The 55587-nt window shown below is 71.2% G+C and carries 55 protein-coding genes (2 of these 55 running past the window's edge); 26 read left to right on the forward strand and 29 right to left on the reverse strand.

What is annotated here, in order from left to right:
- Nucleotides 1-11, forward strand: the end of a protein-coding gene (locus ABZX22_RS36340) for a hypothetical protein (protein ID WP_354918630.1). The gene continues 1057 nt to the left of window position 1, outside the view; the window shows 11 of its 1068 coding nt (coding positions 1058-1068); its start codon lies beyond the left edge, outside the window; it ends in the stop codon at nt 9-11.
- An 82-nt stretch (nt 12-93) separates the two neighbouring features.
- On the opposite strand, the gene ABZX22_RS36345 is transcribed toward ABZX22_RS36340, so the two are convergent.
- The 7 genes from ABZX22_RS36345 to ABZX22_RS36375 all read right to left on the reverse strand — a co-directional run bounded on the left by ABZX22_RS36345 (nt 94) and on the right by ABZX22_RS36375 (nt 7527).
- The gene (locus ABZX22_RS36345; RefSeq protein ID WP_354918633.1) at nt 94-708 is read right to left on the reverse strand and encodes a hypothetical protein; all 615 of its coding nucleotides are present in this window, start codon (nt 706-708) and stop codon (nt 94-96) included.
- Complete coding sequence (locus tag ABZX22_RS36350) at nt 705-1052, reverse strand: PadR family transcriptional regulator (protein ID WP_354918636.1); 348 nt, start codon at nt 1050-1052, stop codon at nt 705-707. The genes ABZX22_RS36345 and ABZX22_RS36350 overlap by 4 nt, the downstream gene beginning before the upstream one ends.
- A 57-nt stretch (nt 1053-1109) precedes the next feature.
- Complete coding sequence (locus tag ABZX22_RS36355; protein ID WP_354918639.1) at nt 1110-2801, reverse strand: serine/threonine-protein kinase; 1692 nt, start codon at nt 2799-2801, stop codon at nt 1110-1112.
- A gap of 131 nt (nt 2802-2932) precedes the next feature.
- Nucleotides 2933-4126, reverse strand: a complete 1194-nt coding sequence (locus ABZX22_RS36360) for an Ig-like domain-containing protein (protein WP_354918642.1) — start codon at nt 4124-4126, stop codon at nt 2933-2935.
- A gap of 108 nt (nt 4127-4234) precedes the next feature.
- Complete coding sequence (locus ABZX22_RS36365) at nt 4235-6448, reverse strand: ATP-dependent RecD-like DNA helicase (protein WP_354918645.1); 2214 nt, start codon at nt 6446-6448, stop codon at nt 4235-4237.
- Nucleotides 6449-6505: 57 nt separating this feature from the next.
- Nucleotides 6506-6967, reverse strand: coding sequence for a hypothetical protein (locus tag ABZX22_RS36370; RefSeq protein ID WP_354918647.1), 462 nt, complete (start codon nt 6965-6967; stop codon nt 6506-6508).
- Complete coding sequence (locus ABZX22_RS36375; protein ID WP_354918650.1) at nt 6964-7527, reverse strand: hypothetical protein; 564 nt, start codon at nt 7525-7527, stop codon at nt 6964-6966. Before ABZX22_RS36375 ends, ABZX22_RS36370 begins: the two co-directional genes overlap by 4 nt.
- Before the next feature lie 232 nt (nt 7528-7759).
- On the opposite strand from ABZX22_RS36375, the gene ABZX22_RS36380 reads away from it, so the two are divergent.
- The 6 genes from ABZX22_RS36380 (at nt 7760) to ABZX22_RS36405 (ending at nt 12537) form a co-directional block, all read left to right on the forward strand.
- A complete protein-coding gene (locus ABZX22_RS36380) occupies nt 7760-9097 on the forward strand; it encodes a serine hydrolase domain-containing protein (RefSeq protein WP_354918653.1) in 1338 nt (445 codons plus the stop codon).
- A gap of 121 nt (nt 9098-9218) precedes the next feature.
- Nucleotides 9219-9629 carry a helix-turn-helix transcriptional regulator gene (locus tag ABZX22_RS36385; RefSeq protein ID WP_354918656.1) on the forward strand — a complete coding sequence of 137 codons (411 nt, stop codon included), beginning with the start codon at nt 9219-9221 and terminating at the stop codon, nt 9627-9629.
- 7 nt (nt 9630-9636) lie between these two features.
- Nucleotides 9637-10446: a molybdate ABC transporter substrate-binding protein gene (gene modA, locus ABZX22_RS36390; RefSeq protein ID WP_354918659.1), complete on the forward strand. Its 810-nt coding sequence runs from the start codon at nt 9637-9639 to the stop codon at nt 10444-10446.
- 5 nt (nt 10447-10451) lie between these two features.
- The gene (locus tag ABZX22_RS36395) at nt 10452-11282 is read left to right on the forward strand and encodes an ABC transporter permease (RefSeq protein WP_354918662.1); all 831 of its coding nucleotides are present in this window, start codon (nt 10452-10454) and stop codon (nt 11280-11282) included.
- Nucleotides 11279-12313, forward strand: coding sequence for an ABC transporter ATP-binding protein (locus tag ABZX22_RS36400; RefSeq protein WP_354918665.1), 1035 nt, complete (start codon nt 11279-11281; stop codon nt 12311-12313). The genes ABZX22_RS36395 and ABZX22_RS36400 overlap by 4 nt, the downstream gene beginning before the upstream one ends.
- Nucleotides 12310-12537 (forward strand): hypothetical protein, encoded by a 228-nt coding sequence (locus ABZX22_RS36405; protein WP_354918668.1) that lies wholly within the window; start codon nt 12310-12312, stop codon nt 12535-12537. Before ABZX22_RS36400 ends, ABZX22_RS36405 begins: the two co-directional genes overlap by 4 nt.
- 220 nt (nt 12538-12757) lie before the next feature.
- On the opposite strand, the gene ABZX22_RS36410 is transcribed toward ABZX22_RS36405, so the two are convergent.
- Nucleotides 12758-13705: a nucleoside hydrolase gene (locus ABZX22_RS36410; protein WP_354918671.1), complete on the reverse strand. Its 948-nt coding sequence runs from the start codon at nt 13703-13705 to the stop codon at nt 12758-12760.
- Entirely contained in the window at nt 13698-14423 is a 726-nt protein-coding gene (locus ABZX22_RS36415) for a GntR family transcriptional regulator (RefSeq protein ID WP_354918674.1), read from the reverse strand. Before ABZX22_RS36415 ends, ABZX22_RS36410 begins: the two co-directional genes overlap by 8 nt.
- Before the next feature lie 401 nt (nt 14424-14824).
- Here ABZX22_RS36415 and ABZX22_RS36420 point away from each other — a divergent pair, with 401 nt between their 5' ends.
- Nucleotides 14825-15685 (forward strand): hypothetical protein, encoded by an 861-nt coding sequence (locus ABZX22_RS36420; RefSeq protein WP_354918677.1) that lies wholly within the window; start codon nt 14825-14827, stop codon nt 15683-15685.
- Here ABZX22_RS36420 and ABZX22_RS36425 read toward each other — a convergent pair.
- Nucleotides 15682-16971, reverse strand: coding sequence for an MFS transporter (locus tag ABZX22_RS36425; protein WP_354918680.1), 1290 nt, complete (start codon nt 16969-16971; stop codon nt 15682-15684). The two genes, ABZX22_RS36420 and ABZX22_RS36425, sit on opposite strands and share 4 nt — an antisense overlap.
- Before the next feature lie 47 nt (nt 16972-17018).
- Here ABZX22_RS36425 and ABZX22_RS36430 point away from each other — a divergent pair, with 47 nt between their 5' ends.
- The 4 genes from ABZX22_RS36430 (at nt 17019) to ABZX22_RS36445 (ending at nt 21833) form a co-directional block, all read left to right on the forward strand.
- A complete protein-coding gene (locus tag ABZX22_RS36430; RefSeq protein WP_354918683.1) occupies nt 17019-17804 on the forward strand; it encodes an SAM-dependent methyltransferase in 786 nt (261 codons plus the stop codon).
- A gap of 334 nt (nt 17805-18138) precedes the next feature.
- A complete protein-coding gene (locus tag ABZX22_RS36435) occupies nt 18139-19176 on the forward strand; it encodes an ABC transporter substrate-binding protein (protein WP_354918686.1) in 1038 nt (345 codons plus the stop codon).
- Entirely contained in the window at nt 19173-20735 is a 1563-nt protein-coding gene (locus ABZX22_RS36440) for a sugar ABC transporter ATP-binding protein (RefSeq protein WP_354918689.1), read from the forward strand. The genes ABZX22_RS36435 and ABZX22_RS36440 overlap by 4 nt, the downstream gene beginning before the upstream one ends.
- A 6-nt stretch (nt 20736-20741) precedes the next feature.
- Nucleotides 20742-21833 carry an ABC transporter permease gene (locus ABZX22_RS36445; protein ID WP_354918692.1) on the forward strand — a complete coding sequence of 364 codons (1092 nt, stop codon included), beginning with the start codon at nt 20742-20744 and terminating at the stop codon, nt 21831-21833.
- Between the two features lie 255 nt (nt 21834-22088).
- Here the strand turns inward: ABZX22_RS36445 and ABZX22_RS36450 are convergent, their stop codons facing one another.
- Genes ABZX22_RS36450 through ABZX22_RS36460 form a run of 3 tightly spaced genes read right to left on the reverse strand, consistent with a single transcriptional unit; the run spans nt 22089 to nt 24560 of the window.
- Nucleotides 22089-22886, reverse strand: a complete 798-nt coding sequence (locus ABZX22_RS36450; protein WP_354918695.1) for an ABC-2 family transporter protein — start codon at nt 22884-22886, stop codon at nt 22089-22091.
- Complete coding sequence (locus ABZX22_RS36455; protein ID WP_354918698.1) at nt 22879-23661, reverse strand: ABC-2 family transporter protein; 783 nt, start codon at nt 23659-23661, stop codon at nt 22879-22881. Before ABZX22_RS36455 ends, ABZX22_RS36450 begins: the two co-directional genes overlap by 8 nt.
- On the reverse strand, nt 23658-24560 hold the full coding sequence (locus ABZX22_RS36460; protein ID WP_354918701.1) for an ATP-binding cassette domain-containing protein: 903 nt from the start codon (nt 24558-24560) through the stop codon (nt 23658-23660). The genes ABZX22_RS36455 and ABZX22_RS36460 overlap by 4 nt, the downstream gene beginning before the upstream one ends.
- A 125-nt stretch (nt 24561-24685) precedes the next feature.
- On the opposite strand from ABZX22_RS36460, the gene ABZX22_RS36465 reads away from it, so the two are divergent.
- Nucleotides 24686-24964 (forward strand): DUF6401 family natural product biosynthesis protein, encoded by a 279-nt coding sequence (locus tag ABZX22_RS36465; RefSeq protein WP_354918704.1) that lies wholly within the window; start codon nt 24686-24688, stop codon nt 24962-24964.
- Between the two features lie 41 nt (nt 24965-25005).
- Here the strand turns inward: ABZX22_RS36465 and ABZX22_RS36470 are convergent, their stop codons facing one another.
- Together ABZX22_RS36470 and pip are read right to left on the reverse strand one after the other, a co-directional pair.
- A complete protein-coding gene (locus ABZX22_RS36470; protein WP_354918707.1) occupies nt 25006-25962 on the reverse strand; it encodes a hypothetical protein in 957 nt (318 codons plus the stop codon).
- Between the two features lie 84 nt (nt 25963-26046).
- A complete protein-coding gene (gene pip, locus ABZX22_RS36475; protein WP_354918710.1) occupies nt 26047-26994 on the reverse strand; it encodes a prolyl aminopeptidase in 948 nt (315 codons plus the stop codon).
- A gap of 49 nt (nt 26995-27043) precedes the next feature.
- Between pip and ABZX22_RS36480 the strand changes: the two genes are divergently transcribed.
- Nucleotides 27044-27511: a MarR family transcriptional regulator gene (locus tag ABZX22_RS36480; protein WP_354918713.1), complete on the forward strand. Its 468-nt coding sequence runs from the start codon at nt 27044-27046 to the stop codon at nt 27509-27511.
- A 3-nt stretch (nt 27512-27514) separates the two neighbouring features.
- Here the strand turns inward: ABZX22_RS36480 and ABZX22_RS36485 are convergent, their stop codons facing one another.
- Complete coding sequence (locus ABZX22_RS36485) at nt 27515-28366, reverse strand: LysR family transcriptional regulator (RefSeq protein ID WP_354918716.1); 852 nt, start codon at nt 28364-28366, stop codon at nt 27515-27517.
- A 2-nt stretch (nt 28367-28368) separates the two neighbouring features.
- On the reverse strand, nt 28369-29244 hold the full coding sequence (locus tag ABZX22_RS36490; RefSeq protein WP_354918719.1) for a hypothetical protein: 876 nt from the start codon (nt 29242-29244) through the stop codon (nt 28369-28371).
- A gap of 259 nt (nt 29245-29503) precedes the next feature.
- On the opposite strand from ABZX22_RS36490, the gene ABZX22_RS36495 reads away from it, so the two are divergent.
- Nucleotides 29504-30193 carry a hypothetical protein gene (locus tag ABZX22_RS36495; RefSeq protein ID WP_354918721.1) on the forward strand — a complete coding sequence of 230 codons (690 nt, stop codon included), beginning with the start codon at nt 29504-29506 and terminating at the stop codon, nt 30191-30193.
- 83 nt (nt 30194-30276) lie between these two features.
- The gene (locus ABZX22_RS36500; RefSeq protein WP_354918723.1) at nt 30277-30915 is read left to right on the forward strand and encodes a DsbA family oxidoreductase; all 639 of its coding nucleotides are present in this window, start codon (nt 30277-30279) and stop codon (nt 30913-30915) included.
- Between the two features lie 219 nt (nt 30916-31134).
- Here the strand turns inward: ABZX22_RS36500 and ABZX22_RS36505 are convergent, their stop codons facing one another.
- Both ABZX22_RS36505 and ABZX22_RS36510 read right to left on the reverse strand, forming a co-directional pair.
- Nucleotides 31135-31581, reverse strand: a complete 447-nt coding sequence (locus ABZX22_RS36505) for an SRPBCC family protein (protein WP_354918726.1) — start codon at nt 31579-31581, stop codon at nt 31135-31137.
- A gap of 343 nt (nt 31582-31924) precedes the next feature.
- The gene (locus ABZX22_RS36510) at nt 31925-32968 is read right to left on the reverse strand and encodes a winged helix DNA-binding domain-containing protein (protein ID WP_354918729.1); all 1044 of its coding nucleotides are present in this window, start codon (nt 32966-32968) and stop codon (nt 31925-31927) included.
- Nucleotides 32969-33311: 343 nt separating this feature from the next.
- Between ABZX22_RS36510 and ABZX22_RS36515 the strand changes: the two genes are divergently transcribed.
- Nucleotides 33312-33734 (forward strand): hypothetical protein, encoded by a 423-nt coding sequence (locus ABZX22_RS36515; protein ID WP_354918731.1) that lies wholly within the window; start codon nt 33312-33314, stop codon nt 33732-33734.
- 124 nt (nt 33735-33858) lie between these two features.
- Here the strand turns inward: ABZX22_RS36515 and ABZX22_RS36520 are convergent, their stop codons facing one another.
- Nucleotides 33859-34428, reverse strand: a complete 570-nt coding sequence (locus tag ABZX22_RS36520; RefSeq protein ID WP_354918734.1) for a WHG domain-containing protein — start codon at nt 34426-34428, stop codon at nt 33859-33861.
- A 58-nt stretch (nt 34429-34486) separates the two neighbouring features.
- On the opposite strand from ABZX22_RS36520, the gene ABZX22_RS36525 reads away from it, so the two are divergent.
- The gene (locus tag ABZX22_RS36525) at nt 34487-34768 is read left to right on the forward strand and encodes a pirin family protein (protein WP_354918737.1); all 282 of its coding nucleotides are present in this window, start codon (nt 34487-34489) and stop codon (nt 34766-34768) included.
- Between the two features lie 210 nt (nt 34769-34978).
- The gene (locus tag ABZX22_RS36530; RefSeq protein ID WP_354918740.1) at nt 34979-36022 is read left to right on the forward strand and encodes a glycerophosphodiester phosphodiesterase; all 1044 of its coding nucleotides are present in this window, start codon (nt 34979-34981) and stop codon (nt 36020-36022) included.
- 383 nt (nt 36023-36405) lie between these two features.
- On the opposite strand, the gene ABZX22_RS36535 is transcribed toward ABZX22_RS36530, so the two are convergent.
- From ABZX22_RS36535 to ABZX22_RS36545, 3 genes are read right to left on the reverse strand one after another with little or no spacing between them, the layout of a single operon-like run.
- Complete coding sequence (locus ABZX22_RS36535; protein WP_354918743.1) at nt 36406-37047, reverse strand: response regulator transcription factor; 642 nt, start codon at nt 37045-37047, stop codon at nt 36406-36408.
- Nucleotides 37038-38090 carry a histidine kinase gene (locus ABZX22_RS36540; protein WP_354918746.1) on the reverse strand — a complete coding sequence of 351 codons (1053 nt, stop codon included), beginning with the start codon at nt 38088-38090 and terminating at the stop codon, nt 37038-37040. The genes ABZX22_RS36535 and ABZX22_RS36540 overlap by 10 nt, the downstream gene beginning before the upstream one ends.
- Nucleotides 38074-38709, reverse strand: coding sequence for a DedA family protein (locus tag ABZX22_RS36545; protein WP_354918749.1), 636 nt, complete (start codon nt 38707-38709; stop codon nt 38074-38076). Before ABZX22_RS36545 ends, ABZX22_RS36540 begins: the two co-directional genes overlap by 17 nt.
- Before the next feature lie 102 nt (nt 38710-38811).
- On the opposite strand from ABZX22_RS36545, the gene ABZX22_RS36550 reads away from it, so the two are divergent.
- A complete protein-coding gene (locus ABZX22_RS36550) occupies nt 38812-41397 on the forward strand; it encodes an SNF2-related protein (RefSeq protein WP_354918752.1) in 2586 nt (861 codons plus the stop codon).
- Nucleotides 41394-42458, forward strand: a complete 1065-nt coding sequence (locus ABZX22_RS36555) for an SWIM zinc finger family protein (RefSeq protein ID WP_354918755.1) — start codon at nt 41394-41396, stop codon at nt 42456-42458. The genes ABZX22_RS36550 and ABZX22_RS36555 overlap by 4 nt, the downstream gene beginning before the upstream one ends.
- Nucleotides 42459-42507: 49 nt before the next feature.
- On the opposite strand, the gene ABZX22_RS36560 is transcribed toward ABZX22_RS36555, so the two are convergent.
- From ABZX22_RS36560 to ABZX22_RS36570, 3 genes are all read right to left on the reverse strand, one after another.
- Nucleotides 42508-43263 (reverse strand): nucleotidyltransferase domain-containing protein, encoded by a 756-nt coding sequence (locus ABZX22_RS36560; RefSeq protein ID WP_354918758.1) that lies wholly within the window; start codon nt 43261-43263, stop codon nt 42508-42510.
- Between the two features lie 163 nt (nt 43264-43426).
- The gene (locus ABZX22_RS36565; RefSeq protein ID WP_354918761.1) at nt 43427-44053 is read right to left on the reverse strand and encodes a pentapeptide repeat-containing protein; all 627 of its coding nucleotides are present in this window, start codon (nt 44051-44053) and stop codon (nt 43427-43429) included.
- A gap of 35 nt (nt 44054-44088) precedes the next feature.
- Nucleotides 44089-44568, reverse strand: coding sequence for a MarR family winged helix-turn-helix transcriptional regulator (locus ABZX22_RS36570; protein WP_354918764.1), 480 nt, complete (start codon nt 44566-44568; stop codon nt 44089-44091).
- 135 nt (nt 44569-44703) lie between these two features.
- Between ABZX22_RS36570 and trpA the strand changes: the two genes are divergently transcribed.
- Nucleotides 44704-45129 carry a tryptophan synthase subunit alpha gene (gene trpA / locus ABZX22_RS36575; RefSeq protein ID WP_354918767.1) on the forward strand — a complete coding sequence of 142 codons (426 nt, stop codon included), beginning with the start codon at nt 44704-44706 and terminating at the stop codon, nt 45127-45129.
- 43 nt (nt 45130-45172) lie between these two features.
- On the opposite strand, the gene ABZX22_RS36580 is transcribed toward trpA, so the two are convergent.
- Entirely contained in the window at nt 45173-46375 is a 1203-nt protein-coding gene (locus ABZX22_RS36580; protein ID WP_354918770.1) for a hypothetical protein, read from the reverse strand.
- A 238-nt stretch (nt 46376-46613) separates the two neighbouring features.
- On the opposite strand from ABZX22_RS36580, the gene ABZX22_RS36585 reads away from it, so the two are divergent.
- The 4 genes from ABZX22_RS36585 (at nt 46614) to ABZX22_RS36600 (ending at nt 54309) form a co-directional block, all read left to right on the forward strand.
- The gene (locus ABZX22_RS36585; RefSeq protein ID WP_354918773.1) at nt 46614-47294 is read left to right on the forward strand and encodes a DUF4158 domain-containing protein; all 681 of its coding nucleotides are present in this window, start codon (nt 46614-46616) and stop codon (nt 47292-47294) included.
- Nucleotides 47291-49654 (forward strand): Tn3 family transposase, encoded by a 2364-nt coding sequence (locus ABZX22_RS36590; RefSeq protein WP_354918776.1) that lies wholly within the window; start codon nt 47291-47293, stop codon nt 49652-49654. Before ABZX22_RS36585 ends, ABZX22_RS36590 begins: the two co-directional genes overlap by 4 nt.
- Before the next feature lie 882 nt (nt 49655-50536).
- Complete coding sequence (locus ABZX22_RS36595) at nt 50537-51382, forward strand: alpha/beta hydrolase (protein WP_354918779.1); 846 nt, start codon at nt 50537-50539, stop codon at nt 51380-51382.
- A gap of 92 nt (nt 51383-51474) precedes the next feature.
- Nucleotides 51475-54309 (forward strand): AAA family ATPase, encoded by a 2835-nt coding sequence (locus tag ABZX22_RS36600; RefSeq protein WP_354918782.1) that lies wholly within the window; start codon nt 51475-51477, stop codon nt 54307-54309.
- Between the two features lie 12 nt (nt 54310-54321).
- Here the strand turns inward: ABZX22_RS36600 and ABZX22_RS36605 are convergent, their stop codons facing one another.
- The gene (locus ABZX22_RS36605) at nt 54322-55023 is read right to left on the reverse strand and encodes an alpha/beta hydrolase (RefSeq protein WP_354918785.1); all 702 of its coding nucleotides are present in this window, start codon (nt 55021-55023) and stop codon (nt 54322-54324) included.
- Nucleotides 55020-55587, reverse strand: partial view of an alpha/beta hydrolase gene (locus tag ABZX22_RS36610; RefSeq protein WP_354918788.1) — the 3' portion only. 263 nt of this gene lie beyond the right edge of the window; the window shows 568 of its 831 coding nt (coding positions 264-831); the start codon falls outside the window, past its right edge; its stop codon occupies nt 55020-55022. The genes ABZX22_RS36605 and ABZX22_RS36610 overlap by 4 nt, the downstream gene beginning before the upstream one ends.

Here is a 55587-nt window from a genome sequence, read left to right on the forward strand (position 1 = left end):
GTGACGAATAGGGTCGGCCCGTCGGCGGCGTGTGCCGATCAACGGCCCCACATGGCGGGCCACGCCGGTCCGCGAGACCGGACCGGCGTGCGTTCAGCGGGGGTCGACGACGCGGCCGTGCCTGATGGCGCCGACCACGAGAAGCAGGGAACCGGCGACCGCCGCCACCCCGAGGCCCACCGCCACCCAGCGTGAGACCTCGACGAGCGAGGCCTGGTCGTCGAGCAGGACCTCCGACAGAGGGAATGAGGCGAGCGAGGCCACCAGGGCGCAGCCGCCCAGCACGCCGTACACCTTGCCGTTGGTGGGCGCGGTGGCCGCGCGGAAGGAAAGGGAGATCCCGGCCGTCATCAGGGCGAGGAAGGCGATCCCCCCGACGGTGTCCGCCGTGGTGAAGGACGCCGCGGGCCCGTCTGCCCGTAACGCCCTCCAGAGCAGGGTCAGGCCGACGTAACCCAGCGCACCCGTGGCCAGCCCCCCGACCGCCTGGTGGAGGGGCGAGGGCTTACCCGACCGCGTGTCGAGCTGTTCGGCGATCGTCGCCGCGTACTCCTTCGGGGTGCCGAACGCCGTCGTGGGGTCCTCGCCCGTCTCCGCGACGTGCGCCTCGACCTCCGCCAGCACCTCGCCGACCCGGACCCCCGAGATGTCGCGCAGGCGCAGCGCCAGCGTCAGCTCCTCGCGGTACTTCCTGTCGAGAGCGGTCATCCCTTGACTCCTCGCTCGATCACGCTGATCGCGGTCTTCGCGAATGCCGCCCATTCGGGCCCCTGCGTCGCGAGCGCCGCCCGGCCTTCGTCGGTCAGCCTGAAGAACTTCCGTCCCGGCCCGCCCTCTCCGGCCCGCCACTCGGCCTGTAGCAGGCCGTCGGTGGTCAACCGGTTGAGCAGCGGGTAGAGCGTGCCCGCCTTCATGTCGGGCATCCCGGCCCGGTCCAGGCGCTGGAGCAGGGCGTAGCCGTAGTCCTCGCCGGTCTCGGCGAGCAGGGCCAGCACGGCGAGGTCGAGCACCCCGCGCAGCCACTGTGTCCGCCTGGACGTCACGTCCGCCATGAGAGGAAGGTAACACCTACTAGTAGGTCTCGCATGGTAGTGGGGCGGGTAGCGCTCCTACGAGCCGGGCGCTCGAACCTCGCCCTCGCGCCAGTCGCGGTAGGTGGTGGTGAACCTGGCGGTGAGCTTGGTCGTCTCGTCGAGCGGGAAATGCCACGAGAGCTCGAACGTCTTCGGCCTGTTCCGCCCGTCCAGCACCAGCACCCACGACAGGCTGGTGTCGCCGGTTTCCCGCTCGGTGCGTTCGTCGCCGTGGAGCGCCCTGATCTGCCGCGCGAGCGGCGCCGGAGCCTTCCTGGTGACCAGTGCGCCGGCGTAACGGCGGCCCGAGGCGCTCACGTTCTCGGTCGTCCTGGCCAGATCGGCGATCACGCCCACCGCTCCCATGGTGTGAGGGCACCGGGCGTACAGCAGGATCGGCGCTCGGGACGGGTCGGGCACCTCCTTCCCGTCGATGTACTCGGTTTCGGTGAGGACCACGCGTTGGGTCAGCTCGAGATTCTCCGCCGTCACCGTCATGTCCATGCGGGTGTCGACCGACGACACCGCGTCGTGATCGTAGGACAGCTTCCCCTGCACCTTGGTGGCCCAGGTGCCCTGGGGCAGGAACCCCTCGAAGGTGAAGTCGGCCATGGGCGTCACGTTGACCGCGCTCTCCAGGGCGAGCGGGAGGTCCCGGGAGGTCGGCGGGGCCGTCGAGGAGCCGGTGGGGGTCGGCTGGTCGGCCATGTCGTCCCCCGGCGTGCCGAAGCCGCGCCACAGGACCACACCGGTGGTCGCCGCGGCCACCACGGCCGCCACCCCACCCGCCAGGAGAGCCCGCCGTGACGCCACACCGGATCCACGCTCCGCCGTCGGGCGCTCGCGCCCGACGCCATCGGTCGGTACGGCGCCGCCCGGCACCGTCCCGACCCCGCCCGGCATCCCTGCAACACCAGCGGCCGTCGGTACGGCGCCGCCGTGCGCCGCCTCGGCGCCGTGGCGCAGGGCGGCGTCCTCCTGCGCGGGCGCCCGCTCCCCGAGCAGCTCCAGCAGCAGGTCACGCGCCGACGGCCGGAGCGCCGGGTCCTTGGCCAGGCACCTGGCGACGATCCCGCGCAACGGTTCCCGCAGCTCGCCCAGGGCCGGCTCGTTGTGCAGGATGCGGTAGGCGGTCGCCGCGAAGGTGTCGTTGCCGAACGGCGGCCACCCGTTGGCGGCGTGGACCATCGTCGCGCCCCAGGCGAACACGTCGGACGCCGGCCCCACCGGCAGGCCGCGGAACTGCTCGGGCGCCATGTACGGCGGCGTGCCGGACGCGCCCTCCCTGGTCGCGGTGACGTCGACCAGCCTGGCGATGCCGAAGTCGATCACTCTGGGCCCGTCGGGGCCGATGAGCACGTTGCCCGGCTTGAAGTCGCGGTGGACGACGCCCGCCCGGTGGATGGCGGCCAGCGCGGTGGCGGTGCCGATGGCCAGCCTGGTCAGCGCGGCGCCGCGCACGGGCGCGACGGCGGCGAGGGCGGGGCCGTCGATGTACTCGCTGGCCACGTAGGGCGGCTGGTGGTCGAGGTCGACACGCAGTACGCGGGCCGTGCAGAACTCGGCGACCTGGCGGGCCGCGGCGACCTCGCGGGCGAAGGCACGGTCGATCCCGCCGGTCATGACCTTGACGGCGGCGAGCCCGCCGTGCTCGTCCTGCCCCAGGTAGACCGTGCCCTGCCCGCCCTGTCCCAGCTGACGGAGGATGCGGTATGGACCGATGCGCACGTATGCCTCACATCATCGCGGGACTGCGGCTCGCAGAATGGCCTGTGGTGCGGGACGGAGTGTCCGGTTCGACCGGGTGCGCGCCGCAACCGGTCGGTGGCGAGGCACGGACCGCCTCGCCACCGGCGACGCTACAGGGCGCTGCCCTTCTTCCACTCCTTGAACGACAGCTGCCAGAAGCCCCAGCCGTTGTTCCACTCCAGCGCCCGGTTGGTGCCCTTGATGTCGACGATGTCGCCGCGCTGCGCGTTGTCGAAGAACCACTTGGCCTGGTCGGGCCGGGCGTTGATGCAGCCGTGGCTGACGTTGCGCCTGCCCTGGGCCCAGACGTTGTCCTTGGCGTGGACGTACTCGCCCGAGTTGGAGATCCGCACCGCGTGGTTGATCATTACGTCGTAGTAGCCGGGGTCGCCCTTCTTGCGGCCCGGCGAGATCATCCGGACCGGGTTGCCCCTCTCCATCGTCATGTGGATGCCGGACGTGGTGGTGTACTCCCGGGTGGTGGCCATGCCGGCGCTGATCCGCATGGTCTGCACCCTCTTGCCGTCCCGGTAGACGTACATCATGTGCGTCTTGGCGTTGATCTTGCTGATCTGCTGGGCGCCGATCTTGATCGAGGTGGTGTAGTCCTCGAGCCCGTACATGTCCTTGCCGCCCTGCACGCCGTTCAGGCGGGCGGTCACCTTCACCGTCTGGTGCGCGGGCCAGTACTTGGCGGTGCGGTAGATGACGGTCGTGTCGTTGATCCACCGCCACGCGCCCTCGACCGGCTTCTCGGCCTCGACCTCGAGCGCCCCCTCGACGGCGGCCTTGTCGGACACCGGGTTGTTGAAGGTGAGGATGATCGGCGCCCCCACGCCGACCTTCTCACCCTTCTGGTTCGGCGTCAGGTCGGCGACGTCGAGGACCACCGCGGGCTTGAGGGTCTTGAAGCTGGCCGCGGCGGTGGTCGTCCCGGCCTTGGCGGACACGCTGTAGGCGCTGGTGGGCCGCAGCGGCTCCTTGGAGACCCACTTGGTCTTGTCGGCGTTGAAGGAGCCTTCCACCCGCTTGCCGCCGCCCTCGACGACAACCTCGTCGAGGGCGCCACCCGAGGCCGTCACCACGACCTTCTTGTTGGGCTTCACCTTGGCGCTGCCCTCGGCCGGGCTGATCTTGATCTGCGGCGCGGGCGTCGCCGACGCGGGCGCGGGCGCGGATCCGCCGTCCGCGGTGGTCCCTCCGGTGACCGCCGAGCCGTTCGAGCACGACGCGGTCAGAGCCGCCGCCACAATGACCGCGACCCCGGCGGCAGCCTTCCGCCACGCTGGCGCAACGCTCAACACAACCCTCTCCCCCATACCAGCAAAGTGCACCCAAAAACCTTAATGGCCATATCCATTGGATGCTGCATCTTATGGGAGAGTTCATTCAAATTCGGACACATTGTGCTGTCAGCCGCTTGACAGCCTGTGCGTCAGTCCCGTGTGCCTCCTTCCCGCACCCTTGGTCCTGACGGCCTGCGCCAGCGCCCGCCGCGACCCCACGATGACCACCAGCTTCTTCGCCCTGGTGATGGCGGTGTAGAGCAGGTTGCGCTGCAACATCATCCACGCGCTGGTGGCCAGCGGGATCACCACGGCCGGGTACTCGCTGCCCTGCGACCGGTGGATCGAGACGGCGTAGGCATGGGCCAGCTCGTCGAGCTCGTCGAAGGAATAGTCGACGCTTTCCTCCTCATCAGTCAGGACTGTCAGCTTTTGATCGTCCAGCCTGATGTCGGTGACCACGCCGACCGTGCCGTTGAACACACCCGCCGCGCCCTTGTCATAGTTGTTGCGCAACTGGGTGACCTTGTCGCCGACCCTGAACACGCGCCCGCCGTACCGGCGCTCCGGCATGCCCTCGCGCGAGGGGGTCAGCGCCTCCTGCAGGGCGGCGTTGAGCGCGCCCGCCCCCGCCGCGCCCCGGTGCATGGGCGCCAGCACCTGCACGTCGCGGCGCGGGTTGAGGCCGAACTTGCGGGCGATCCGGCGCGCGACGACGTCGACGGTGAGCGCGGCGATCTCCTCGGGCTCCTCGCACGGGAACAGGAAGAAGTCCTTCATGCCCTCCAGGACGGGATGGCGGCCGGTGTTGACCCGGTGGGCGTTGACCACGACGCCCGACTCCTGCGCCTGGCGGAAGATCCGCGTCAGCCGTACCCGGGGGATGTCGTCGGCGGCCAGCAGGTCCTTGAGCACCTCGCCCGCGCCGACCGACGGGAGCTGGTCGACGTCGCCGACCAGCAGCAGGTGCGCGCCGGGGGCGATCGCCTTGACGAGCTTGTTGGCCAGCAGCAGGTCGAGCATCGACGCCTCGTCGACCACGACCAGGTCGGCGTCCAGGGGGTTGTCGCGGTCGAAGGTCGCCTCGCCGCCCGGCCGCAGCTGGAGCAGCCGGTGCACGGTGGTGGCCTCGTGACCGGTCAGCTCGGCCAGGCGCTTGGCCGCCCGGCCCGTCGGGGCGGCCAGGATGACCTTGGCCCGCTTCGCGCGGGCCAGCTGCACGATCGACCGGACGGTGAACGACTTGCCGCAGCCGGGCCCGCCGGTCAGCACCGCGACCTTCTCGGTGAGAGCCAGCCGGACGGCCTGGCGTTGCTCGGCGGCCAGCTCGGCCCCGCTCTGGCCGCGCAGCCAGTCCTCGGCCCTGACCCAGTCGACGTCGGCGAAGGCCTTCAGCCTGTCGCGGCCGGTGCGCAGCAGGCCGAGCAGGCTGCCGGCGAGCGACAGCTCCGCGCGGTGGAAGGGGACGAGGTAGACGGCCGGAACGAGGTTCTCGCCCGCCGGGATGTCCTCGCGGACCACGCCCTCCTCGGCGACCAGCTCGTCCAGGCACGTCCTGACCAGCTCGGCCGGCACGTCGAGGATCTTGACGGCGTCCGCGGCCAGGTTGGGCGCGGGCAGGTAGCAGTGACCGTCGTCGGCGGCCTGGGACAGCGTGTAGCGCAGCCCGGCCTTGACGCGTTCGGGGCTGTCGTGCGGGATCCCGACGGCCTGGGCGATGGTGTCGGCGGTCTTGAAGCCGATGCCCCAGACGTCGTCGGCCAGCTTGTACGGCTGGCTCCGGACGACCGAGATCGACGCCTCGCCGTACTGCTTGAAAATGCGGACCGCGATCGAGGTGGAGACGCCGACGCCCTGGAGGAAGATCATGACCTCCTTGATGATCTTCTGTTCCTCCCAGGCGATCGCGATCAGTTTGGTCCGCTTGGGCCCCAGCCCCGGCACCTCGACCAGGCGCTCGGGAGCGGTCTCGATGATGTCGAGGGTGTCGGTGCCGAAGTGGCCGACGATGCGCTCGGCCATCTTGGGACCGATGCCCTTGATCAGGCCCGATCCCAGGTAGCGCTGGATGCCCTGGATCGTGGCGGGCAGCACGGTGGTGTAGGACCACACCTCGAACTGCTTGCCGTAGCGCGGGTGGGAGGTCCACCTGCCGGTCAGCCGGAGCGACTCGCCGACCTGCGCGCCCAGCAACGGCCCCACCACGGTCAGCAACTCGGCGCCCGACCGCTCGGTGGCGACGCGGGCGATGGTGTAGCCGGTCTCCTCGCTGGCGAAGGTGATCCGTTCGAGGACCGCTTCCAGCGTCGTCGCGGGGGGACCGCCTGATCCAGCCGTCACGCCTACCTCTCTCCCGAGCTCTTCTGGCCAGGGTAGAGCAGCGGCGGCCGACTGTGATCAGCGGTGGACGGCCTGCGGGGACAGGCGCCGCACCAGAGGCCGGACGTACAGATGGGCCAGGATCGCCAGGCCGCCCAGCAGCAGCAGCGCCGTGAACATCCACTCCCCCGAGCCGTCCGGCCCGTAGACCCGGTTGGGCCGCCCGACGTCGATGGCCCTGGTCTCCGTGCCGGCACGGTGTGACTCCCGGTCGCTGTCGTACATCGCCACCTCGGCCCGGCGCACGGTGCCGTCGTCGGAGCGGAAGGTCCCGATCCAGCTGCAGCTCTCGTGTCCGGGATGCTGGACGCAGTAGAGGCGTTGCGCGGTGAACGTGCCAGGAAGACCGTCGGCCCGTGCCGCCCGGATGACATGACCGATGTTCGGGGTGGCGAGGTACAGCAGGAAAGCAGCGACGAGGGTCATCGCCACGGCGAAGGCCGAAGGCCGCTTGCCGGGCCGTCCGCTCGCCATCGTCATCGCCCGTAGGCGAGCGCGCAGCCGCACCGCATCCCGGCACGCTCGGACTCGCGGGGGCGCCGGTGCAGGAGCATCGCCACCACCATGGGCGCGAAGACGACGGCGTTGTAGAACAGGTGCAGCTCCACCCGGGGGACCAGCAGCTGGATGATGCTGGTGGGCACCGGCCTGCCCAGCAGGTTGTTGCCGGTCACCGCCTGCATGAGCAGGAGGAAGTGTTCCAGGTGGTGCCAGGTCTGGATGGCCAGCGCGATGTTCCACCAGGTGCGGGCGCGCCCGGTGAAGCCCTTGCGCAGCAGGAGGAAGCCGGCGAGCATCAGCAGCGCGTAGCCGTAGTGCATCCACTCCGACTTGACCAGCCAGGGGAACGGCACGCCGAGGACGCCGCGGGCTTCGGGGATCGGCCAGTCCAGGACGTAGATCTGGACCGCCTGGGCCAGGTGCTCGGCCCAGTGCGCCACCACGACGACCAGGAACAGGCCGAGGGCGGCCCGGTGGTAGCGACCGTTGAGCAGCGATGTTTGAACGGTGTCGGGGTGCGTCCAGGACTGGGCGGCCATGTGCGAACACCTCTTCCTCGGAACCTACGGCGTGACCTGCGCGCGTTCCAGACCGGCGCCTGCTGCGCGTGCGCTGAGCCCCCGAGCGCCGAATCCGCAAGGATCGTAGAACGGCGCATGCGTCGCGGCGACGGCGCTGACAGCTTTCCGTCAGCACGACCTTCTGGAGCGGTGCCGGCTGATCATCCTGACGTGGGCAGGGCGGGGGTTGACCCTCGGTAACCTTCCGCTCATGAGTGAAATGGGTCAGACGGCGGCCAGGGCGCTGCTGCGCAGGCTTGCCGTGGAGCAGGCGGAGTCGAGGGTGCCGTCGCTGGCGGCAGTGATCGTGCGGGACGGCCGGCCGGCCTGGTTCGGGGCCAGGGGCCAGGTCGGGGACGGTGCGCCCACCCCCGACACGCAGTACCGGATCGGCTCGATCACCAAGTCCATGGTCGGCGCCGTCGTAATGAGGTTGCGCGACGAGGGCCTGGTCGACCTGCTCGACCCGCTCGGCAAGCACGTGGAGGGCACGCCGTTCGAGCACGTCACGATCGCCCAGCTGCTCTCGCACACCGGCGGGCTGACGGCCGAGCCGCCGACGGAGTGGTGGGAGCGCACGCCCGGCCTGCCGTTCGACGAGCTGGCCGCACGGCTCGGCCCGGAGGGCTCGCGGCACCGGCCGGGCCGCCGCTTCCACTACTCCAACCTCGGGTTCGGCCTGCTGGGCGAGGTGGTGGCGCGCCATCGCGGCATGACGTGGCTGGAGGCGCTCCGCAGGGAGGTCCTGGAGCCGCTGGGGATGAACGACACCACCGCGCGGCCCCGGGCCCCGCACGCCACGGGCTACGCCGTGCACCCCTTCGCCGACGTGCTGCTGCCGGAGCCGGAGCACGACGCGGCCGCGATGGCCCCGGCGGGACAGCTGTGGTCGACGCCCGCCGACCTGGCCAGGTGGGCGGCGTTCCTGGCCGGCTCCACGCCGGGCGTGCTGGCGCCAGGGACGCTTGCCGAGATGCGCGAACCCGCCACCGTGGACGACGGTGACGCGTGGACCTCGGGGTATGGCCTGGGCCTGCAGCTGGCCAGGTCCGGCGGGCGGCGCCTGGCGGGCCACACCGGGTCGATGCCCGGCTTCCTGGCCACCGTGTGGTGCGATCCGGCCGACCAGGTCGGCGTGCTGTTCATGGCCAACACCACCTCGGGCGTGAGCCGTACGCTGGCGACCGAGCTGCTGGCCATCCTCGACGAGCACGAGCCGCGCCTGCCCGAGCCGTGGAAGCCGGTCGCCGCCGACCCCGGCCTGCTGGCGCTGACAGGGCTGTGGCACTGGGGTCCCACGCCGTACGTGCTGAGGCTGCTGCCCGAGCGCGGGCTGTCGCTGACGCCGGTGAACGGCCCGGGCCGGGCCTCGTGCTTCGTGGCCCGGCAGGACGGCACCTGGCTCGGCCTCGACGGCTACTACGCGGGTGAGGTGCTCAGGGTGGGCGACGGGTTCCTCGACCTGAACACCTTCATCTTCACGCGCGAGCCGTACCAGGACGGGACGCCGATCCCCGGCGGGCCCGGCCAGTGGGGCGCCCCCCGCTAGCGCGCATCGCCCGCCGCAGCGTGGCCCGCCGCATCTGCCATGGCACGAGGGCGATTCGCCACGCAGATGCGCGGGGAACCGGGTGTTCAGACTGGAATGTGCAAAGGTATGGTGATTACTTGTGACGACGTTCCGGATCAGCGAGGCGGCCGCCCTGCTCGGAGTCAGCGCCGACACCGTACGCCGGTGGGTCGACGCGGGCCGGCTGGCCGCCGAGCGCGACGAGAACGGCCATCGCCAGGTGAAGGGCGCCGACCTGGCGGCCTTCGCCCGCACCCAGATCGAGGCGGAGGACGGCACGGGCCACTCCTCGGCGCGCAACCGCTTCCGCGGCATCGTGACCGAGGTCATCAAGGACGCGGTGATGGCCCAGGTGGAGATCGCCGCGGGTCCCTTCCGGGTGGTGTCGCTGATGAGCCGCCAGTCCGCCGACGAGCTCGACCTGCGGGTGGGCGTGGTGGCGGTCGCCGTGATCAAGTCCACGAACGTCGTCGTGGAGATCCCCGACCACACTCGCACGGTGAGTCAGTAAGGAGTCCTTGGTGCTCAGGCGTCAATCCCGATGGGCCCTCGCCCTTCCCCTCGTCGTCGCCCTGGCGGGCCTGTCCGGCTGCGGGTCGACCGAAGCGGCCGCTCCGGCCGCCCCGGCCGCCACCGCCTCCGCGGCGGGCGGCGAGGCCGCGACGGTGACGGTGTTCGCCGCCGCGTCGCTGACCGGCACGTTCACCGAACTCGGCAAGACCTTCGAGGCCGCCCATCCGGGCACGACGGTGAAGTTCAACTTCGGCTCCAGCGCCACGCTGGCCCAGCAGATCACCGCTGGAGCGCCCGCCGACGTGTTCGCCGCCGCCAGCCCCGCCACGATGAAGACCGTCACCGACGCGGGGCTGGCGGGCGCGCCTGCCACGTTCGTGCGCAACAAGCTGGAGATCGCCGTCCCGGCCGACAACCCCGCCAAGGTCGACGACCTGAAGGACCTGACCGACGCCAAGGTCAAGGTCGCGCTGTGCGCCGAGCAGGTGCCGTGCGGCGCCGCGGCCGTCAAGGCGCTGGACGCGGCCGGGCTGAAGGTCACCCCGGTGACGCTCGAACAGGACGTGAAGGCCACGCTCACCAAGGTCGAGCTCGGCGAGGTCGACGCCGCCCTCGTCTACAAGACCGACGTGATCGCCTCCGGCGGCAAGGTGCGCGGCATCCCCTTCCCCGAGGCCGACAAGGCGATCAACGACTATCCGATCGCGGCGCTGTCCAAGGCGCCCGCGCCCGGCCCGGCCAAGCAGTTCGTCGACCTGGTGCTGTCGGCTGAGGGCAGGGGCGTGCTCACCAAGGCCGGATTCGAGGCGCCCTGACCCCGATGACCGCCACACCCACGGCACCCGCCCAGGGCACCGAGCGACGAGGCACCACCGGCCGCCTGCCCTGGCTGCTGGTGGTGCCCGCCCTCCTCGGTCTCGCCTTCCTGGTGCTGCCGCTGGCCGGCCTGCTGGTCCGAGCGCCGTGGGCGACGCTGCTGGACCGGCTGGCCGAGCCGCAGGTGCTGGAGGCGTTGCGGTTGTCGATGGTCACCTCGACGGTCGCCACGGCCGTCTGCCTGGTGTTCGGCGTGCCGCTGGCCTGGCTGCTGGCCAGGGTGTCCTTCCCCGGCCGGCGGCTGGTGCGCGCCCTGGTCACCGTGCCGCTGGTGCTGCCGCCCGTGGTCGGCGGCGTCGCGCTGCTGCTGGTGCTCGGCCGGCGCGGTCTGATCGGGCAGTGGCTCGACGCCACGTTCGGCATCACGCTGCCTTTCACCACGGCGGGCGTGGTGGTCGCCGAGGCGTTCGTGGCCATGCCGTTCCTGGTCATCAGCGTCGAGGGCGCGCTGCGCGCCACCGACCAGCGCTTCGAGGAGGCCGCGGCCACGCTCGGCGCCTCCCGGTGGACCACCTTCCGCCGCGTCACGCTGCCGCTGATCATGCCGGGCGTCGTGGCCGGCGCGGTGCTGTGCTGGGCCAGGGCCCTCGGCGAGTTCGGCGCCACCATCACCTTCGCCGGCAACTTCCCCGGCACCACCAGGACGATGCCGCTGGCGGTCTACCTGGCGCTGGAGAGCGAGCCTGAGGCGGCCATCGTGCTCAGCCTCGTCCTGCTCGCCGTCTCGGTGGTCATCCTGGCGAGCCTGCGCGACCGGTGGGTGAGCAGCCCATGACCCTGCGCGCCCGCCTGGTCGTCACCAGACCGGCCTTCGGCCTCGACGTCTCGCTGGAGGTCGCCGCCGGCGAGGTCGTCGCCCTGCTCGGGCCCAACGGCGCCGGCAAGACCACCGCGCTGCGCGCTCTGGCCGGCCTCACCGGGCTGTCGGCCGGCGGGCACATCACCCTCGACGATCAGCCGCTGCACGACATGGCCGTCGAGCAGCGCCCGATCGGCATGGTCTTCCAGGACTACCTGCTCTTCCCGCACCTGTCCGCGCTGGACAACGTCGCCTTCGGGCTGCGCTGCCGCGGCGCGGCCAAAACCGAGTCTCGCCGTAACGCACGCGACTGGCTGGAGCGCGTCGGCCTGGCCGCGCACGCCGCGGCCAGGCCCCGCCGGCTGTCCGGCGGCCAGGCCCAGCGCGTCGCCCTGGCCAGGGCGCTGGCCGTACGGCCCCGGCTGCTGCTGCTCGACGAGCCGCTCGCGGCGCTGGACGCGCACACCAAGCTGGAGATCCGCTCCCAGCTGCGTCACCACCTGGCCGGCTTCGACGGCGCCACCGTCCTGGTGACCCATGACCCGCTGGACGCGATGGTGCTGGCCGACCGGCTCGTGGTCATCGAGGACGGCGCGGTCGTCCAGGAGGGCACGTCCGCCGAGGTGGCCCGCAGGCCGCGGACCGACTACGTCGCCCGTCTGGTCGGGCTCAACTTCTACCGCGGCCTGGCCGGCGGGCACCAGGTCAAGGTCGGCGAGCTGGTGGTCAGCACCACCGAGCAGCTCGACGGACCCGCGTTCGTGGCCTTCCCGCCCGCCGCGGTCGCCCTCTACCGCTCGCGTCCCGACGGCAGCCCCCGCAACCTGTGGCAGGCGCGCATCGAGGGCATCGAACGGCACGGCGACAGCGTCCGCGTCCACCTCAACGGGCCGATCAGCGCGTTCGCCGACATCACCCCGGCCGCCGTGGCCGAACTCGACCTGACACCAGGGCAGAGCATCTGGGCGTCGGTCAAGGCCACGGAGACCCACGCCTACCCGGCATGAACGCCATCTGCCTGGGCGGGCCGTGTCACGGCCTCCTGACGCACACCGACCAGGAGGTCGGCACGCTGGTGATCCCGGTGCCGCGCCGGTCACCGTCGGAACCCGGCTCCTGTGCCCGCTACCTCATCACCAAGGAGCGGATGCGCTACGCGGGGCAGGCCGAGCCGTACATCGCGCTGCACTGGGCCGACGCGCCGGCCCCGCCCTGCGCCTGCGAGCCCTGAGACGGCCACGCCCGGCTCCGCGCGACCGGCGCAGGGTGTCGTCGAGCGGGCCTGGTCGGCGGTGAACGCGCTGCCCGGCGAGCTTCTCGAGAGGTTTCGCACGCCGGGCCCGTTCGGGCCCGGCGTCGAGGTGTTCGGCCCCGAGGTGGAGACCGGGAAGGACGCGTCCCCGCAGGACAGGCTGCCGCCTTCATCGGGCGTCAGGCTGAAGCCCGGCTCTTCACCGCCGGGTGAGGACGTCCAGGCAGTGCCGGTAGAACCGGTCGGGGTCCACGGTGACGGCGGCCTTGACCGGCCGCCCGCCGGGGTCGCGCACGGTGCGCCCCTGGCCGGCCCCCTCGGTGACGACGTCGCAGTGGACCGTCTCGAAGCCGCAGATGCCGGGTTCGGCCAGGTATGACGTGGTGAGGCTGTCCCAGCAGCAGTACGGCAGGCCGGTGGTCTCCAGCACGCCGAACGTCAACGCGAGCAGCGACCCGGCCAGATCGCTGAGCGGCTTGCCGTAGTGGCGGCCGAAGGCGTGGGTGAAGGCGGTGGTCACCGGCACCTGGTCGGTCACGTCCAAGGGGAAGAGCGTGATGGGCAGCGTCGAGTCGAAGACGCGCTTGGCGGCTTCGGGGTCCCAGTAGACGTTCCACTCCGCCGAGCCGTCGTGCCCCGGCTCGTCGACGTTGCCGGGAACGTCGAGGGCTCCGCCCATGAAGACCACCTCCTCGATCGTGGCCTCGACCTCCGGGTGGTGGTCGAGGCACCAGGCGAGGTTGGTGAGCGGGCCGGTGGCGAGGATGGTGACGGGCGCGTCGGCCTCCAGCAGCCACGCGGCCAGACGTTCGTGGGCGGGAAGCGCCCCGTCCCGCGACGTCGGCGGCGCGCTCCGGTTGAGCACGGGCAACGCGTCGGCGCGGAGGGCGTCGATGCGCCAGGCGAGCGGGAAGGGGTTGCGCCCTGTCAGTTCGCCGAGGGCCGTCGGCACCTGCGGCAGCCCGGCCAGCTCGAGGATCTTGCGGGTGGCCGACATGGCCGGCACGGGCAGGCAGTCAGCCGGTGTGACGGCGATCCCGCGCAGGTCGACCGTGTCGTACTGGGTGAGGAGAAGGAGCGACAGCAGGTCGTCGAGGGCGCCGTCGTGGTCGAAGAGCACCGGACGGCGGGTCGTCAGGTCAGTCACGGCGCCTCACCAGGTGGAAGGAGAAGTCGGTGCCCCGGTGGTAGTCCTCGGAGTAGAGCAACGGCTGCCCGCCGCTGTCGTGGTGGGTCTGCAGCAGCGCCAGCCAGGCCCCGCCTGACTCCTCGATGCCGACCCGTGCCGCCTGTTCGGCCGTCAGGGTGACGGCACGGACATGCGTCACCGCGTACGCGACGGTGTGGCCGTGCTCGGTGAGGGTCTGGAACAGCGAGCCGGTCCAGTCGACCTCGTCCAGCGGGCGCGAGATCAGCGATCGGGCGAAGAAGTCGATCGAATACAGCAGGACGTCGTGCTCGTGCCGGCGCAGCCGCTCCAGCCGTACGATCGCCTGCCCGGCCGGCAACCGCAGGGTCTCCCGCTGGTGGCTGTCGGGCTCCAGGACCGAGACGTCCAGGACCGCGTTGTCCCCCTGGTAGCCGCGGCTGGCGAGCATCTCGGTGACGCCTTCCAGGCGGGTCAGCGGGCGATCGAGGCTGGGCTGGGAGGTCAGGTAGCGCCCGTCGCCGTGGCGGGCCTGGATGAGTCCTTCCTGCTCGAGGAGTTTGAGGGCCTCGCGGAGGCTCGTCCGGCTCACGCTGAAGCGCGCGATGAGGTCGTTCTCGGAGGGCAGCCTGTCGCCGGGGCGCAACCCCTCCTCGACGACGAGTGTCCGGAGCCGGTCGCGCACCTGCACGGCCAGCGTCCGATGTCGCCGTGTCACATTCGATCTCCCTTCGTGGCCAACGATCACGCCGGTAGCCACCATGGTGCGAATTGAACAGACAAGTGTCAACACTTCTCATACAAGCCCTGGTGAAAGGCATCGTTCTCCTTCCAGGAATAAGTGGACGCCGCATCCACTTAGGCGTACCGCCGGCGACCCCGAGCGCGTACGGGAGCGGCTCCAGGGGTTGCTCGACGCCGGCGCCGACTCGCTCGGCCTGTGGCTGTTCCCGCCCGACCGCCTCACCGACCAGCTCCACCGGATCGCCGCGGACGTCCTCGGCCCGACCCGCTGACCGGACGGTGCCGTGCTCGCCCGGACGCCCGTTCGGAAAGGTGACGTGGGGGCATGGCCGATCCGTACAAGACCGCAGGCCGGCGGCCGGGAAGGATGGGGACATGGATATCGACAAGGTGAGAGCGTTCATGGCCGGTCACGCGCGGCTGCTGGACCGCCGCCGCTTCGAGCTGCTGGCCGGTACGGGCACGCCCGAGGCGACCCTGGCCGCGCTGGAGGGATACCGCAACGCCGACGGCGGCTACGGCTGGGGCCTGGAGCCGGACCTGCGCTCGCCGGAGAGCCAGCCGGGGGCGGCACTGCACGCCTTCGAGGTGTTCGAGGAGGCGCCGAGCCCGCGGGCCGCCCAGCTGTGCGACTGGCTGGAGACGGTGACGCGGCCCGACGGGGGGTTGCCGTTCGCGCTGCCGTTGACCGTCCCCGCCGCCACCGCGCCGTGGTGGCGGGACGCGGACACCACGACGTCGTCGCTGCAGATCACCGCGGTGACGGCGGCGGCCGCCTGGCGGGCGGCCGCCCGTGACGGCGCGGTGGGCGGGCACCCGTGGCTGGCCCGCGCCACCGCCTACTGCCTGGAGGCGATCGCGGCCCTGAAGGAGCAGCCGCACGCCTACGTGCTGGCGTTCGCCGTCCGCTTCCTCGACACCCGGCCCGAGCACGCCGACCTGCTCGACAAGCTGGCCGCGTTCATCCCGCCGGACGGCGAGCTGCGGGTCGAGGGCGGCACGGAGGAGGAGAAGCTGCGGCCGCTCGACTTCTCGCCCTACCCGGATCTGCCGTCGCGGCGGCTGTTCGCGAAGGAGGCGGTGGCGGCGGACCTGGACCGGCTGGCCGCGCTCCAGCAGGAGGACGGCGGCTGGACCGTCGACTACGCGACCGTCTCCCCCGCGGGCGCGCTGGAGTGGCGTGGGGCCACCACCGTCCACGCCATCGATGTCCTGCGCCGCAACGGGAGAATCTAGGCGGCGGCCACCGCCTCGGGGTGTGGCACGACGCGCCGCCGTACGGCGAGGCCGAAGGCCACGACGAGCAGCCCGCACGCCCCGGACAACGCGAAGGGGGCGGCCGGCCGCCACAGGTCGTACAGCCAGCCACCGACCCCGGAGATGACGAAGATCCCGATCGCGCCGCAGAGGACCTGCACGCCGAAGGAGGAGCCGCGGTAGCGGGCCGGCACCTGCTGGGCGAGCAGCGGCCCGGCCGTGGTGATGACGCCGATCTCGCCGAGGCCGATGAAGGCGGCCACCAGCATCATCCCCGGCCCGAGCGGGTCGCTGACCAGCAGGGTCGACAGGTAGGCGGCGGCGGCGACGGCCTGGGCGAGGATGACGACGTGCTGCCGCCGCATCCGGTCGCCGAGCCAGCCGAACAGCGGCGCGCCCACCACGATCACCGTGTAGGCGATGCCGACGACGGCGCCGCTCCTGGCCAGGGCCTCGGTGGCCGACATGCCTCGCACGGACGTGGCGTGGTCGGCGATCCACAGCGACAGGAAGCTCGCCACGAGGGCCAGATCGGCCCGCGCCACGAAGGAGGCGGCGTAGGACAGCGCCACGCCGGGGTCGCGGGCCAGTCTGACGCCCTCGGCGATCAGCCGCGTCAGCGGCACCCTGGGCGTCTCGGCCGCGCCCAGGGCCGGCGAGAGCGTGTGGCGCAGTGCCAGGGCGCCGAGCAGGACGAGCGCGGAGACGACCAGGAAGCCGGTCCTGGCGGCGGCGGTGGGCTCCATGCCGCCCTCCTCCAGCATGCTGGGCAGCCTGACCAGCACCAGCACGGCGATCATCGCGCCGATGCCGCTGAAGAGCCCGAGCCAGCCGTACGCCTTGCCGCGCGTGTGGTCGCGCACGTAGTCGGCCGTGATCGCGGACATGGTGACGTGCAGGGCGGCGATGCCGAGGGCGAACAGGACGCGCAGCGCGACGAGGACGGCCGTGTTGCCGGCGAACGGGTACAGCGCCGCGCCCGCCGCGCACAGCAGGAGCCCGGCGACCGCGACGGGTCGCCTGCCGATCCGGTCGGCCAGCGCGCCGTACCAGGTCAGGCTGAGGATCAGCGCCACCTCCGCGGCGATCTGCAGGTAGCCGGTGATCCTGCCGAGGTCGCCGGAGGACAGCCGCAGGACCTCGTTGAGGATGTACGGCTGGCCGGCCGGCAGGAAGGTGATGACGGCGGTGCCCAGGAACCCGAGCCCCATGCAGGCCCACAGGTTGGTCTTGCTGATGCCGGGCGTCGCGTCCAGACCTAACATGCGCACGATCATCGCAAGACAAGACGTAGATCGTCTAGGTTTGCCTCATGAGCAGTGAGCGGGTTCCTCCGGGTATCAGCGCAGTTGTCCCCAACGTGGCGCGGATGTACGACTACTACCTGGGCGGCAAGGACAACTTCGAGGTGGACCGGCGTGCCGCGGAGAAGGTCCTGGCGCTCATCCCCGAGGTCAGGGGCGATGCCCGCAACAGCAGGGCGTTCCTGCAGCGGGCGGTCCGCCACCTCAGGCAGTCGGGCGTCGACCAGTTCCTCGACATCGGCTCGGGCCTGCCGACCGCCGGCCATGTCCACGAGGTGATCGACGGCGCGGAGGTCGTCTACGTCGACAACGACCCGGTCGTCCTGACCCACTCCAGGGCCCTGCTCGGCCACTCCCCCGGCGTCACGGTCCAGGAGGGCGACCTGCGGGAGCCGGAGAAGGTCATGGCCGGAGCGGCGCAGGTGCTCGACCTCGAGCGGCCCGTCGCGCTCCTGGTGGTCTCCCTGCTGCACTTCATCACCGACGCGGAGGACCCGGGCGGCATCATCCGCCGGTACCGCGACCTGCTTCCCGCCGGCAGCCACCTGGTGCTGACGCACGTCGCGCCCGACACGATGCCGCAGAAGGCCGGCGAGGTCAGCGCCGTCTACCGGAACGCCTCCTCGCCGTTCACCACCCGGCGCCGCGACGTGTTCGAGAGCTTCCTGGAGGGGTTCGAACTGCTCGACCCCGGCATCGTCAACACCCGCGAGTGGCGTCCCGACGCGACCACCGACAGGTCGTCCGTCAAGGGCGACTACCACCTGTGCGCGGTGGCCGCCAAGCGCTCCTGACCCTCCGCCCGCCCTCCCGGCCGCGAGGTCGGCCCGCCTGACGGCGGACAGCCGAGACCCCCCGACCTCGCCGGCCCGGGCGAGCCGCCGCCCAGCGCGCGATGCCGTCAACGGTTGCGAGTAATGAGTTCTTTTCTCTTTACGAGTTTTCCCTGAGACCCTTCCAGGGCTTTGCTGGAAGCGTCCGACCAAATGAGCACGTGTTGACTGAAAATTTCTCCATGGGCGCACCTCACCGCTTTGGGCGCTGGTCCGTCCCCCAAGCCGACGAGCGAGCCTGAAAGCCGCCTGAGACGCCTGTCGAGATCCCTGAAAGCGCTTTCAGGAGGCCGTCATGGCTCGCTCACGTATCGTCTTCTCGCTGTCGCTCGTCGCGGCCATAGCGCTGGTGGCGCTGGTGATCGGAGTGGTGGGAGGCCGGGCGACGAGTTCGGCCGCTCAGGGGACCGGCGGAGGCGCGGGCGGGGCGGCGAGTGGCAAGAAGATCGACGTGGTCATCAAGGCGAGTGATTCCTCGTTCTGGCAGACCATGATCGCCGGGGCGAAACACGCGGGCGGCGACTTCGGCCTCAACGTGAGCACCTTCGGCCCCACGTCAGAGACGAACATCGACGAGCAGGTGCAACTGGTGGAGAACGCCATCTCCCGTGGCGTTGACGGGCTCGTGATCGCGCCCAACTCCTCCAGCGCCCTGAACTCGGCGATCGACCGGGCGCGCAAGGCGGGGCTCAAGGTCATCACCGTGGACAGCCGCGTGACCACCGCCTCGGAGGGCTTCATCGGCACCGACAACGTCAAGGCCGGGATGCAGGCAGGCAAGCGCATGTGCGACCTGCTCAAGGCGCTGAACAAGACGAGCGGCGGCGTCATGATCGAATCGTCCGTGGCCGGCATCCAGTCACTGGTCGCCAGGGACGCCGGCTTCAAGCAGGGCCTCGCGCTCAACTGCCCGCAGGTCAAGGTGGTCCTGCAGCGCTTCAACAACAACGACATCAACACCGCGGCGTCGCAGGTCAACGACGCGCTCACCGCCAACCCTGACCTGGCGGGCGTGTTCGCGGACAACAACACCTCGGGAGTCGGCGCGGCGCGGGCGATCCAGGACAACAAGGTGGCTGACACCGTCCCCGTCGTGGCGTTCGACTCCGACCCGCAGGAGAATGCCGCGCTGGCCGCCGGCACCATCGACGCGCTGGTGGTCCAGAACCCCTACTTCTTCGGTTACCAGGGCGTTCTGGGGGCCGCAATGGCCACGGTCGGTCGCATCCCGCCGCGTGACATCGACCCCGGCGCCGTCGTGGCCGACAAGGAGAACATGAACGAGCCGGATGTGAAGCAGTTGCTCAATCCGCCGACGATGAAGGCGGAATGACGATGGAACCCGTCGTCGAGCTACGTGATGTCTCCAAGGCCTTCGGGCCCGTGCAGGCGCTCAGCAACGTCTCACTCCGTCTCGTTCCCGGCCAGGTGAACTGCCTCGCCGGGGAGAACGGCGCGGGGAAGTCGACCCTGATCCGGGTGCTGACGGGCGCGCTGCGCCGCGACAGCGGCACCTACGAGATCGACGGTCAACCGGTCACCACGCCGACCCCCGCGCACATGCGGACGGCCGGCATTCAGGCCGTCTACCAGGAGCTCAGCCTGCTCCCGCACCTGTCGGTCGAGGAGAACCTCTTCATGGGACGTCTTCCCGCGCGCAAGGGGATCATCGCCAGGACCCGGTTGCGGTCCCATGCCAGGAAGGCGCTCGACGAGGTCGGACTGACCGACATCAGCCCCGCCACGATCGTGGAACGGCTCCCCGCGGCCACGCGCCAGCTCGTGGAGATCGCCAAGGTGCTGACCGCCGACTCCGTCAAGGTGATCGTGTTCGACGAGCCGACCACAGCGCTGACCGAGGCGGAGTCGGAGCGACTCCTGCAGCACATCAGGCGGCTACGCGAGCGCGACATCGCGATGCTCTACGTGACCCACCGGCTGGAGGAGATGTTCGAGATCGGCGACTGGGTGACCGTACTGCGGGACGGGGGCCTGTCCGAGGAAGGGCCGATCAGCAACTACGACGAGGACCGCCTGATCACCGCGATGGTCGGCAGGGAGATCAGCTCGCTCTACCCGGAGACCCACCGGCACGCGGGAACGCCCGCGCTGCGGGTCAGGGGACTGCGCCGCTTCGAGAACTCACCGGCCATCGACCTCCACGTCGGATCAGGAGAGATCCTCGGCATCGGAGGGCTGCTGGGGTCAGGGCGCAGCGGGTTGTTGCTGTCCATCTTCGGGGCGTCCCCCATCGTGGCCGGTGAGGTGGAGGTCGCGGGCAAGTCCGTGAAACCGTCCGGACCGCGCACGATGATGAGCGCCGGGGTAGGACTGCTGACCGAGGACCGCAAGGTGCTGGGGCTGCTGCCGCAGCTGTCGATCAGGGAGAACGTCACCATCGCCAGCCTGCGCGCCGGCTCCCGGCGCGGTCTCCTGCCCGGTCGTGAGCAGGTCGAGGAGGCCGACCGGCTGCTCGACAGCCTGCGGCTGCGGGCCGGATCCTACGCCCAGCCGGTGTCGACGCTGTCCGGCGGCAACCAGCAGAAGGTGCTGCTCGCCCGATGGCTGCTCACCAAGCCGAAAGTACTGATGTTCGACGAGCCCACGAAGGGCATCGACGTCGGGGCCAAGGGCGAGCTGTACACGATCATCGGCGACCTGGCCGCGAAGGGGTTGGGGATCATCGTGGTCTCGTCGTACCTTCCGGAGCTGCTGGGGCTCGCGGATCGCATCCTCGTGCTGCGCGACGGGGCGGTCGCGGGTGAGCTTCCCGGCTCCGCCACCGAGGAGGACGTGCTCCACCTGGCAAGCGGTACCGCAGGCGCCGAGACGCCGCCGACCCGAGAGCCCACGGTGGCCCCGGGCGTGACTCCACCGACTCAGGAGGAGTGAGCCGAAATGCCGAAGCTGATCTGGCGTGAGCCGATCGAGACCACGACGATCGTCAACAGGCCGCCCGGGGGTGCGGAACCCGGGCTGGCGACGGTGCCGAAGGCCAGGGAGGCGCCCGAGCAGCCGGCCGAGCCCCGGCGACGGGTCGTCACGCTGGGCGACATCGCAGGACGCGAGAGCGGCGGCCTCGTCGTGCTGCTCGTGGCGGTCGGCGCCCTCACGCTCGCCAGCGACGAGTTCCTCACCGCCAACAACCTGGCCAACCTCGCCCGGCAGGTCGCGATCTTCGGGATCATCGCGGTCGGCGAGCTCCTGGTCATCCTGACCGCCGGGATCGACCTGTCGGTCGGGTCGGTCCTGGGCCTGACCGGCGCCACCACCGCGCAGCTCCTGGTCGCCGGCATGCCGATCCTGCCGTCGATCCTGCTCGGCGTGGGGATCGGCACCGCTCTCGGGATCGTCAACGGTCTGCTGGTGACCCGTGCCCTGCTGCCACCGTTCATCGCGACCCTGGGCATGCTCGGCATCGCCCGTGGAATGGTGCTGCTCAGCACCGACGCCCAGACCATCCAGGGCGTGCCGGAGTCGTTCCAGGCGATCGCCAACGGCACCGTCCTGGGCATTCCCAACCTTCTCATCATCGCCCTCGCGGTCACCGCCGTGATGTGGTTCGTGCTCACCCGGACGGTCTTCGGCCGCTACATCTACGCCGTCGGCTCGAACCCCGAGTCGGCCCGCCTCGCGGGTGTGCCCGTGCGCCTGGTGACGGTCTCGGTCTACATGATCTCAGGCATGCTGGCCGGTCTCGGCGGGGTGCTGCTCGCCTCCCGGCTGGGAGCGGGCATCCCCACCGCGGGCACGGGCTTCGAGCTGAGCGCGATCGCCGCCTGTGTCATCGGCGGCGCGAGCCTGTTCGGCGCGAAGGGCAGCGCCATCGGCGCCTTCACCGGAGCACTGATCATGGGCGTGCTCAACAACGGTGGCAACCTGCTGGCGATCAACGCCTTCTACCTCCAGATCGCCATCGGTGTGCTCATCCTGGTCGCGGTCGGGTTCGACCAGCTGAACACCAGGCGGTCGGCGACCAGCGGCGGTTGACGACGGCCTGCGCTCCCGGTCGGCGGTCAGCGGGCGCCGGCGGCATAGCGCTGGCCGGATGGCGACTGCGCCGAACCGACACCATCAAGGCCTGAAAAGCAGCCCCCTCCGCGGCACGGCCTGCCGTACGGAACGGGCTGCTGTCGCCGACCGGCATGACCGGGGCGGGCACGACTGACTTGCCGGAACGAACGCCGGCGTCCCCGCGTGCCCCGCTCCGGTCACCCCTGCCGACCTCCCCGGACCGGCTTGGGGTCAGGCGCCGACGCTCTGGTAGTGGCGCAGCTGCCCCGCCCAGATCCGGTAGGCCACCGCGAACAGCGCGACGCCCAGCAGGGGGCTGGCGTAGGCCAGCGGCACGACGGCCTTGCCCAGCACGACGGTCGCCGGCACGTACGCGACGAACGCGACCGGCAGCACGAACGTCAGCACCCACTGGGTGACGCCGCCGAAGACGCTCATCGGATAGGAGCCGAACCGGCTGAAGACGTCGTCGACGAAGACCCGCAGCGCGAAGGTGTCGAGCATCCGCAGCGCCGTCGACGACAGGGCGAGGAAGAAGGCCGCCTCCACCAGCGCGCCGCCGACGACGGCGGCCGCGCAGAAGGCGAGGAGGCCGGGCGTCCAGGCGATGCCGGCGGCACCACCCGCGACGGCCAGCAGGACGACGCCGACCAGCAGGTCACCGAGCTGGCCCACCCCCATCCGCTTGGCCATCACCTGGACGAGCGGGTTGAGCGGGCGCAGCAGGATCCTGTCGAACTCGCCCTCGCGGACCAGCCAGTCGATGCCGATGAGGCTGCTGAGCGGCAGCATGCACAGCGCGTGGGCGGTCAGGCGCATGCCGTACAGGAAGGCGATCTGGGGCAGGCTCCAGCCGGCCATGCTGGGGAAGGTGTGCATGATCACCCAGATGAAGGCGAAGCCGCTGCCCTGGTAGACCGCGCCGGTGAGGATGCCGATGACGGTGTTGAGCCGGTACTGCATGGCGCCGCGCATGGCGGCGCGCTGTAGCCGCCAGTACAGGCGCAGCGCGCGGGTGAGCTCAGCCACCGTTGATCACCACCCTGCGGTGCGCGAGCCGCCACAGCGCCCACAGCAGCGCCCACAGCGCCGCGATCCACGCCAGCTCCACCAGCAGCGCGCGGGCGATCTCGGCGGAGGACAGCCGGCCGACGTAGATGGCGGCCGGGACGTAACCCAGGTACTTGAACGGCAGCGCGTCCGCCAGCACGCCCAGCGCCCCGGGGAAGAACGACAGCGGGACCATCGTGCCCGCGAAGAACTGGCTGACCAGGCGATACAGCAACGAGATCGCGCCGGTCTCCATCGTCCAGAAGCCGATCAGGCAAATCAGCAGCGCCATGAGCAGGCCGATGACGTACCCGAGGGCCAAGGCCACCGCGTACGGCAGCGCGTGCGAGGTGGAGGTGATCGAGCCGACCAGCAGCACCACCGGCACGACCGGGGAGAGCAGCAGCAACGCGCCCGCGGTGTGGCCGGCCTGGAAGGCGGCCATCTGCGGAAGGTAGCCGACGGGCCTGGCCAGGTCGAAGAACACCGTGCCGGTGCGGATCCGGAAGTGGGCGAGGCGCGTGATGACCGGCATGGTGGCGAATGTCTGCAGGTTGGCCAGGGTGAGGTAGGCCAGCAGCTGCTCCAGCGTGAGGTCGGCGGCCTGCCTGCGCTCGCCGTACACCGCGGTCCACACCATCCGCAGCAGGAACACCTGCGCGATCAGCGTCAGCGACGTCAGGACGACCTCGCTGCGATAGGCGAACTGGAAGCGCAGGCCGATGCGGGCCATGCCGCGTAAGGACCGGATCATGCGGCGTAGATCCTCTTGATCACGCTCTCCAGGTCGGGCTCCTCGATCGACAGGTCGCGGACGGCGTGGTTGGCCAGCAGGTCGGGGACCTTCAGTCCCTCGGTGAGCTCGTAGGTGTGGCTGCCGTCGTCGGTGTGCACCACCAGCCTGCGGGGTGGCGCGTAGGCGCCGACCAGGTCCTCGATGCCGCCGTCGTAGAGCACCCGGCCCTTGTCGATGAGGATGATCCGCTTGCACAGCGCCTCGACGTCGGCCAGGTCGTGCGTGGTCAGCAGCACGGTGGTGCGGCCGGCCCGGTTGGTGTCGAGGATGAACTCGCGTACGGCCTGCTTGGCCAGCACGTCGAGCCCGACGGTCGGCTCGTCGAGGTAGAGGATGGGCGGCTCGTACAGCATGGCGGCGGCCAGGTCGCCGCGCATGCGCTGGCCCAGGCTGAGCTGGCGGACCGGGGTGGCCAGGAAGTCGTCGAGCCCGAGCAGGTCGCGCATCCTCTTCATCGACGCGGTGAAGCGCGCGGCCGGCACGTCGTACAGGTCGCCGACCAGGCGCAGCGACTCGACCAGCGGCAGGTCCCACCACAGCTGGCTGCGCTGGCCGAAGACCACGCCGACGGCCCGGGCGTTGGCGTGGCGGTCGCGCCACGGCACCCGGCCGGCGACCTCGACGACGCCGCTGGTGGGGGTGAGGATCCCGGTCAGCATCTTGACGGTGGTGGACTTCCCGGCGCCGTTGGGGCCCAGGTAGCCGACGACCTCGCCCTCGGCGATGTCGAAGCTGATGTCGTCGACGGCGGTGCGCTCGTCGTACTGGCGGGTCACCAGCGTGCGGAGGGCGCCGAAGGGTCCACCGAACGTGCGCGGGCGACGGAAGATCTTGGTCAACTTCTCGACGCGGATCACCCGTCAATTTCTTTCAGACGTGCGCGGCACTCGGCAAATTACTTTCTGTGCGCGTCGCCGTTTATGGTTGCAGGGTAACGTTGCGGCAAACGACTTCGAGGCGTCTGGTGTCTGATCTTGCATGGGTGGAGCGGATCCGAGCGGATTTCGCGCATTGGGTGCTCGCACTGCCCGCCGAACATCCCGGCGTGGGCGCGCTCCTCGACCAGCACGTCGCCGCCGTACGGCACGCCATCCGCTCCATCGGCGAGCAGGTGGGCCACACGGCACTGCTCAGCTACCTGATCGGCTTCTGGGACGGCGCGCACGAGAAGGGGTGGCGGGCCCCCGAGCCCGGCCACCCTCTCGACTTCGCCACGCTGCGGATGAGCGCGGTGTGCCTGATGCTCTCCCCCGCGACCTGACGCTTCTCCGTCCACCTCGTCGGGAGGGCGCGGGCACCGGCTCACCTCGGCGGCGGCTCACCGGGGCCTGGCCGGTAACCGCCGGCCTCACCAGGGCGTGACTGGTAACCGCCGGCCTCGCCCGGCCGTGGCGGCGGGTAACCGCCGGCCTCGCCGGGGCGGGACTCGTAGCCCCCGGCCTCGCCCGGACGTGACTGGTAGCCGCCGCCCTGTGCCGGCTGGGCCGATCCCGGCGCTCCGGCCCGCGCCGGGGCCGGAGCGGTCGCGGGTGCCTCCGCCCCCGCCATGGCGTCCCGGCGTCCGCGGTCGTAGGCCGCCGTCTCGGTGCGGATGGCGTTGGTCTCCGCCTCGGCCCTGCTCAGCCACGCCTCCCAGCGCTGCTGCATGGGCTTGACCAAGCCGCCGCCGAGGCCGACGATCAGGACGCCGGCCACCGCCGCCAGGAACGCGATCAGCACCGGCATGGTGACCGTGGTGGCGATCTCGATCTGGTTGAGCGCGGCGATCACGCCGAGGGCGATGATGAACACCTGCGCGATCGTGGCGAGCAGCCTGCCGTACGACAGGCCGCCCAGCGCGGCGCTGACGACGTCCTTGACCGCGCTGGCGATCGCCGTGGCCACGACGATGATGATGATCGCGACCGCGGCCTTGGGCAGCCAGGCCACCACGCCGCCGAGGAGCGCGCTGATCGGGTTCGGCCCGAACACCGAGAACGAGATCTGCAACGTGATCAGCAGCACCGCGTAGTACACGAGCTTGGCGATGAGGTCCGACGCGTCGTAGCGGCTGCGTTCCATCATCCGGCCGACGCCGCCGCGCTCGACCCAGCGGTCGAACCCGATGCGCGTCAGGCCCTTGTCGACGATCTTGTACAGCAGCTTGGCGATAACCCAGCCGACCAGCAGGATCACCAGGAACGCGACGAACTTGGGAACGAAGGTGGCGGTCGCCGTCCAGGCGTCGATCAGCCCTCTTCTCCAATCGTCAGGATTCATGGCTCAGGTTCCCCCCTCCAGCCTTGTTCAGGAACCCTGCCCCTTTACCTGGTGACTATGCGCGACCTGCGGTGACGCCCGGCGTCAGCGGGCGAAGCCGGCTATCGCCGCGAGAATCTCCTCCCGCATGGTGTCGCTGCCGGTGTGCCCGGAGTCGTCGACCACCACGAGCCTGGCGTCGGGCCACGCCTGGGCCAGCTCCCACGCGGTCCCCAGCGGCGACCCCAGGTCGAAGCGGCCATGGATGAGCACGCCAGGGATCCCGGCCAGCCGGTGCGCCTCGCGCAGGAGGACGCCCTCCTCCAGCCAGGCGCCGTTGGCGAAGTAGTGCGCGCAGATCCTGGTGAACGCCGCCAATTCGACGGGGGGCCGGTCGCTGTAGGCGTTCGGCTTGCCGTTGGTCTCCAGGGAGATCACCGTGTCCTCCCACGTGGCCCAGTCGTTGGTGGCCTTGGCCCGCACGTCGGGGTCGGGGTCGGCCATCAGCCGCGCGTAGGCCGACAGCAGGTCGCCGTCGCGGTCGGCCTCCGGCACGCCCTCCCTGAAGCGCTGCCACTGCTCGGGGAAGAACGCGCCCACGCCCTTGTAGAGCCAGTCGGTCTCGGAGCGGCGGGTCGTCGTCACCGCGACGATGACCATCTCCGAGACACGCTCGGGGTACGCCTCGGCGTAGGCCAGCATGAGCGTCGAGCCCCACGAACCGCCGTACAGCAGCCATCGGTCGACGCCGAGATGCTCGCGCAGCCGCTCCATGTCCGCGATGAGATGGTGGGTGGTGTTGGTGGTCAGGTCCGTGGCCGGGTCGGCGGCGTGCGGCAGGCTACGGCCGCAGTTGCGCTGGTCGAACAGGATGATCTTGTAGCGTTCCGGGTCGAAGGTGCGGCGATGGCCGGGCGTGCAGCCCGAGCCTGGCCCGCCGTGGACGACGAGCGCGGGTTTCCCCTCGGGGTTGCCGCAGACCTCCCAGTAGACGAGGTGGCCGTCGCCGGTGTCGAGGTGGCCCTGGTCGTAGGGCTCGATGGGGGGATACATGCCGGGTCCTTTCCGTCAGAAAATACAACAGCACTGTTATATTAGGGCCATGGAACCACGCGAGGTGCTCGGCACGCGCCTGCGCCTGCTGCTCGACCTGCTCGACGACGGCGTGACGGCGCTCTACCCCCAGCTCGGCCTGGACGGCTTCCGCCCCCGCTACGCGCCGGTCCTCCGGCAACTCGCCCTCGAGGGCCCGAGCTCCATCCGCGACCTGGCCCGCGCCATCGGCGTCACCCACTCGGCCGCCAGCCAGACCGTCGCCCAGCTGGCCAGGGAGGAACTGGTCGGCCTCTCCCCCGGCGCCGACGCCCGCCAGCGGATCGTCCACCTCACCCCGAAGGCCGAGGCGCTGCTGCCCGCGATGGACCAGGAACGGCTGGCGACCGACGCCGCCGTGGCCGAACTCGAGGCCGAACTCCCCTACCCGCTCACCCGCCTGGTCGACGAGGCGCTGGAGGCGCTGCGCCGCCGTCCGATGCGGGAGCGGACCGGCGCGGCCGCCCGGCGCCGCTGACGCTCAGCGGAGAGCGGCCGCGACGTCGGCGGCCGGGCCCGGGGGCAGCGCGCCGTGCAGCAGCTCGACCCGGTGGGTGAGGCGGGGCGCGAGCACGGGGACACCCCGGCCGGCCGAGGCGGGCAGCAAGGTCAGGCCGTGTCCCGCCTCGACCAGGTTGCGCACGGTGTGCACGTCGTCGCCGGTGTAGGCCAGGCCGGGGCGGAAGCCGTCGCCCAGCAGGTCGCGCAGCCGCTCGAGCGGGCACAGCGTGGTCTGCAGCCACACCGCGTCGACCAGGTCCGCCAGCCGCAGGCCTGGTCGGCCGGCGAGCGGATGGTCCGACGGGAGGGCGACGACCAGGTCCTCCTCCGCGATGCCCACCGCGGTCAGCGGGCCGACGTCCGGCAGGCGCAGCGGGTCGCTGGGCGCGGCGATGCCGTCGGTCATCCCCAGATCGGCGCGCCCGGCGGCGACGTCGGCCGCCACGGTGTCGCGGTCGACGGTGGCCAGCGTGAGGTCGAGGCGGGGGTGGGCGGCGCGGGCACGCGCCAGCCGTACGGCGATCGAGGCAGTGACGGACAGCGGCGAGGCGGACACCGCCAGCCGGCGGGCGGGCCCGGCCGCCGCGCGGCGCACGTCCGCGCGCGCCGCCTCCACGCGCAGCAGCAGCGGGCCCGCGTGCTCCAGCAGCCGGACGCCCGCCTCGGTCGGCGCGACCGGACGGCGGTGCAGCAACGGCATGCCGAGATCGGCCTCCAGCGTGGCGATCTGCTGGGAGACCGCCGACTGGGTGTAGCCGAGCTCCTCGGCCGCCGCCGAGAACGACCCCCTGCGGGCGACGGCGACCAGAGTCCTGAGCAGGTGCGGGTCCATCCCTAGAGTGTGACGCGCACCAGGTTCCTCGCGCGCAGCGCGTACAGGGCACGGCCGTCGGGCGCGGCGGCCAGCAGCGGCTGGGTGCCGTAGGCCTGCGCGTCCAGCCCGTCGACCACGGTGGAGATCGTCATGGCCGACGGGTCCAGCCGGTAGATCGTCCTGCCGTCGGTGCCGTAGAGGCGGCCGTGCGTCTCCACGAGCGTGCCGCTGCGCGCCGCGCTCAGCGGCACCTGGACGATGCGGGTCACCTTCCTGCGCCACGGGTCGAACTCGAACAGCACGCCGGTGTCGGCGACGCCGTACAGCTTGCCGCGGCGGGCGACGAGGTCGGAGATCGACGTGGCGCCCTGTACCGGCACCAGCGACCAGCGGACCCGCTTGGTCCGCAGGTCGAAGGCGGCCGGCTGGGCCTCCTTCTCCACGGGGGTGGTGCCGAGGCCGCCGGCGATCTCACTGGCGACGTAGGCGGTCGGCCAGTTCGGCCGGCAGGATCTCGCGCTTGGCGCCGGTGGCCCGGTCGATGGCGAGAGATGCGCCTTCGCGCCCACGCCCGCGTAGATGGTGGTCTCGTCGACGGCGATGCTGCGCACGTACTGCTCGCCGGGCACGACCTGGCCGAAGTCACGGGTCTGGCCGGTGGCCGGGTCGTATTCGACCACCCGCCCGCGGGGGTAGGTGCCCGCGTAGATCTTGCCGTCGGGGGCGGCGTCCAGGCACCAGATGAAAGGATCCGGCTTGACGTCGGCGACCTTCGTGGCCGTGCCGGTGCGCGTGTCGACCTTGTGGATGTCGCCGGGGGTGTAGGTGCCGACGTACAGGTCGGTGCCGACGGCCGCCGCGGCCCAGGTACCCTCACCCGTCGGCAGCTCGGTCACCGAGGTCACCGTGCGCCGGGCGGGGTCGTAGGCGCCGATCCGTGTCGGCGCGATGCCGCCGGTGCCCAGGTAGAGCCGGTCCCCGACGAACTCGGCCGCGAATTACGGGCCGGGCCGATATTGGGCCATTCGTACCATGCACGGAATCGATCGAGCAAGCCCTGTCACGATCACATACGCGCACACATCAGGAATGCTTATGAGTCCACCAGGAATCATCGTTGGCGCTTAACCACCCTCGCTCGCCAGGATGGAGGGCATGAGAATCGCCCTGGTCGGAGACCGCTCACCCAGCGTCCGCTCGCACGCCCGCATCCCGCAGATCCTCCAGTCGCTGCGCGAGCGGGAGGGGCTGGCACTCGACGCGTACTGGATTCCCACGCCCGACGCCACCGACCTGGAGGGCTTCGACGGCATCTGGGTACCGCCCGGCAGCCCGTACCGCAGCGAGGAGGGCGCGCTCAACGCCGCGCGCACCGCGCGCGTGCACGGCATCCCCTTCCTCGGCACCTGCGGCGGCTTCCAGCACGCCATGCTGGAGTACGCCAGAGGCGTTCTCGGCCTTGACGTCGCCCACGCCGAGAACGACCCCGCCGCCCGCGATTTCCTGCTGCTCCCGCTGGAATGCTCCCTGGCCGGCCACGAAGGCCTGGTACGGCTGGCCCCCGGTTCCCTCGTCGAGCAGATCATGGGCTCGTCCACCACCGTCGAGCGCTACAACTGCTCCTACGGGCTGAACGCCGACTACGAGCAGCGCCTCGTCTTCGGCGGGCTGAGGTTCACCGGACGGGCCGACGACGGCGCGATCAGGGTGGCCGAGATCCCCGGCCACCCGTTCTTTCTGGCCACCCTCTTCCAGCCCGAGCTGCACGGCGACGGCTCCCGGCCGCACCCGGTCATCACCGCCTTCGCCACCGCCGTCAGCCGTGCCAAGGTGGCGGTGCGCTGACGGCGCTTGATCTCAAGCGCGGTTGAGGTTGCAGGATCGCATCCATCCCGTGGAGTCATCCCGGTGCTGACGAGAGGATGGTCATGCGAGTCGAGATTTACGTCGACGTGCTGTGCCCCTGGTGCTACATCGGCAGGAGACGCGTCGCGGCGGCGCTGGCGGACATGGCCGAACGCGACCGGCTGGAGATCGTCTGGCGGAGCTTCGAGCTGGCGCCCGACGCGAGCCGGACGCCCGGCCAGTCGGCCGCCGAGGCGCTGGTCGAGTGGTGGGGCGAGCAGGCGCCCGCCAGAGCCGCCAGGATCAGGGCCGTCGGCGCCGCGGAAGGGCTGGACCTCGACCTGCACGCCGCCCGCCCGGTCAACACCTTCGACGCCCACCGGCTCAGCCACCTGGCCGCCCGCCACGGCCTGGCCGACCAGGCGATGGAGCGGCTGTTCCGCGCCTACCACACCGAAGGACGCAACGTGGCCGACCACACGGTGCTGGAACACCTGGGCGTGGAGACCGGGCTCGACGCGGACGAGGTGCGGGAAATGCTCGCCGGCGACGCCTACGCCGCCGAGGTCAGGGCCGACGAGCGCCGCGCCGCCGAGCTGGGCGTCACGGGGGTCCCCACCCTGGTGATCGACGGCGCGCCGCGCTTCTCCGGCGTCCAGCCGCCAGCCGTCCTGCGCGAACTGCTGGAGCGGGGCCTGGCACGCGAGACGGTTAGCGGGTAGGGCGAGGTCGTACGGTGGGTCTGCCGACGCTTCCCGGACGCGCCGGTTCGATGGCATGGGCCTGCTGGACGTTGCGGTATTCCGGGGTTCGGCCGCAGTTTCCCGGACGCGTCGGTTCGATCGCACGGGCCTGCTCGACGTGCGATTCACCGGGGCCAGACCCTCGGTCCCCGAGGGAGGTGCGCGGTCAGGCGCGGGTCTTGGTGCGGCGGCCGGCGGCTAGGTCGTGCCGTTCCGCCCGGGAGAGCCGGTCACAGGGCGTGATCGCTGGGCCAGCCGGACCAGACGCAGCAGCGACCACCGCATGAACGCCCTGGCCACCGGGCGCACCAGCGCACCGAGCGGGAGCGACAGCTCCTCGGCCCAGACGAGCCGGCCGCCGGCGATCCTGAAGACGCCCGTGCCGCGTACCAGCCGGCCCGTGTGCCTGACCGCGACCGTCGTGGGCGGCTCCCACCGGGTGACGACCATCGTGTCGAGGAAGCCCACCCGCCAGAGCCCGGTGAAGGCGGCCAGCTCGGCGCCCACGCCATGGCCGTCACCCGAGACGGCGCGGGCGGTGGTGAGGGCCATCCACTCCCGGTGCCGCGGCCAGTCGGTGAGCACCTGGAACAGGCGCTCGGCGGGCACCGTCGTCGGCACGGCGACGGCCATGCGGGTCGGCATGATCCCTACTCTACGTGCGACGCGACGCCCGTCGGGACGCCCCCGCGGCCTGGGGGCGGCGGGACGCTCGGGGGTGGCTGGACGCTGACGGGCCACCTGCGGATCCAGGCCACCAGACCGCCGACCCTCGCGTACGGCCTGCACGACGCGCCGCTGGGCCAGCTGGCGTGGATCGTGAGGGGCGGCCACTTCGCCGCGTTGGAACAGCCCGACCTGCTGGCCGCCGACATCAAGGCGTTCTTCGGCGCCCTCTGACGACCAGTGGCCGGCGTGCGGGACCCGCGGGGCAGCCGGTTTCGCCAGCGACCACTGACTCGCTTGCGGATCACCGATGGGCAGCCGCTCAATCGAAGCTGACGGCGGGCGGCTTGCCCGGCTCGGCGAAGGCGAGGAGCGCGACGGCCTCGGCCTCGATCTCCTCGCGCTGGGCAGCGGTCAGCGGCCCGAACGGCGAGACGGTGACCGCGGCCTTGTCACGCTTCCAGATGCCGTGGACGTAGCCGTCGACCAGGACGGTGCCGTGGACCTGGCCGTTGATCGTGATGACGCGCTTGCGGTGCTCGTCGGAGATGACCCTGGTGCGGTCGGCGTGGCCGAGCACGAGGTTGTCGAAGGGGGCGACCAGGCGCACGGGGGCCGGCGTGTCCTCCTCGGGGCGCGGCGCGTCGGGCAGGTCCAGCACGCCGCCGCCCAGATCGACCAGGTCGAGCCGGGCGGCGGCCGCGCGCAACCCGGCGAGCCCCGACCAGGCCTGCATGTCGGCCACCGTGGCCGGACCGAACGCGGCCAGGTAGCGCCGTAACAGCTGGTCGAGCGCGGGCGCGGGGTCGAGGTCACGGCCCAGCCATGCCTCCACCGGGGTCAGGACGGCATCGCCCGCCCTGCCCCACACCCCGCGCGGCGGCACCTGGACCATGGGCAGCAGAGACCGAAGGATCACCGGCAGGTCGCCGGGCGCGGCATCGGGGAAGCGCTCGGCCAGCAACGGGGTCATGGCCTTCACCGACAGCGGCCGCTCGGTCAGCAGCGCCCGGCCGGCCGCCACGACGGCGTCGCGGTCGACGCCGTCGACCCGTCTGGCCGCCAGGGCACGGGTGAGCATGGGCTGGATGAGCGGCCTGATGGCCAGGCAGTCGCGGGCGCTGACCAGGTGGACGGTGCCACGCATGAGCGTGATGCGCACGACCTGCCGGCTGACCAGCAGCTCCGACAGCTCCTGCGGCTGGAAGCTCGCCATGCGCGACCAGAGCCCGAAGTAGGGCGGGACGGGCGCCTGGGCCTGCAGTCCGACCAGGTGCTCGATGACCTCCATGGGGTTCATCGCATGCCGGCGCAGGAGCAGCTGCCTGGCAAGGGTGGCGCGGTTGAGCGCCCGCTGGCTGATCACGGCACCCACCCTAGGGCGAGCCACCGACATTCCGTCAGCCGCGACCGGCCGGCCACCTGGGGTCGGACTGGACGTGGCGTGAGCCGCCGGGTCCGAGGTGTTCGCGCGACGCAACCGAGAGGCGTCATCGGGCCTTGGCACGCGGACAGCGAACCGGGAGCGGCCGGGGTCTGGGCCGGGAAGCAGAATGTGGTCGGCGTCGAAGAACGGACCCGGGGGTCGTGCCGGGCGTGGCATCAACCGCCGGCCGGGTCTGGCCTCGCCCGGCGGTTGCGGGAGGCGCAGGCCACCGGCAAGACTCTCGGTGATCGTGATGGGCGGTCCACGAACTGGCCGAGGAAACATGAGCCGCGACGTCATCATCAGCCTGGAGTTCGAGCGCGACGTGGACTTCGAGGAGATCTTCGACCGGCTCGCCCGGGCGGGCTGGGAGTTCCTCCGTGACGAAGACTCCGTCTGGTACATGGTCGGTTTCGACTGGAAGGATCTGCCGCTGGAAGGCCTGGCCGAGGCGAGACGCGAGATGCGCGCCTCCTACGAGGCCGGAGAAACGGTAGGCGTGACCGCCAGGCTGCCCGACGGCGGCTTCTTCGCGAACGTGATGTTCCACGAGGACAGGGCGTCGGTCTCGCTGATTCCCCTGCTGGAGTACCGCACCTTCGCGCGCGTGCCCGAGTTCGTCGATCTGGGGTGGTACGTCGAGAGCTTCCTGGCGCCTTGTCGGGATCTCCGGGTCGTGCGAGCAGAGGCGAGCGACCAGCGGTGAGCGCAAGGGCCTCGACGCCGGCCCCGGTCACGTTCGTCACCGCCGGAGGGAGCGCCTGCCGCCTGTCCAGCGCGCCTGCCGACTGTGCACCGGTTCCGCGGAAGGGGCAAGGGGGGCGGGGGCGTCAGGCCGAAGGCCAGTGTCTGAGGGCGACGTCGAGGGCGTCCAGGGTTCTGGACCACGAGGTGTCCACCGCGCGCGGGTGGCGGTCGAACCGGCCCGACGTCTCCAGGGACACGTATCCGTGGAGCGTGCTGTGCAGCATCCGTACCGCGTCCGTCTGGTCGGGGTCCGACAGGTCGTAACCGCGCAGCATCGCCCGCGTCATCTGCGCGTGCCGGGCTGCCGCGCGGGTGGCCGAGGTCTCCGGGTCGAGTTCGATCTGGGCTGCGGCGTACCTTCCCGGATGTTCCTTCGCGTAGTCCCGGTAGGCGTCGGCGAAGGCCACCAGCGCGTCCTTGCCCGCGCGGCCGGCCAGCGCGGCGCCGACCCTGTCGGCGAGCTCCGTCAGGGCCAGCTCGGCCACCCGTACCCGCAGGTCCTGCGCGTCCTTGATGTGCGTGTACAGCGCTGCGGGCTGGACGCCGAAGCCACGGGCGAGCGCCGAGACGGTCACGTTCTGGAAGCCGATCTCGTCGGCCAGGTCCGCCGCCGCCCGGGTCAGGCGCTCCGCGGTGACTCCCGCGCGTGGCATCTGCCGCCTTCCTCGCTCATTCAGCGGGTCTCCCCGCCCATGACACCGCTCACCGGGCGTGACTGACATCCGCGCGTCCTTCGTCGTCTGCTCCAGGAGCGAGACCAAGCGTCTCACCTTTCCCGAGACTTCACCGACAGCGCTCCTGGCCTGGTGGGCGGGCGATCGGTTCGCGACCACGGATGACTGGCTGGAGTCTCGGCGCTCGTTCTCGTTCGGGTCGCACGACGACCCGGCGGACGTCGGGTTCGGGTTCCTGTTCGCGCACAACGACGAGACGGTTCCCCCTGGCACCGGCTTCGCGACGCACCCGCACCAGGACCTGGAGATCGTCACCTGAGTGCTGCGGGGCTCGCCGGCAACGGGCGGCGGTCGCGGTGGCGATCCGCTGGCCGGTTCCGGCGACGACCGCGGCTCCGGCAGGCGCTCATGCGAACGCCGAAAGTCACGATGAGCCGGTTTTGAGCGGCACGGCTCCTCACCGAACCTTCGTCTCACGATCACCTCCTGTACGGCCGGCCGCCTCGGTGATCGTCGATACTCGTGGCCCATGAGCAGATCGCGCGTGGTCACGGTTGCCACGATCTTCGGTGCCGCGCTCGCGGCGTTGCCCGGGGCGGCCGACGCGGACAGGCACCCCTTCGACTTGCAGGCTCACCGAGGCGGGCTGGGGCTGGTGGTGGAGGCCACTCTGCCCGCGTTCGCCAACGCGCTCGAGCTCGGTGTCGGCACGTTGGAGCTCGACGTGCAGATCACCGAGGACGGCCAGGCGGTCGTCACTCACGACCGGAGGATCAGCAACAGGAAGTGCAGGGATACCGCGCCTGCCGTGCCGGGCGATCCCGAGTTCCCCTACGTCGGCAAGTACATCAACACGCTGACCCTCGAGCAGGTCAGGACGATGGACTGCGGCTCCATGACGCTGCCGGAGTTCCCAGGCCAGCGGCCGGTTCCCGGTGCCAGGATGGCGACCCTGCGCGAGGTGTTCGAGCTGGTGGACCGCTATCGCGCGCGTCGCGTCATGCTCAATGTCGAGACCAAGGTCGAGGCCGGCGCGCCGCATGAGACGGCGCCGAGGGAGCAGTTCGTGCAGGTGACGCTGGCGGAGATCCGGCGGGCCGGGCTCATGCGGCAGGTCACCATCCAGAGTTTCGACTGGGGCGCGTTGATGCGGGTGCGCGAGGTCGAGCCGCGGCTGCCGATCGTGGCCCTGACCAACCGCGACTTCCTGCAGACCGGGAAGCCGGGGGCCTCACCCTGGCTTGGTGGTATCGACATCGACGATTTCGGTGGGGACCCGCTCAAGGCGATCAAGTCGTTCGGCGCGGACGCCTTTTCGCCGGTGCACGGGTTCCCGCAGAACGGAAAGGTGACGGACCCGGGCTACCAGCCGTACGTCACCAGGGAGATGGTGGATCAGGCGCACGGTCTGGGCATCAAGGTGATTCCATGGACCGTCGACGACGAGCCCACCTTGAACAAGCTCGTCGACGACGGGGTGGACGGGATCATCACCGACTACCCGGACCGGCTGCGGCAGATCATGGCCGAGCGTGGCTTCAAGCTGCCCAAGCAATACCGGCTCAAGCCGTGATGAACTCGCGGAGAGAGCCTGACAGTCGCGCGGGGCGAGCTAACCGGCCCGCGCCCTCGCCCGCGATCTCCCCATGCACCTGTCGCTGATACCCGCGCGCCAGGTGCATGGATCTCCGCGGGCCGGCTCGCCGTCGGCACTCCGCTCAGCGAATCAAAAGATCAGGCCCGTCAGCGCACAGGTCGGCTTTCGCGTCGGTGCGCCCCTCCAAGCAGGTGCGTGATCATCCATCTGGGAGCGGCGTGCTACCGGGTGAGGCTGAATCGCCGGAGCCAAGGACGGCACTCCTGCAGGAGGGCAGCCGGTCTCCGTCGGCCGGTTCGCCTTCGATGGAGGCGAACCGGCCGTGGTAGCGGACGTGCAGACCTTGACCTTGTCTGCCCTCAGGACAGGAAGCGCAGCACCGCCAGGACGCGGCGGCTGTAGCCGGTGGTGTGGGACAGGCCGAGCTTGTCGAAGACCGCGTTGACATGTTTCTCGACCGCGCTCTGCGACACATACAGCGCCTCGGCGATGGAGGCGTTGGTGTAGCCCTGCGCCATGTGCTCGAGCACCTCGCGCTCGCGCGGGGTCAGCCTGGTCAGCGGGTCGGTCTGGGTCGTGCGGGCCAGCAGCTGCCGTACCACCTCGGGGTCGAAGGCCGCGCCTCCGGCGCCGACGCGCTCGAGGGCGTCGAGGAAGTCGGCGACCTGGGCGACCCTGTCCTTCAGCAGGTAGCCGACGCCGGACACATCGCCGGTCATCAGCTCGGTGGCGTACTTCTTCTCCACGTACTGCGACAGCACCAGCACCTTGACCTCCGGCCAGCGGTGCCTGATCTCCAGTGCGGCGCGCAGCCCCTCGTCGGTGTGGGTGGGCGGCATGCGCACGTCCACCACCACGATGTCGGGCCGGTCGGCCTCGACCGCCGTGACGAGGGCGGCGCCGTCGCCGACCGCGGCGACGACGTCGTGTCCCTCCTCGGCCAGCAGCCTGGCCAGGCCCTCGCGCAGCAGCGTGGAGTCGTCGGCGAGCATCACCCGCATGGCAGCTCCGCCCGGATCACGGTGGGCCCGCCGGCGGGGCTGGAGACGGCGAAGGAGCCGTCAAGTGCGGCGACCCTGCGCGCCAGGCCGGACAGGCCGCCGCCCGCCGGGTCGGCGCCGCCCTTGCCGTCGTCCTCGATGTTCACGGCGATGATTGTCCCATCGGCGCGCACGTCGACGGTGATCAGGTCCGCCTCGGCGTGCTTGGCCGCGTTGGTGACCGCCTCGCACACCACGAAGTAGGCGGCCGTCTCCACCGCGCGCGGTGGCCGCCGGTCGAGCTCGCAGGTCACCTTCACCGGTACGGCCGAGCGGTCGGCGACGGCGGCCAGCGCCTCGCCCAGGCCGAGGGCGTCGAGACCGCTCGGGTAGACCCGCCAGGCCACTTCGCGCAGCTCCGCGAGGGCCTGCTGGGCCTCCTCGTGCGCCTGCGCCAGTAGTTCGGGGCGTCCGCGGCGGGCCCTGCCGATCACCATGGCCAGCGCGACGAGCCGCTGCTGCAGACCGTCGTGCAGGTCCCGCTCGATGCGGCGGCGCTCGGCGTCCACGGCGGTCAGGACGCCGGCGCGGGTCTCGGCCAGCTCGGCGATCCTGCGTTCGAGCGCCTCGGTGGAGTGCGGGCCGAGGGTGCGCAGGGCGAGTCGCCGTTCGACGGCCTGCACGCCCACGAGGCCCGACAGGTCGAGGAAGAGCAGCACCAGTCCCGCGACCAGGAAGTAGGCCAGCAGGCCGGGGGTCATGCGCATGCCGTCGAACGCCTCGCCGTGGCCCCAGGCCCACAGCACCTGGATTCCCACGTCGAGGCCGATGACGAGCAGGGCGACGACGATGCCGCCGAGGATTCCGAGGGGCAGCCGCAGGGCCAGGAAACGCAGGGCCTGACCGCGCGAGAAGTCGCCCACCCGCACGTCCAGCCTGCGCGCCTCCGTCGCCGCGACCCGGGCGAGCGCGGCGCCCATGCGGGGGTGGGCGAGCACGGGGAGCGCGATCAGCTCGGCGACGGCGCTCAGCGCTCCCAGTGTGACCTTAGCGACGACTCGCATGCCGGCCCTTGCGCCGCTCGGCCAGCCGTACGCCGACGAAGACGAGCACGGCGAGCACCACCGCGCCGATGACCAGGTTGGTGCCGATGCCGACGTAGCCCTCGACGAGCGACCAGTTCTCCCCGAGGACGTAGCCCGCCAGCACGAAGATCGTGTTCCAGATCGCGCTGCCGAGCGTGGTGAACGCCAGGAAGACGCCCAGCGGCATGCGCTCGACCCCGGCCGGGATGGAGATCATGCTGCGGAAGATGGGGATCATCCGCCCGAAGAACACCGTTTTCACGCCGTGCTTGGCGAACCATTCCTCGGTCTTCTCGATGTCGGAGACCTTCACCAGCGGCAGCCGTTGGGCGATCGCGACCACCCTGTCCCTGCCGAGCAGCGCGCCGACCAGGTAGAGCGCGAGCGCGCCGACGACCGAGCCTGCCGTCGTCCACACCAGCGCCTCGATCAGGCCCATGCCGCCCTGTGCCGCGGTGAACCCGGCCAGCGGGAGGATCACCTCGCTCGGCAGCGGGGGGAAGAGGTTCTCCAGCGCGATGGCGATGCCCGCGCCGGGCGCGCCAAGGGTCTCCATGAGGCCTGTCGCCCAACCGGCGATTCCGTTCTCAGCAGTCATGCCTTAGAGCCTATGAGTGATCGAATATGCCCAGAATGAGGGCAACTTCCGAAATACGGGTGTGGTAAACCACAGCTACGCCGTACGGTACGCTGTACGGCTATGCGGGAACTCCTTCGGCACGCGGCCGTCTTCGAACCGGGCGACCCGCCCAGGGCAGCAACCGTGGCCTTCCTCGACCCGGCAGGCGACGAGAGAGTCACGATCGCGGAGCCGGAAGGGCCTCGTGAAACTCCGGTCACCCGCGTTCCCGTCACCGAGGCGGTCGCGCTGCTCAGCAGGGCCCGCACCGACCAGAGTGCCGACCCCGCCACCCGGTTCTGGGGTGCCGTGGCGCTGCTGGCGCTCCAGATCGTCGCCAAGGGTCGCATCAGGCCGGGCGTGAGCGCGGGCGACCACGCCGCGTGGCGGGCCGGCCCCCTGGACGCCGCCGACCTGGCCAAGGTCAGGGAACTGGCCGACGCGATGCCCGCCACGGCGCGGGCCGTCCCCCTGCCATCGGCCCCGGCCCTGCTGCCCGACGCCGAGGGCCTGGTCCGCGCCTTCCTCGACGCCGTCGCCGACGGCATGCCCCGCTCCCCAGGCGCCGTGCGCGCGGTGGGCGTGCCCGCCTACTCGGCCGCCAAGCCGGTCAAGACGCCACAGCTGAGGGCATGGGCGGCCGACCCCGGCGTACGGCTGTCGCTGCGGGTGGAGACCGCCGGCGCCGACCACGCCGCCTTCCGCGCGGTCGTACAGCTGCACAGCATCGCCGACCCCGCGCTGGTCGTGGACGCCGCAGAGCTCTGGGCGGGCCGCGACCAGGGGCTCGGCCCCCGCGCCAAGGTCGACGCGGTGGTCGAGCTGCGCAGGGCGGCCCGGCGGTGGCCGCCGCTGGAGCGGTTGCTCGACGCCGAGGTTCCCGACGAGCTCGAGCTGTCCGACGAGGAGGTGTCCGGCCTGCTGTCCGGCGCGGCCACCGGCATCGACGTGCACTGGCCACGCGACCTGGTGCGCGGGGTCAGCGCGAGAGCGGTCGTCGGCGGCGAGTCCAGCGGGCTGTTCCGCTTCGACTGGCGGCTGCGGCTGGGCGACGACGAGCTGACCGAAGCCGAGATGGACCGGCTGGCCGAGGCCCACCGCCCCGTCGTACGGCTGCGCGACCAGTGGGTGCTCATCGACCCAGAGCTGGCCCGCAAGGCCAGGAACCGGGAGATGAAACCGCTCACCGGCATCGAGGCCCTCGGTGCCGCCCTCACCGGCACGGCGCTGGTGGAGGACGAGGAGGTGGCGGTCTCCCCCGGTCCCGTGCTGGAGGAGCTGCGCGGCAGGCTGGTCGCCGATCCCGTCGACCCGCCCGAAGGGCTGGCCGCGACGCTGCGCGACTACCAGCTGGCGGGCCTGCGGTGGCTGGCCCAGATGACCTCCCTGGGTCTCGGCGGCTGCCTGGCCGACGACATGGGCCTGGGCAAGACGATCACGCTGATCGCGCTCCACCTGCACAGGAACAGCGGGCCGACGCTGGTCGTCTGCCCCGCCTCGCTGCTGGGCAACTGGGAGCGGGAGATCGCCAGGTTCGCCCCCGGCGTCCCGGTCCGCCGCTACCACGGCGCCCAGCGCACGCTGGCCGACACCGGGTTCGTGCTCACCACGTACGGCACCATGCGCGTCGACGCCGACGTGCTCGCCGAGCACACCTGGGACCTGGTCGTGGCCGACGAGGCCCAGCACGTCAAGAACCACCGATCGGGCACCGCCAAGGCGCTGCGCGAGATCCCCTCGGCCGCGCGCGTCGCGCTGACCGGCACGCCGGTGGAGAACACGCTGTCGGAGCTGTGGGCGATCCTCGACTGGACCACGCCGGGGCTGCTCGGCCCGCTCGCGCGCTTCCGTACGCGCTGGGAGCCGCGGCCCGAACGGCTCGGCCGCCTGGTCGCGCCCTTCCTGCTGCGCCGCCGCAAGTCCGATCCCGGCATCGCGCCCGAGCTGCCGCCCAAGACCGAGACCGACCGGCCCGTCTCGCTCACCAGGGAGCAGGCCGGGCTCTACGAGGCGACGGTGCGCGAGCTGATGGCCTCCATCGCGGCGGCCGACGGCATGGCCAGGCGCGGCCTCATCGTCAAGCTGCTGACGAGCCTCAAGCAGATCTGCAACCATCCCGCCCAGTTCCTGCACGAGAAGGACCCCGTGCTGGACGGCCGCTCGGGCAAGCTCGAGCTCCTCGAAGAGCTGCTGGAGACCATCCTCGCCGAGGACGGCGCGGTGCTGGTCTTCACCCAGTACGTCACCATGGCCCGGCTCCTGGAGCGCTTCCTCGCCGCAAGGGGAATCGCCACCCAGCTGCTTCACGGCGGCACCTCCGTGGCTCGGCGGGAGGAGATGGTCAGGCGCTTCCAGGACGGCGAAGCCCCCGTCTTCCTGCTCTCGCTCAAGGCCGCAGGCACCGGGCTCAACCTCACCCGCGCCGACCACGTCATCCACTTCGACCGCTGGTGGAACCCTGCCGTCGAGGACCAGGCCACCGACCGGGCCTACCGCATCGGCCAGACCAGGCCCGTCCAGGTGCACCGGCTCATCGCCGAGGGCACCGTCGAGGACCGGATCGCGACCATGCTGGAGACCAAGCGGTCGCTGGCCGAGGCCGTGCTGTCCAACGACTTCACCGAACTGACCGACGCGGACCTGCTCAACCTCGTGGAGCTGCGATGACCGCCGCCAAGGGATTCCCCGCCTTCGCCCCGCAGCGCGCCGGCGCCCGCTTCGCCACCTCGTGGTGGGGCAGGGCCTGGCTCAAGGCGCTGGAGGACACCTCGCTCGACCACACCCTGCTCGCCAAGGGCCGCGCCTACGCCAAGACCGGCCAGCTCGGCCCCATCACCCTCAGCTCCGGCCGGCTCGCCGCGATGGCCGAAGGCGAGTACGCCGCGGTCGTGCACGTGGCGCCCGTGGCGGCGGGATTCGTCGAGCAGATCGCCGCCAAGGCGGGCCATCTGGCCGCGCTGCTCGACGGCGACCTGCCGTACGACCTGGTGGAGCTCCTTCCGGGAGTCGGCGACCTCGAGCCCGAGTGCGACTGCCCCGACTGGGGGCACCCGTGCAAGCACGCCGCCGCGCTGTGCTACCAGGCCTCGTGGCTGCTCGACCGCGACCCGTTCCTGCTGATGCTGATGCGCGGCCTCGACAAGGACGACCTGATCGCCTCACTCCAGCGGGCCACCGCGCCCACCGGCACCCCCGTCGCCGAGGCCTACGCGCACGGCATCCCGCCGCTGCCGTCCTTCGCGACCGCCGAGCCGCTCGACGCGCTGCCCGCCCCGGAGCCCCTGGAGGTGGAGCCCGCGCCGGGCATCGACCCCGCTGCGCTGCGGGTGCTGGCCGCCGACGCGGCGCTGCGCGCCCGCGAGCTGCTGGTGTCGGGTGCCGCCGCAGTGCTCACCGAGTTCCAGGACCGGGTACGGCTGGCCGCCACCCACGACCTCGACATCGGCAGCCCGGCCGCCGTCCGGTCATGGCGGTACGGCGGCGCCGCCGCCCTCGACACGCTCACCACGACGTGGACGCCGCCCCGGCAGGCCGTCGTCCGCGCGCGACGTGACCTGCCCGGCTTCGCGGCGGTCCGCAACCGGTGGACCCTCGGCGGCGCTCAGGTCCGCTACGGCAGGGACGGCCGCTGGTACCCGTTCGTCGACGCGGACGGCGACTGGTTCCCCGCCGGCCCGCCCGAACCCGACCCCGCCGCCGCGCTGGCCGCCACCCAGGCCGCCGACTGATCTCGCACGGTGTCCGGTGTGCGTGTCCTGGCCGGATCGAACCCCGGGCTCACCGCTGGACGGCGGCGGCGAACAGATTCCGCGCCGCCGCGACCGCCCGCGCGAGGGCGTCGGGCTCCGGCCGCAGTCCTGCCACGATCGCGTCGACGCCGCGCAGCCCGGCCCGCTGCAGGAGCCGCTTCTCGTTGGTGACCCACTCGCCGCGCGCCGCCAGCACCGCATGCGCCGTCTGCATGGCGGCGGTGGCCAGCGCCCCCGCGACCTCGGTGGACTGGCCGCGCGGGGCGTACGCGGCCGCGGCGTACTGGAGAGTCAGGTCCGCCCGGTCGCGCCACACCCGCGGGGCCGTCTCACGCAGCGCCTCCGGATAGCCGGGGCGGGGCAGCGTGCCGCGCAGGACGTCGTTGAGGGCGAGTTCGGCGACCACCAGATAGCTGGGGATGCCCGCGAGATGGAACATCAGCGGCTCCCAGCGGAAGCGGCCCTGCCGGGCCTCGGCGAGCTCGTGCTCGACGACGTCGAGGTCGCGGTAGTGGACGTCGACCCGGCGGCCGTCGATCGTGAACCAGGCTCCCCCGTTGAAGACGCCGCCGCCCCAGCCGCCGATCTCGGAGACCTCGCCGGGCCAGCCGACCGCGCGCAGATCGGCCGGGTCGAAACCGCCCCGGTAGTAGACGGCCAGGTCCCAGTCGCTGTCCGGGGTGTGGGTGCCCTGAGCGCGCGAGCCGCCGAGGGAGACTGCACGTACGGCGGGCAGGGCAGCGAGGCGGTCGGCGACCAGGGTGAGGAACATGTCGTCGGTCATGAGCGTCCGATCGGGTGAAGCGGATGACGGCGGTCGCGGGCACCCGGGACGGACGCCGGAGCAACGGCTCGGACGGCGTCGTGCGCAGGGGGTGCCGGTGTCGTCACTTCATGGCCCCGACCCTACCGACCCGCCCGCCTCCTGTGGCAAGCGGTTTTCCCGCTCAGCCCTGGTCGCGGACGGTCAGCCCCAGGTTGGTGGCGAGCGTGACGGCCTGGACCGGGTCGATGACCGCCCCCGCGATCTCGGCGCCGAAGGGGTCGAGCGAGGACAGGTCACTGCCCCGCAGGTCGCAGCGGGTGAAGTCGGCCTTGCTCAACCATGCGCCCGACAGGTCGACGCCGCGCACCGTGGCCCCCGCGAAGCGGGCACCGGTCAGGTCGGCCTCACGCATCCGCACCCCGGTGAAGGACGTCTTGCGCAGGTCGGCGCCCGGCATCCCGACGAACGACCAGTCGCCTCCGTCGGCCTTCATCAGGTCGTGGGTGCAGCCGTCGAACATGCTGCCCACGAACTTGCACCTGGTGAACGTCGCGTCGAAGAACGACGACCGGGTGAAGGTGCAGTTGATGAAGCCGGTCTCCTCGTGGGTGGAGGCGTTGAAGCGGCAGCCGCGGAAGGTGCACTCGACGAACTCGGCTCCCCTGCTGACGGCCTCGGTCAGGTCGACGTCGACGAAGGCGACCCGCCGGTGCTGCTCGCCCGACAGGTCGCGGCTGTCCCAGTCGGCGGAGCGGACGGTGGAGTCGGTCGGCGGTGCCGGGACGCCGTGCTTGCGGTCAGCCATCATGGGTGGAGAGCCTAGACGGGGGCGCCGACATTTCCTCAGGCGCTCTGGCGGCCGGTTCCTCCTGCGGGACGCGGCTCGCCGCCCTGGAAGGCCGCGCGGACGGCATCGCCGACCTGACGGCGGATCGGGTCCCCGCCCGGGCCGAACAGCCGGTCGTCGACCTGGGCCACCGCCTCCTGGGCCGTCTGGAGCAGGCGTGAGCCGTCCGGCGTGACCTCGATGGCCGACGCGGACCCGGCGCGGGCGGTGTTGTCGCGGACCAGCCCGGCACCCGCCAGCACCTTCACGGCGGCGTGGACGCTCTGCACCGTCGTCCCGGACATCCGCGCCAGGTCGCTGAACGACACGCCGGGCATCATGGCGATGTGAGCCAGCAGCCCGAGCCTGCTGACGGTGAGGTCGAGTGGGGCCAGGACGGCGTTGAGCTCGGTCTCGATCTGCCGTGCCAGCGTCAGCAGCACGATGGAGGGACTGCTGGTGGGGGGCGGAGCGGGGCGGCCGTTCTCGATGGTCACCCCACCAGTCTCTCGCACCCGGCGCCTTCGGCTCGCTACGGCCCGCACGACGGAGCGGCCGGTCGACGACCACGGTGGCGAGCGCGCCTGGGGCCGGAGGGGCCGCTGTTGTCCTGGAGGAGCTAGGCTTCGGGCATGCCGGTTGTTGCCCGCCTCGCCCCTGGTTGCCGCCCTCGTGGCTGCCGGGCGCACGGCCTGGCCACCGTCTTCGTCGTCGCTCCCAGCACCAGGGACGAACGGCTGAAGCAGATCACCGCGGCCGGATCCGGATTCGTGTACGCGGCCTCCCTCATGGGCGTCACCGGTGCCCGCGACAGCGTCGGCACCGCCGCCAGGGACCTCGTGCGGCGCACCAGAGCGGCGAGCGACCTCCCGGTCTGCGTCGGCATCGGTGTGTCCACGCCCGAGCAGGCTGCCGAGATCGCCGGCTTCGCCGACGGCGTGATCGTCGGCTCCGCGCTGGTCGAGGCCCTTCTCGAGGCCCCCGACCAGGATGCCGGGCTCGCGGCCGTCCGTGCCCTCACCGCCGAGCTCGCCTGCGGAGTCCGCGGGGAAGGCTAGCGGCGGCACCGGGGCGCCCGGAGGACGGGCGCCCCGGTACCGCTCACACCAGGATGCGCCGGTGACCGGCCCGCTGGGGCGGGATGTGGACCTTGGCGAGCTCGCGCATGGCCCGCTGGGCGCCGGTCTGCCTGGCCAGGGCGCGGGCCCGACCCGCCAGCTCGGCCGACCGCTCCCGCTCGTGGGCCTCGGCGTACGCGTGGGCCATGCGAGCCAGGGCGAAGGCGGTGGCGAAGGTCGACACCGTCCGCGGCGGTTCCTTCTCCAGGATCTCGATCGCGCCCGTGGCCTGGCCGAGATCGACGAGGCAGCCGGCGCACAACGTGTTGTGCGCCTCCTGGGAGCAGTCGATCACGTACGGCGTGTCGTCGCCCGGCACCGCCAGCGACTCGGCCGACTCCTCCAGCCGGCGACGGCACATGTCCAGGTCCCCGGCCAGCGCGTGCCCCTGCGCCTCGTGGTGCCGCGCCAGCGCGTCCACCCGCGGAGGGAGCGCGGCGCGTTCGCGGGCGGCGACGGCGATGGCGACCAGTTGGTCGGGGTGATCGGTGGTGTCGGAGAGGCCGCCCCGCTGGGCGAGGGTGTAGGCCTCCAGCAGCACGTCGGCCGCCTCGTGGGCGTCGCTCATGGCCTCGTCCGACCACGCCAGCGCCCCGTCCGGGTCGCCGGACTCGTGGTCCATGCGGCTGATCAGCTCCGCGTTCTCGGCGGCGAGCAGCAGGAACGCGCGTCTCGCCGATGAGCCGGCGTCGCGGCGGAACCCGTCGATGCCGGTGAAGACGCTCCGCAGGGCGTTGCCCAGGGCGGCGGGGCGGCGGTCGGCACGGGTGTAGGCGCCCACCAGCGCCTTGAAGTACCGGACCGTTTCCTCGTCGGCTCGTCCGGGCGTCTCGATCGCCCGGCCGGCGCGCTCTTCTTCCTCCGCCGCGAACATGCCCGGCAGCAGGGGGATGCCCGTGAGGTAGTGCCACAGCGTGGTGCCGGCCGCGTCCCCGACGAACAGCGTGGCCTCGTCCACGTCGAACGCGCGGCAGAGCAGTTCCGCGTACCGCTCGTCGGGCCGTCGCTCTCCTGCCTCCCAGCGCCGGAGTTCCTCGGTGAGTGCCTCCGGCGCGGGCAGCCGGTCGCGTGATTCCTCGTCCGCCACGTCGGCAAGCCGCCGGCTGAGTTCCCGGCGGTTCCAGAGCTGCCCCTCGCGCAGAACGCGCAGGCGGGCGGCCCAGATCGGAACGTCGATCTCAATCATTGGCGTATCCCTACCTTGGGGAGTTTTGTCCCATACTGCCGCTTTCCTGGGGCCTCTCGTTAGACCGAACCGGTAGATCGTCTTGAGCTGGTGGGGATCCCGGTGGCAATGAAGAAATTTCCAACGGATATGCCACTGACCTGCGTGAATGCTTGTGCTTGACCCGCGTGGCGCGTTGATGATCACTGCCGCTACGTTCTGATCCGGTTTCGTCCGGAACAGAACATGAGGTGGCACGTTGTCCGAGAAGATGTTCTCCGAGGAACAGCTGGAGCAGCTGCGCTCCTTCCCAGAGATCAGCAGTGACGAGCTGATCCGCTACTTCACCCCGACGCCAGCCGATGTGGCGTTCGTCGATCCGGGTCGCGGCCGCGGTCCGACCGACCGGCTGGGCATGATGATCCAGCTGTGCACGCTGCCGTGGCTAGGGTTCGTGCCCGACGATGTGGCCTCGACGCCACCCGCGGCGGTGGCTCGGGTCGCGGAGCGGCTGGGCGTGAGTCCTGCGGTGCTGGCGCCCTACGGGCAGCGGGCCCAGACCCGTTCGGATCATCTGGTGAAGATCGCCGAGTACCTGGAGTGGAGGAGCGCCCCGGCTGGCGGCCGGGAGATGAAGGAGTTGGAGCAGTTCCTGCTGGACCGGGCGATGGAGCACGATTCGCCATCGCTGTTGTTCAACCTGGCCCGTGAGTACCTGATGGCGGCCAAGGTGATCCGGCCGGGCGCGCTCACGCTGGCCAAGATGATCGGCACCGCACGTAAGGGCGCCTCCGATCTGACCTCGCAGATGGTGGGGCACCTGCTGACGGTCGAGCTTCGCGCCGATCTTGAGCGCATGCTGGTGGTGGACGCGGGGTTGGGGATGACCCGGCTGGAGTGGCTGGTGGGCCGGCCCGGGACGCCTCGGCGTCATCGGTGAAGGTCGCGATCGACAAGCTGCTGTGGCTTCGGGCGCTGGACGCCCATCAGCTGGATCTGTCGATGCTGCCCAACGAGCGGCGCCGATTCCTGGCCCAGGTGGCTCGCCGCTCGACCAACCAGGGCCTGGAACGGCGTCAGGAGCGCAAGTTCCCGATCCTGCTGGCGTTCGTCGCCCAGGCCGCGGTGGAGCAGCTGGACGAGGTCGTCGCCCTGTTCGATCAGGCGGTGTCGGCTCGGGAGTCGCGGGCCAAGGCCAAGACCGACGAGGCGCTGGTGGAGCGAGCCAAGCAGGGCGAGACCCGGCAGCTGCTGATGGCGGAGATCCTCCCGGTGCTGGCCGACCCCGCGATCCCGGATGAGCAGGTGGGCGGGCTGCTGCGGGAGAGGATCGGGATGCAGCGGCTGCGGGAGATCACCTCGAACGCGTGGAAGGCGCTGCCGAAAGACCATGGCCGGTTGTCGGAGCTGGAGTCGTCGTACACGTATCTTCGCCAGTTCACCCCGAACGTGCTGGCCGTCATCGACTTCCAGGGCGGGCCGGGCACCGGCGAGCTGATGGAGGCGGTGGCCATCTTGAAGGAGATGAACCGGCTCGGCGGCCGTAAGGTTCCCGCGGGAGCGCCGACCGCCTTCGTGCCCGCCCGCTATGCCGACTACCTGGAGCGGGCGCGCAAGTCCGGCGAGGACACCGCGTTCCGGCACTACTGGGAGCTGTGCGTGATCTTGTGTCTGCGGGATGGGCTGCGCAGCGGGGATGTGTTCGTGCCCGGCTCACGCCGCTACGCCGATCCGGCCACCTACCTCTACACCGTTGAGCAGTGGGCGACCCAGCAGGGTGAGTACTGCCGACTGGTGGGCAAGCCCGCGCGCGCCGCCGACGCCCTGCAGCAGGGCAAGGAGGAACTTCATGCTGCTCTGGCGCAACTGGAGAGCACGCTGGCGGGCGCGTTGCCCGATGACGCCGGTCTCGTGCGCTTGGACGATGACGATCACCTGGTGGTGCCGCCGCTGTCGGCCGAGGACATCCCCACCGAGGCCAAGGCGCTGAAGGACGAGCTGGCCGGGATGCTGCCGTTCGCGCCGATCGCCTCGCTGCTGATCGAGCTGGACGCCCGGACCGGCTTCCTGGATTGCTTCACCCACGCCGGCGGGCGCAAGCTGACCAAGACCGCCGAGACCAAGCGCAACATCCTGGCCGTGCTCATCGCACTGGCCACCAATCTGGGTCTGGCTCGCATGTCGGAGGCCTGCGGCCTCTCCTATGACGTGCTGGCCTGGACGATGGAGTGGTACGTGCGGGAGGAGACCCTGCGCGAGGCCAACACCGTCATCGTCAACCACCACTACCAGCTGGAGCTGTCGCAGGTCTTCGGCGGCGGCACCATGTCCTCCTCCGACGGCCAGCGCTTCCCCGTCCGGGGCAAGACGCTGACCGGCCGCACCATGGTCATCCACGGCGGCCAGGTGCTGTCCACCTACACCCACGTCTCCGATCAGTGGTCGACGTACGGCACAAAGATCATCGTGCCGACGGCGCGGGAGGCGCACTTCGTCCTGGACGACTTTCTCGGCAACGCCACGGACCTGCCGATCACTGAGCACGCGACCGACACGCACGGCGCCACCCTGATCAATTTCGCTTTGTTCGACCTGGTCGGCAAGGCGCTCACCCCGCGCATGCGCGACCTGACCCGGGTCACGCTGGTGCGCGACGACACCCCGACCGAGATCGCCAAGCGCTACCCGCACGCCGGGCCGCTGCTGGGCGCCCGGTGGAACGAGGCCCTGGTGGCCGACTGCTGGCCGGACCTGCTGCGGATGGCCGGATCGCTGAAGTACGGCCAGGCCACCGCCTCCCTCATCGTCGGCAAGTGGTCGGCCGCCTCCCGGCAGAACACCCTGGCCGCCGCTCTGAAGGAGTGGGGCATGCTGCGCAGGACCGTCCACCTGGCCAAGTATCTGTCGGACCCGGCGTTCAGGCGGAAGATCTCCCGGCAGCTGAACAAGGGCGAGAGCCTGCACGCGCTGCGCCGCGACCTGCACTACGCCCAGCAGGGCACCATCACCCGGCCGCGCCTGGAGCAGCAGAGTGAACAGGCCTGGTGCCTGACCCTGCTGACCAACTCCGTCGTGGCCTGGACCACCGAGTACTACTCCCGGGCGGTGGTGGAACTGCGAGGGCAGGGGCGTGACGTTCCCGATGAGGTGCTCTCGCACATCTCGCCCGGACACAGCGACAACATCAACTTCTTCGGCGTCATCAGTGTCGACGTCGAGGCGGAGCTCGCCAAGCTCGATACCGGTGGATGGCGGCCCCTGCGGCCGGCGCAGCTTCGGCAATTGGGGCTGACGCCCTGAGACGACCCGGCGGTGATCGCGCTGCGGCGGTTTTCCCGCGTACGGCAGGGGTCACGGCGCATCGCCTGCGGCCAGTACCCGGCCATGATCTCGTAGGTGTTACGCCCCATGAGGAACGCCCCCGCGTCCCAGAGCTGGCTGACGTAGTACCTCTCCTGCTCGGGGTCGTCGATGCTCATCATGACGTCCCGGATCCCGTTGTCCCCGTCGGCGCTCTTGCCGTCTGCCGAGACGTAAAGCCCAGAATCAACTTCCGCATGCCGCTGACCTCCCTGGTGTGCACGTACCGACTCAGACCACCGCCCGCCCCCGAACTCATCGCGGAGCCGGCGACAATCCAAAACCACGCTCTGGTACGGCGGAGCAGATCGAGCCGCAGTGGACCGGCCTGCTCACCGAGTTCTGCCCGGTGGCAGGGCCCTACTTCTGCCACCGGTTCTTCCTGGGCTGAGCTGGTCCGTGTCGCTTGCATAGAGCGCATGACGCCCGCACCTCCCGGAATGATCAAGCTCGTCTTGGAACCGCCACGACCGGCTGACGCGTGAGCCGGCGGTCGCTACCGGGGCTGCCGTTGTCTTCCCGTGTACGACCTGGCTCCCGACCAGCGTTTCCCGGTGACGAGTGAGCACAACCGGACCGGCGCCACCGGGCCGCCGAAGACTCCGCCATCGCCCTTTCCCTCGACCGCATCGCGGTGGCAGGCGACTCGGCAGCCGGGAGCATGAGCGTCGAGTCGGGCGCCCTACGGCTGGTCATGCCTCGGTGACGACACCTGCGACGACCTCATCGTCTCTCCACCGTGATCCGTCCGGAGGAGTCGCCTCTGTTTCTCGCCGAGCGCCTGGGCGACACCCTCTCACCCGCCTCCGAAAGGTAACCGCCATGTCATCCACCCACGCCCACGACATCGCCCAGATCGACCAAGCCAACGCCTCCGGCCGCATCCCCGTCGTCTTCGTGCACGGCCTGTGGCTGCTGCCGTCCAGCTGGAACCGGTGGGCGCAGGTCTTCGCCGAGGCCGGCTTCGCCCCCGTCACCCCCGGCTGGCCCGACGACCCCGAGACGGTCACCGAAGCCAAGGCCCACCCCGAAGTGTTCGCGCACAAGACCGTCGGCCAGGTCGCCGGCCACTTCACCGACCTGATCGGCAGGCTGGAGCGCAAGCCGGTCATCGTCGGCCACTCCTTCGGCGGCCTGCTCACCCAGATCCTCGCCGGACGCGGCCTGGCCCGCGCCTCGGTGGCGATCGACCCGGCGCCGTTCCAGGGCGTGCTCCCGCTGCCGTTCTCCTCGCTGCGCGCCGCGGCCCCGGTGCTGACCAACCCGGCCAACATCCACCGCGCGGTACCGCTCACCTACGACCAGTTCCGCTACGCCTTCGCCAACGCCGTCAGCGAGGAAGAGGCCCGCGAGCTGTACGACGAGTTCTCCGTCCCCGCTCCAGGCGCGCCGCTGTTCCAGGCGGCGGCGGCCACCTTCAACCCGTGGAGCGAGACCAAGGTCGAAAGCACCGCCCAGAACCGCGGCCCGCTGCTGCTCATCTCCGGGGAGAGGGACCACACCGTGCCGTGGGCCATCACCAACGCCTCCTACAAGAAGCAGGTCCGCAACGAACACGCGGTCACGGAGATCATCGAGATGCCGGGCCGCGGCCACTCCCTCACCATCGACAGCGGCTGGCGCGAGGTCTGCGGCACCGCCCTCACCTTCGTGCAGCGCTTCGTCTGACCCTCGCGCTCACCACCCTTCAGAAGAGCCCCCGAAACCAGAAGAGCCCCTGAAACCCAGCCACCTTCCCGGCGACCCGAAACGAGACTTCGATGACCGCGACGGAACTGTTCGGGCGTGACGTCGAACTGGAGCGCATCGACCGCTTCCTTGACCTGGTACGGCTTCGCGGTGAGAGCCGGCTGGTCAGGGGTGAGCCAGGCGTCGGCAAGTCCGCGCTCCTGGACGTCACCGCCGAGCACGCGGTGGCCGCGGGGATGCGGGTGCTCCGGGCGTCAGGCTCGGAGTTCGAGGCGGATGTCAGCTACTCCTGCCTCAACCAGCTCCTGCTGCCCGCCCAGGACGATCTGGAGCGACTGCCGCCGAGCCAACGGGAGGCGCTCCAGGTGGCGCTGGGTTTCGGCACCGGCCCACCTCCGGAACCCCTACTGGTCTGCAACGCCGCCTTGGCCCTGGCCATGGCGGTCGCCGACCGGGAGCCGGCGCTCCTGCTGATCGACGACGTGCAGTGGGTCGATCGCGCGAGCGCGGTGGCGCTCGGCTTCATCGCCAGGCGCGTGGCGGGCCGCGCAGTCGGGCTGGTGGCAGCCTCCAGGACCGGAACTGAGAGCTTCCTCGACCGTCGAGGGCTGGTCGAGGTCGTGATCCAGCCACTCGGCCGGGAGGCCTCGGCCCGCCTGGTGGACGCGCGATTCCCGGAGCTGCCGGGCTACGTCCGCCGACGGGTGCTCGATCTCGCCCGCGGCAATCCGCTGGCGTTGATCGAGCTGCCCACCTGCGTGACCGGCGCAGGACCGGGCGGCATGGACGGCTCCGACGTGGTTCCGCTGAACGAGCGGTTGCAGGCCGTCTTCGCGGCCCGGATAGCGGACCTTCCCGAAGCCACGCAGCGCCTGCTTCTGGTCGCCACGCTCGAGGGCAGCGGAGACCTGCGGCTGCTACGCGAGGTGGCCGGTGAGCAGCACGGCCTCACCGACCTTGCCCCGGCCGAGCGTGCGCGGCTGGTCCGGGTGGAGGACGCATCGGCCCGGATCGTCTTCCGCCATCCGCTGATCGGATCGGCGATCGTCGATCTGTCCACCCATGAGGCGCGGCGCGACGCGCACCTGTCCATCGCCGCCGCGCTGCGGGGCGACCCGGAGCGGCAGGCCTGGCATTTGGCCGCCGCGGCGGCGGGCCCGGACGAGTCGGTCGCGGTGCTCCTGGACGAGGCGGCCCGGCACGTCATGCTCCGGGGCGACGCGTTAGGCGCGGTCGCGGCGTTGGTTCGCGCGGCCGAGCTGAGCGGCACGGAGCAGGCGCGCGCCAGACGCCTGGCTGAGGCGGCGTACATCGGCGCGGAGGCGGGAGGCGTGAACGACGACGCCAAGACGCTGCTGGCCCATGCCCGCAAGGTGAGCTCGGACGCGACGCGGAGAGCCGCCCCGCCCGATGCGGATCTGAGCACCGAACGGTCCCTGAGCACAGCGCCTGGTGCGAGAACCGGCACGAGCGACCCGGCCGGCTCCTTGCATGCCGCGAACGCGGCGGCCTTCCTGATGCTCGACGGTGACGGTGACGTGCACACCGCCCATCGCCTGCTGTCCGGCGCCATCGAGACCGGCGCCCACGGCTACCAGGCCGACGACCCCGCCCTCATCGAGGCGATGCATACGCTGCTCCTGCTCTCCTGGTGGGCCGGGACACCCTCGCACTGGGACACCTTCTACCGGGCACTGCAACGGCTGACCCCGAGCCCGCCCGACGTGCTCACCGTGGCAAGCAAAACCTTCCCCGACCCCGTGCGTACGGCTGCCGCCGCCGCCCCCGAGCTGGACAAGCTCCTCGCCGCTTTGTCAGAACATGACAACCCGGCCCGCGTGGTGCGCATCGGCACGGCCTCGGTCTACCTCGACCGGCTGAGCGATTTACGGGAGGCTTCCTGGCGGCTGGTACGGCAGGGCCGCCAGGGCGGTTCACCCCGCCGCCAGCTCGGAGCGCTGATGCACCTGTGCCTGGAGGACTACCTCGTGGGCCGCTGGGACGAGGCGGACGAACTCGCGCGCGAAGGCCACCACATCTGCGGCACGAGTGGCTTCGCCTTCTTCACCTGGTACTTCCTCTACAACCGGGCGATCATCGCAGCCGGCCGGGGCCGGACCGGCGAGGCTCATGAACTTGCCGACGAGATCACCCGCTGGGCACTGCCCCGCGGCGTGACCAGCGCCGTGCTCTTCGCCCACCACCCCAGGGTCCTCGCAGCCTCCAGCCAGGGCGACTTCGAGGCCGCCTACCTGCATGCCGCCGCGATGAGCCCGGCGGGGACGCTGGCCTCCTACCTGCCGCACTGCACGTGGGTGATGTTCGACCTGGTCGAGGCGGCGCTGCGCACCGGCCGCGTGAAGGAGGCTCTCGCGCACGTGGCGGCGATGAAGGCCAACGGGGTCGCCGAACTGTCCCCGCGCATGGCGCTGATCCAAGCGGGGGCGGAGGCGCTCGCCGTCGACGACGAACCGGTCGCTCAACGCCTGGAGGCCCTGCTTGCCGTACCGGCTGCTGAACGATGGCTGTTCGAGGTCTCCCGCATCCGGCTTGCCTTCGCCGAGAAGCTGCGCCGCAAGCGGGCGCCCTCCGAGGCGCGCGGGCATCTGCTGGCCGCCCGTGACGGCTTCGCCGCGCTGGCCGCCACGCCGTGGCTGGCCAGGACCGAGCACGAGTTGCGCGCCACCGGCCATCAGCCGCCTGGAGAGGCTCCAGGCGGGCGTGACACCCTGACCCCGCAGGAGCTGGAAATCGCGCATCTGGCGGCGAGCGGTCTGTCCAACAAGCAGATCGCCGAGCGCCTGTACCTGTCGCCACGAACGGTCGGCGCCCACCTCTACCGCATCTTTCCCAAGCTGGGTGTCGCTTCGCGAGCAGGGCTCAGGGACGCCCTATCGCGTCCTTGAGCCCTGCCGCTGCTAAATGTTGGCGACTGCGCGGAGGATGAGGTCCGCCACTGCCTGAGGCTGGGAGACGGGCAGCGCGTGCGAGGCGCCTGGCACCTCGACCGTCGCCCGTGCCCCGGCCCGCTCAGCCATGAACCGGAAGACCTCGGCCGGGATCGCCAGGTCCAGCTCAGGGTAGATGAACCAGGAGGGGATCGTCCGCCACGCGGGCTCGCCCGACCCCTCGCCGGCCGCCGCACTGTTGAACGGGCGTTGCGTGGCGGCGGCCACAGCGGCCTGCTCGGGGGAGAGGTCGGCGGCGAAGTGCCGGTTGTAGCCGCTCTGCTCGACGTAGGCGTCGGTGGTGCCGTCCGGGAGCGGGACTTGGTACAGCACTTCGCCGAGGGTCGCGCCGGGATACTTACCGGTCAGATCGGGCACGCTCTCACCCTTGTCGGGGGCGAGTCCGGCGGCGTAGACCAGGGCTTTGACGTTGCCGAGGCCGATGGCCGCGTTGGTGATGACGGCTCCGCCGTACGAGTGACCGACCAGGACGATCGGACCCTCGATGCTGGTGAGCAGGGTTCGGACGGCGGCGGCGTCGCCGGACAGGCTGCGCAGCGGGTTGGCGGCGGCGATGACGCGGTGGCCGGCCGCGCGGAGCCTGCTGATGACGCCGTTCCAACTCGCGGACTCGGCGAAGGCTCCGTGGACGAGGACGATGGTGGGTTTCACGACTCACTCCTCGCGGCTTCGACGATGATCCTGGCGACGCGGTCGGGCCGGGAGACGGCGACGGCGTGGGAGGCCTTCACCTCGACGGTGCGGGAGCCGGCGCGCTCGGCCATGAAGCGCTGGGCGGCCAGTGGAATGGCCCGGTCCTCGGTGGCGAGCAGGGCCCAGGAGGCGACGGTCCGCCAGGCGGTCGCCGTGGCCTTCTCCTCCAGCGCGGTGGTGGCCGCCGGCCGCTGGGTGGCGGCCAGCAGCGCGGCGGTTCCGGCAGGCACGTCGGCGGCGAAGTGCCGATGGAAGGCGGAAGGCTTGACGTAGAGGTCGGTCCCGGTGCCGCCGCCGGGCAGCGGGAAAGGCACCCGCAGCAGGTTCTGGCCCAGGGTGTTGCCGGGGAAGCGGGTGGTCAGTTCGCCGGTGCTCTCGCCTCGGTCGGGGATGACAGCGGCGATGTAGACCAGCGCCTTGACCTGCGGATGGTCCACGGCGGCAGCACTGATCACGGCTCCTCCGTAGGAGTGACCGGCCAGCACGATCGGGCCCTTGACGCTGTCGAGCACGCTGCGGACG

Source organism: Nonomuraea sp. NPDC003804, from assembly GCF_040610675.1.
Taxonomy (GTDB): Bacteria; Actinomycetota; Actinomycetes; order Streptosporangiales; family Streptosporangiaceae; genus Nonomuraea.

Excerpts from the sequence above, each read along its gene's own strand:
- trpA (WP_354918767.1), top strand. The coding sequence starts at position 44,704 with ATGCCGGTTGTTGCCCGCCTCGCCCCTGGTTGCCGCCCTCGTGGCTGC.
- ABZX22_RS36560 (WP_354918758.1), bottom strand. The coding sequence starts at position 43,263 with ATGACCGACGACATGTTCCTCACCCTGGTCGCCGACCGCCTCGCTGCC.
- ABZX22_RS36545 (WP_354918749.1), bottom strand. The coding sequence starts at position 38,709 with ATGACTGCTGAGAACGGAATCGCCGGTTGGGCGACAGGCCTCATGGAG.
- ABZX22_RS36435 (WP_354918686.1), top strand. The coding sequence starts at position 18,139 with ATGGCTCGCTCACGTATCGTCTTCTCGCTGTCGCTCGTCGCGGCCATA.
- ABZX22_RS36500 (WP_354918723.1), top strand. The coding sequence starts at position 30,277 with ATGCGAGTCGAGATTTACGTCGACGTGCTGTGCCCCTGGTGCTACATC.
- ABZX22_RS36485 (WP_354918716.1), bottom strand. The coding sequence starts at position 28,366 with ATGGACCCGCACCTGCTCAGGACTCTGGTCGCCGTCGCCCGCAGGGGG.
- ABZX22_RS36420 (WP_354918677.1), top strand. The coding sequence starts at position 14,825 with ATGGATATCGACAAGGTGAGAGCGTTCATGGCCGGTCACGCGCGGCTG.
- ABZX22_RS36350 (WP_354918636.1), bottom strand. The coding sequence starts at position 1,052 with ATGGCGGACGTGACGTCCAGGCGGACACAGTGGCTGCGCGGGGTGCTC.
- ABZX22_RS36380 (WP_354918653.1), top strand. The coding sequence starts at position 7,760 with ATGAGTGAAATGGGTCAGACGGCGGCCAGGGCGCTGCTGCGCAGGCTT.
- pip (WP_354918710.1), bottom strand. The coding sequence starts at position 26,994 with ATGTATCCCCCCATCGAGCCCTACGACCAGGGCCACCTCGACACCGGC.
- ABZX22_RS36430 (WP_354918683.1), top strand. The coding sequence starts at position 17,019 with ATGAGCAGTGAGCGGGTTCCTCCGGGTATCAGCGCAGTTGTCCCCAAC.
- ABZX22_RS36530 (WP_354918740.1), top strand. The coding sequence starts at position 34,979 with ATGAGCAGATCGCGCGTGGTCACGGTTGCCACGATCTTCGGTGCCGCG.
- ABZX22_RS36395 (WP_354918662.1), top strand. The coding sequence starts at position 10,452 with ATGACCGCCACACCCACGGCACCCGCCCAGGGCACCGAGCGACGAGGC.
- ABZX22_RS36445 (WP_354918692.1), top strand. The coding sequence starts at position 20,742 with ATGCCGAAGCTGATCTGGCGTGAGCCGATCGAGACCACGACGATCGTC.
- ABZX22_RS36425 (WP_354918680.1), bottom strand. The coding sequence starts at position 16,971 with ATGTTAGGTCTGGACGCGACGCCCGGCATCAGCAAGACCAACCTGTGG.
- ABZX22_RS36480 (WP_354918713.1), top strand. The coding sequence starts at position 27,044 with ATGGAACCACGCGAGGTGCTCGGCACGCGCCTGCGCCTGCTGCTCGAC.
- ABZX22_RS36565 (WP_354918761.1), bottom strand. The coding sequence starts at position 44,053 with ATGATGGCTGACCGCAAGCACGGCGTCCCGGCACCGCCGACCGACTCC.
- ABZX22_RS36345 (WP_354918633.1), bottom strand. The coding sequence starts at position 708 with ATGACCGCTCTCGACAGGAAGTACCGCGAGGAGCTGACGCTGGCGCTG.
- ABZX22_RS36580 (WP_354918770.1), bottom strand. The coding sequence starts at position 46,375 with ATGATTGAGATCGACGTTCCGATCTGGGCCGCCCGCCTGCGCGTTCTG.
- ABZX22_RS36440 (WP_354918689.1), top strand. The coding sequence starts at position 19,173 with ATGACGATGGAACCCGTCGTCGAGCTACGTGATGTCTCCAAGGCCTTC.
- ABZX22_RS36470 (WP_354918707.1), bottom strand. The coding sequence starts at position 25,962 with ATGAATCCTGACGATTGGAGAAGAGGGCTGATCGACGCCTGGACGGCG.
- ABZX22_RS36505 (WP_354918726.1), bottom strand. The coding sequence starts at position 31,581 with ATGCCGACCCGCATGGCCGTCGCCGTGCCGACGACGGTGCCCGCCGAG.
- ABZX22_RS36400 (WP_354918665.1), top strand. The coding sequence starts at position 11,279 with ATGACCCTGCGCGCCCGCCTGGTCGTCACCAGACCGGCCTTCGGCCTC.
- ABZX22_RS36535 (WP_354918743.1), bottom strand. The coding sequence starts at position 37,047 with ATGCGGGTGATGCTCGCCGACGACTCCACGCTGCTGCGCGAGGGCCTG.
- ABZX22_RS36540 (WP_354918746.1), bottom strand. The coding sequence starts at position 38,090 with ATGCGAGTCGTCGCTAAGGTCACACTGGGAGCGCTGAGCGCCGTCGCC.
- ABZX22_RS36600 (WP_354918782.1), top strand. The coding sequence starts at position 51,475 with ATGACCGCGACGGAACTGTTCGGGCGTGACGTCGAACTGGAGCGCATC.
- ABZX22_RS36520 (WP_354918734.1), bottom strand. The coding sequence starts at position 34,428 with ATGCCACGCGCGGGAGTCACCGCGGAGCGCCTGACCCGGGCGGCGGCG.
- ABZX22_RS36515 (WP_354918731.1), top strand. The coding sequence starts at position 33,312 with ATGAGCCGCGACGTCATCATCAGCCTGGAGTTCGAGCGCGACGTGGAC.
- ABZX22_RS36370 (WP_354918647.1), bottom strand. The coding sequence starts at position 6,967 with ATGACGATGGCGAGCGGACGGCCCGGCAAGCGGCCTTCGGCCTTCGCC.
- ABZX22_RS36550 (WP_354918752.1), top strand. The coding sequence starts at position 38,812 with ATGCGGGAACTCCTTCGGCACGCGGCCGTCTTCGAACCGGGCGACCCG.
- ABZX22_RS36555 (WP_354918755.1), top strand. The coding sequence starts at position 41,394 with ATGACCGCCGCCAAGGGATTCCCCGCCTTCGCCCCGCAGCGCGCCGGC.
- ABZX22_RS36405 (WP_354918668.1), top strand. The coding sequence starts at position 12,310 with ATGAACGCCATCTGCCTGGGCGGGCCGTGTCACGGCCTCCTGACGCAC.
- ABZX22_RS36455 (WP_354918698.1), bottom strand. The coding sequence starts at position 23,661 with ATGATCCGGTCCTTACGCGGCATGGCCCGCATCGGCCTGCGCTTCCAG.
- ABZX22_RS36495 (WP_354918721.1), top strand. The coding sequence starts at position 29,504 with ATGAGAATCGCCCTGGTCGGAGACCGCTCACCCAGCGTCCGCTCGCAC.
- ABZX22_RS36375 (WP_354918650.1), bottom strand. The coding sequence starts at position 7,527 with ATGGCCGCCCAGTCCTGGACGCACCCCGACACCGTTCAAACATCGCTG.
- ABZX22_RS36595 (WP_354918779.1), top strand. The coding sequence starts at position 50,537 with ATGTCATCCACCCACGCCCACGACATCGCCCAGATCGACCAAGCCAAC.